This window comes from Streptomyces flavotricini (assembly GCF_020639365.1).
GTDB lineage: Bacteria > Actinomycetota > Actinomycetes > Streptomycetales > Streptomycetaceae > Streptomyces > Streptomyces flavotricini.
Window position 1 is genome coordinate 1,945,967 of sequence record NZ_JAINUL010000001.1, and the last position, 56,725, is coordinate 2,002,691.

The window sequence follows — 56,725 nt, forward strand, 5'->3', positions numbered from 1 at the left end:
GGCGCTCCCCCGCGCGCAGCGCGCCGGGGCGGTCCAGGAGCAGCCGGGCGGCCCGCATCGCGGCCCGCTCGGCGGTGTGCCCCCGTGCCGGGCGGATCCGTACGCGGATGCCCTCCCGGGTCACCGGGCCGCCCTGGGCCACCCGTTCGCGCAGGTGGACCAGGACCTCCGGGATGTCGATGGCGACCGGGCAGACCTCGTAGCAGGCGCCGCACAGGGTGGACGCGTACGGCAGCGACGCGTCGATCTCGCTGCCGGTGCCCCGCAGTTGGGGGCTCAGGATGGCGCCGATCGGTCCGGGGTACACGGACCCGTACGCGTGGCCGCCGGCCCGTTCGTACACCGGGCAGACGTTGAGACAGGCGGAGCAGCGGATGCAGCGCAGGGCCTGGCGGCCGACCTCGTCGGCGAGGGTGTCGGTACGGCCGTTGTCGAGGAGGACGAGGTGGAAGGCGGAGGGTCCGTCGCCGTCCGCCCCTCTCGAAGGACCGAGCCCGGTCCACATCGTCGTGTACGGGTTCATCCGCTCCGCCGTGGACGAGCGCGGCAGCGTCTGGAGGAAGATCTCCAGGTCCCGGAAGGTCGGCACCACTTTCTCCACGCCCACCACCGAGATCAGCGTCTCGGGCAAGGTCAGGCACATCCGGCCGTTGCCCTCGGACTCGAAGACGACCATGGTCCCCGTCTCGGCGACCATGAAGTTGGCACCGGACACCCCGACCTTGGCGCGCAGGAACTTCTCGCGCAGGTGGAGGCGGGCGGCTTCGGCGAGCTCGCGCGGGTCGTCCCCCAGCCCCTCGGGCGCGGGGCGGCCCCAGCGCCCCATCTCCGCCGCGAAGACGTCCCGGATCTCGGCCCGGTTGCGGTGGATGGCCGGGACCAGGATGTGCGAGGGCCGGTCGTGGCCGAGCTGGACGATGAGCTCGGCCAGATCCGTCTCGTACGCGGCGATCCCGGCCGCCTCGAGGGCCTCGTTGAGGCCGATCTCCTGGGTGGCCATGGACTTGACCTTGACCACTTCCCGCTCGCCCGTGGCCAGCACCAGCCCGGTGACGATCCGGTTGGCCTCGTCCGCGTCGGCCGCCCAGTGGACGGTGCCGCCCGCGGCCGTCACCGATTCCTCCAGCCGGATCAGGTAGCGGTCGAGGTGGCGCAGGGTGTGGTCCTTGACGGCCTTGCCCGCCGCGCGCAGCCGGTCCCAGTCGGCCAGCTCGGCGACCGCGCGGGCCCGTTTGTCGCGGATGGTGTGGGTGGCGTGCTTGAGGTTGGCGCGCAGCACCCGGTCGCCCACCGCCTCCCGGGCGGCGTCCGGGAAGGCGGGGAAGGCGGGCATGCCCACGAACGTGCCGGTCACTTCAGCGGTTCCTCCTCCGTCGAGGCCAGGATCTCGGCGAGGTGCAGGGCCCGCATCGGCTCTCCCCCGCGGCGCAGGATTCCGTCGAGGTGGGCGAGGCAGGAGTTGTCGGCCCCGCACAGCACGTCCGCGCCCGTCCCCACCGCGTTGCCGATCTTGTCGGTGCCCATGGCCGCCGACACGTCCGGGTTCTTCACGGCGAAGGTGCCGCCGAAACCGCAGCACTCCTCGGCGCCGGGCAGCTCGACCAGCTCCAGGCCCTTGACGGCGGCGAGCAGCCGCCGCGGGCGGTCCCCGAGCCCGAGCCCGCGCGCGCCGTGGCAGGAGGGGTGGTAGGTGACCGTGTGCGGGAAGTACGCGCCGACGTCGCTCACCCCGAGGACGTCGACCAGGAACTCGGTCAGCTCGTACACGCGCGGTACGAGGTCCTCGGCCAGCGCCGCCAGCCCGGGTCCCCTCCCCTCCCGCTCCGCCTGGCGGCCGATGCGCGGGTAGTGGAGGCGGACCATCGCGGCGCAGGACCCCGACGGGGTGACCACGTACGGGTACCCCGCGAAGGCCTCGGCGGTGCGCCGCAGCAGCGGTTCGCTCTCGCGCCGGTAGCCGGTGTTGTACTGCGGCTGCCCGCAGCAGCTCTGGGCCGCGGGGAAGTCCACGGCGACGCCGAGCCGCTCCAGGAGGCGCACGACGGCCATGCCGGTCCGCGGGTACAGCGCGTCGTTGACGCAGGTGACGAACAGGGCGGCACGCATGACGGGCAGAATAGCGGCGTGAAGAAGTTCTCAGTGATCGGCATAGGCGCGGGCGACCCTGACCACCTGACCCTCCAGGCGGTCAGGGCGATCGGCGCGGCGGACGCATTCCTCATCCTGGAGAAGGGCGAGGAGAAGGCGGATCTGACCGGGCTGCGGCGCGCGATGCTCGACGCGCACGCCCGCCCCGGCCACCGACTGGTGGAGGGCCGTGACCCGGACCGCGACCGGACCCCGGCCGAGTACGCCCCGACCGTGGACGGCTGGCGCAGCGCGCGGGCCGAGATCTTCGAGCGGTTCGTCGCCGAGGACCTCGCGGACGGGGAGACCGGCGCGTTCCTCGTCTGGGGCGACCCCTCGCTCTACGACTCCACCCTCGCCATCCTCGACGAGGTGCTGGAGCGGGGCCGGGTGGCGTTCGAGCACGAAGTCGTACCGGGCATCAGCAGCATCTCCGCGCTGCTGGCCCGGCACCGGACCAATCTGAACCGGGTCGGCCGGCCCGTCCAGATCACCACCGGGCGGCGCCTCGCCGAGGGCTGGCCGCAGGACGTGGACGACGTCGTGGTGATGCTGGACGCGCGCCACGCCTTCACGGCCCACCTCGACCAGGACCTCTTCATCTACTGGGGCGCCTACGTCGGCACCCCGGACGAGATCCTGGTCTCGGGGAAGCTGGCGGAGGTGGCCGGCCGGATCGAGGAGCTCCGCAGCGAGGCCCGCGCCCGCAAGGGCTGGATCATGGACACGTACCTGCTCCGGCGCGGCTGAGGGCGGCCTGGAGGCAGGCCGGGAGCTCGGCGGCGAGGCGTTCGTACTCCTCGGGCCGGTTGTAGATCTGCCCGCAGACGCGGATGCCCCCGCCGCCCGGCCACGCCCAGACCAGTACCCGGATGCGCAGGTCCGCCGCGATCCGCTCGCGCAGGGCGCTCGCTTCCGCCTGGGTCTCGGCGGTGCCCGGCGGCAGCCGCAGGGCGCGCATGGCGAGGCCCTCGGTGTGCGGGAGCGGAGTGAGCCCGGGAATCTCGGCGAGCAGGGCCGCGCCGTGGGCGGCGAGGGCCGCGTTGTGGGCCCGTACCTTCGCGGCGTCGAGCCGGTCGAGGAGGTCCAGGCCCTCGGGGGCGGCGAGCCAGCCGGTGTAGTCGGCCGTGGCGCGGTTCTCGACGGAGCGGGGGAAGCCGTGCGCGTCCTCCCAGGAGGGCACCAGCGCCCGCACCCGGCCTCGGTGTGCGGGGGCGACGGCGAGGACGGCGCTGCCGGAGGGGGCGTACCCCCATTTGTGCAGGTTGCCGAACCAGAAGTCGGCGCCCGCGGCGAGCGGGTCCGCGACCATGCCGGGGGCGTGCGCCCCGTCCACGAGGGTGGTGATCCCGCGGGCGGTGAGGTCGGCGAGCAACCGGGGCGAGGCGATGAGCCGGGCAGTGGGCGAGCTGATGTGGTCCAGCACCACCGCCTTGGTGCGGGGCGTCAGCGCGGCCAGCACGGTCTCGCGTACGGCGTCCTCGTCGGGAAGGTACGGGTCGAGTGCGACGGTGGTGATCGGGGCGCGGCGGGCGGCGGCCGCGACGACGGTGCCGTAGCCGTGGTCGGTGACCAGGATCTCGTCTCCGTCGGCGAGCGGGACGGCGTCGAGGGCGAGGTTGGCGCCCTCGGTGGCGTTGGCGATGAAGGCGATGCCGTCGGGGTCGGCGCCGAGGTGCCGGGCGACGCGGGCGCGGGCTGCCGCGATCCGGTCGGGGGCGTCGATGAAGAAGGCGTCGGGATCGGCGTGCGCCTCCTCGCGCAGGGCGGCCTGGGCCTCCTGCACGGGGATCGGCACCGCGCCGAACGACCCGTGGTTCAGGTGGGAGACGGCGGGATCGAGCCGGAACAGGGCCGGCCCGCCGGGGAACTCGGCGGGGCGTATCGGCGTGGACGGGTTCACGGGGCCTCCGGGTGTGCGGCGCGGCGGACGCCCGCATCATCACCCGCCACGGCTGTCCGGGCCTAGTCCCGCCCGCTGGTGACGGCGTAATACTGCAGGTCCTGGACGCTCACCGTGCCGTCCGCCGCGTAGGGCAGTTTCACCTCCGCGCCGGTCTTCCCGTCGCGCACCACCGCCGCCGAACTGGTGCCCGGGCGCAGCGGGAGCAGTTCGGAGTGGATGCCGGCCGGGGCCTCGTGCGCGTCCTCGGCCGTGCCCACCACCGTACGGACGGTCGCCGGGGCCTTCAGGAAGCTGAGCACCTCGACCGTGTCGCGGGGCGCGGCGCTGCCCTTGCGCAGGGACATCACCAGCGACTGGGCGCCGGTGGGGTCCGCGGCGGCGAACTGGGTGCGGGCTGAGACGTACAGGGTGTCGCGGACGATCTTCGGCCAGCTGCCCGTCTTGAACTTCGTCAGGTAATACGAGGAAAGGTCCAGGTAGGCGTACCCGTTGTGCAGCGACGGCGCGAACTGGCTGCCCTCCGAGTAGTCGTTCCAGGTGGTGAGCTGCACCCAGTCGGCGCCGTCGTCGATGGCGTGCGTCCAGGTGGAGCGCAGGGTGGCGGTGTTGCCGGCCTCGTCGTAGACGCCCTGGTTGGGGCGGGCGTCCTGGACCGACACCGGCTGCATCCAGATCTTGCCCATGCCGTGGGCCCGCTGCACGTCGCGGGTGGCGCTCTCCTGGCCGACGTAGCTGCGGCTGCCCCACTCGGAGAAGCCGTGGCTGATCGGCGCGAACCGTGCGCTGTTGGCGTCGGAGTCGAGGAACGTCGGGACGAAGGCGGTGCGGATGCCGTGCCGGGTCCTGAGCAGGTCGATGACCTGCGTCCACCAGGCGACGCTCTTCGCCTCGGCCTTGAAGGGGGAGACGACGAGCCGGCCGTCGCCGAGGCGGTGCGCGGCCGGGGCCTTGCCCAGGGCCGCGACGGCGTCGGCGAGAACGCCCGGGTCGTCCGTGTTCAGCGAGGTCATGTCCGGCATCAGCATGATCTTGAAGCCGGGGTCGACGGCGTGGGCGGCCTCCATCAGGAGCTGTGCGCGGTCCCGGTTGGGTCCGGACAGGGAGAGCATGTCGAGCGTGAACCCGTCGAGGCCCGCGGCGCGGGCGGTGCGCACCTCCTGCTCGAGGTTGGCCCGTTCCCAGTTGCCTCCCTTGGGCTGGACGGGCAGCGGCCGGTCGCGCAGCAGGCCGCCGTACCGCTCGTGCTTGCCGTTCTCCCCGGCCGGGTTCAGGTAGTTGCGGGTGTAGTAGTCGGCGTCGGCGCTCGCATTGTCCAGCGAGAGGGGGTACGGGGTGAAGTAGTGGGCGAACACCAGCTTCTTGGCGGCGCCGCCGGTGCGCAGGGCGGCCGGCCCGGGCAGGTCGAACGGCAGGGCGCCGGCGGCCCGTCCGGCTCCGGCGTCCCCGGCGCCCGGGGTGGTGCCCGCGTCCTGGCCTCCCGAACTCCCGCCGGGCGCGGTCGGGGTCGGGCCGGTGGCGCCGGGGGACGGGCTCCCCGCGCCCGGGTCGGGCCCGGCGGACCAGGGCGTGCCGATGACGGGGGCGGACGCGGCGCCCTGGCGGGCGTCGGCCGTGAACGGATCCCAGGCGATGCCGGCGGCGGCGCAGACGGCGGCGAGCAGGAGGGCGGCGGCCGACAGGGCCGGCAGCGACCGTCCCCGCAAGCCCCGACGGCGGCGGTGTGAACTCATCGTGGGTGCCCTCCCCTGCACGGCGCCCCGGGTACGGGGCTGCAGAGCAGTACAGCCGATCGGCGGCCCCCGGACAACCGTCAGGAGCGGGGGCCGCGATGTCCACGTTCTCCAGGATCCCGAGGGCGTCGGGGACCAGGACGGCTTCGGCGGACCGGTTCGCCCGGTTCTCGCTCAGCACCTGCAACCTCCTGGTGGAGTCCCCGTGGGAGCTCGACCACATCGGCATCGGCCGGGTCGCCAATCCGCTCGAGTACGTGGAACAGCGCCGCAAGTTCGGCGGGGCTCCCTGGTCGGCGGGCTCGTCGAGCACGCGGTGGGCGCCGAGCTGCCCCCGATGCGCGTACGGACCGGCCTGCCCCGGAGCAGGTCGGCGCGGTGCACACGTACGCCCGCGGGCACCAGGACCGGCAGTCGGGCGGCCACGAGTGACACCTGCGCTCCAGCCGCTCCATGGCGGCGCGCCGGGCTGCCCTCCGGGCCCTCGGGGCCGGGCAGCGCGGTCTGTGGAGTACGAGGGGCGAACTGCTGGATGGACGTGGCGGCGCGGGCGGCGCCGGACCGGTACGGGGAGGAGCTCAAGCTGTGGATGGCCGCGACCGCCACCTGGCACGCGCGGACCCGGCGCTACCGGGTGGAGGACCTCAGACGGCACCACGCGCGGCGGCGGGAACCGGTGGTGGCGGCCGTGACGGGTGCGCTGCCCCGGGTTCCGCACCGGGCCGGGTGGGCGGGAGGGCGCCGCGCGGTCAGGTGTGCACGGCCCGTTCGCCCTCGGTGTGCCCCTCCGGTTCCAGCTGGAGGGTGGAGTGGGCCACGTCGAAGTGCTCGCCCACGCAGGCCTGGAGCCGGGCGAGCAGCTTGCCGTGGTCCTCGCCGCGCAGGGTCTCGTCGGCGACCACGACGTGCGCGGTGAGCACGGGCATGCCGGAGGTGACGGTCCAGGCGTGCAGATCGTGCACGGCCAGTACGCCGGGCTCCCCCATGAGGTGGCGGCGTACGTCGGACAGGTCCATGTCCTGCGGGGTGGCCTCCAGCAGGACGTGGGCGGCCTCGCGCAGCAGGCCGTACGCGCGCGGGACGATCAGCAGGCCGATGACGATGGAGGCGATGGGGTCGGCGGCCTGCCAGCCGGTGAGCAGGATGACCAGGCCGCCGATGATGACGGCGACGGAGCCGAGGGCGTCGCCGAGCACCTCCAGGTAGGCGCCGCGCAGGTTGAGGCTGTGCTCCTTGGCGTCGCGCAGCAGCCACAGGCCGACGCCGTTGGCGGCCAGGCCCACCACGGCGACGCCGAACATCAGCCCGCCCTTGACCTCGACGGGTTCGCTGAAGCGGCCGATGGCGGTGTAGAGGACCCAGACGAAGATGCCCAGGAGGAGCAGGGCGTTCAGGACGGCGGAGAAGATCTCGACCCGGTAGTAGCCGAAGGTGCGGCGCGGGGTCGGGGCGCGCTGGGCGAGGGTGACCGCGCCGAGCGCGAGGGAGACGCCGACGGCGTCGGTGAGGCTGTGCGCGGCGTCGGCGAGGAGGGCGAGGCTGCCGGAGAGCAGGGAGCCGACCACCTGGACGAGGGTGATCGTGGCGCTGATCCCGATGGTCCAGAGCAGGCGGGCGCGGAAGGTCCCGCTGACGGTCCCGGCCGCCGCCGAGGGAGCTCCGTGGTCATGGCCCATGATCGGCATCCGACCACAGGGCGGCTGCCCGCGCCCGCCGGGATCCTCCACCCGGCGGGTGGCCGGGGTCTTCCCCGGGAATTCTCCGAATCCGAACGGAAATCCGACCGGAATCCGACATTCCCCTGGTCTTCCGGCAGAACTGGCGCATAATCATCGCTACGCGGCTCGAAAGAACCCTTTGCCGCGCATGGGACACGCATGCAATGGGGGGCATCGTGCCGATGAGGGACTCGGGCCGGGCCGGGACGCTGCCGGCGACATCCGACGAGCTGTCACGCCTGCTGACCGCCGTCCGGCGGGGACGCGTGTTAACGGTCACGGGGCGGTTCCGGGAGCCCCGGAGCCTGCTGGTGCGGGAGATCGCCGAGCGGCTGTCGTCCAACTTCTACGACGGTACGGCCGTCGTCACGCCGGGCCGGCCCTTCGGACTGCGCGAGCTGACGGCCGCGCTGGGCTGCGTACCGGGGATGCCCTTCCTGCCGTACGGGACGACGGACGCCGTCTCGTGGCTCGCCGAGCGGGACATGCTCCTCGTCCTGGACGGCGCGGAGCACCTTGAGCCGGATGCGCTGGCCTGGTTGCGGCGGCTGCTCACGGCGGCCCCGGGGCTGCGCATCCTCGCCGCGGGCCGCTCCCCGCTGGCCTTCCCGGGGGAACGCGTCCACCGCCTCTGACCAGGGGACCGGACGCGCGGGGGCCGCCGGTGATCACGGGCGCGGTTCGGCCGCCCGCGGGCGCCGGAACACGGGTCCGCCCCGGTCGGCTGCTGCCGACCGGGGCGGAATCGATCGAGACGACCGGACCTCAGGCGAGGGTCGAGATCGCCTGGTTGAAGGTCGCGGACGGCCGCATGACCGCCGCGGCCTTCACGGCGTCCGGCCGGTAGTAGCCGCCGATGTCGGCCGGGGAGCCCTGGACGGCGACGAGCTCGCCGACGATGGTCTGCTCCTGCTCGCCCAGCGTCTTGGCGAGCGCCTCGAACGCGGTGGCCAGCTCGGCGTCGTCGGTCTGCTTGGCCAGCTCCTGCGCCCAGTACAGGGCGAGGTAGAAGTGGCTGCCGCGGTTGTCGATGCCGCCCAGCTTGCGGCTCGGCGACTTGTCCTCGTTGAGGAAGGAGCCGGTCGCGCGGTCCAGGGTGTCGGCCAGCACCTGGGCGCGGGCGTTGCCGGTGGTGGTCGCGAGGTGCTCGAAGGAGACGGCCAGCGCGAGGAACTCGCCGAGGGAGTCCCAGCGCAGGTAGTTCTCCTTGACCAGCTGCTGGACGTGCTTCGGGGCGGAGCCGCCGGCGCCGGTCTCGAAGAGGCCGCCGCCGTTCATGAGCGGGACGACCGACAGCATCTTGGCGCTGGTGCCCAGCTCCAGGATCGGGAAGAGGTCGGTCAGGTAGTCGCGCAGCACGTTGCCGGTCACCGAGATGGTGTCCTCGCCTCGGCGGATGCGCTCCAGCGAGTACGCGGTGGCCTCGACCGGGGAGAGGATCTCGATCGTCAGACCCTCGGTGTCGTGCTCGGCGAGGTACGTGCGCACCTTGGCGATGAGCTGCGCGTCGTGCGCGCGGTTCTCGTCGAGCCAGAACACGGCCGGGACGCCGGTGGCACGGGCGCGGGTGACGGCGAGCTTGACCCAGTCCTGGATCGGCGCGTCCTTCGTCTGGCAGGCGCGGAAGATGTCGCCCTTGGCGACCTGCTGCTCCAGGACGACCTTGCCCTCGGCGTCGACGACGCGGACGGTGCCCGCGGCGGCGATCTCGAAGGTCTTGTCGTGGCTGCCGTACTCCTCGGCCTTCTGGGCCATGAGGCCGACGTTCGGCACCGAGCCCATCGTGGACGGGTCGAAGGCGCCGTGCGCGCGGCAGTCGTCGATGACGACCTGGTAGACGCCCGCGTAGCTGCTGTCCGGGAGGACGGCCAGGGTGTCGGCCTCGTTGCCGTCCGGGCCCCACATGTGGCCGGAAGTGCGGATCATGGCCGGCATGGAGGCGTCGACGATGACGTCGGACGGGACGTGCAGGTTGGTGATGCCCTTGTCCGAGTCGACCATCGCGAGGGCCGGGCCCTCGGCGATCTCGGCGTCGAAGGAGGCCTTGATCGCGTCGGCGTCGGGCAGCGCGCCCAGGCCGTTCAGGATGGTGCCGAGGCCGTCGTTCGGGGACAGGCCGGCGGAGGCCAGGGTCTCGCCGTAGCGGGCGAACGTCTTCGGGAAGAAGGCGCGGACCACGTGGCCGAAGATGATCGGGTCGGAGACCTTCATCATCGTGGCCTTGAGGTGCACGGAGAACAGGACGTCCTCGGCCTTGGCGCGCTCGATCTGGTCGTTCAGGAAGGTGCGCAGCGCGTCGACGTGCAGGACGGACGCGTCCACGACCTCGCCGGCCAGGACCGGTACGGACTCGCGCAGGACGGTGGCGGTGCCGTCGGCGGCGACGTGCTCGATGCGGAGCGTGCCGGCCTCGGTGACGACCGCGGACTTCTCGGTCGAGCGGAAGTCGTTCTCGCCCATGGTGGCGACGTTCGTCTTCGACTCGGAGGTCCAGGCGCCCATGCGGTGCGGGTGGGCCTTGGCGTAGTTCTTGACCGAGGCGGGGGCGCGGCGGTCGGAGTTGCCCTCACGCAGGACCGGGTTGACGGCGCTGCCCTTGACCTTGTCGTAGCGGGCGCGGATCTCGCGCTCCTCGTCGGTCTTCGGGTCGTCCGGGTAGTCCGGGAGCGCGTAGCCCTGGCCCTGGAGCTCGGCGACCGCGGCCTTCAGCTGCGGGATCGAAGCCGAGATGTTGGGCAGCTTGATGATGTTCGCTTCCGGCGTCTTCGCCAGCTCGCCGAGCTCGGCGAGGGCGTCGGCGATCCGCTGGCCCTCCTCGAGGTGCTCGGGGAAGCTGGCGATGATCCGACCGGCCAGGGAGATGTCACGGGTCTCGACATTCACACCGGCAGTCGACGCGTAGGCCTGGATCACAGGCAGGAAGGAATACGTCGCGAGGGCCGGGGCCTCGTCAGTGTGCGTGTAGATGATGGTCGAGTCAGTCACCGGATGCTCCGCTCCACAGTCTGCGTCTCTCGTCTGCAACATTGCTCGACATCAAGATATCTCGTGATCGGGCCGGTCCGGACAGCCCCCTGCCCGAGTCCCGGGGAGACGCGCGTCACCTCCGGGCTTGCGCTGCCCGTAAACGGCGAGAGCGCCGCCACCGGCTGTTTCCAGCCGGGTGACGACGCTCAGGCGTGCGGGGCTGCTCAGGCGTGGACGGCCTTCGGGTTCGGGCCGTACTCGTTCGGCTGCGGCTGACCCTCGGACGCGAGGAGGACCAGGAGCCAGATGCCGCCGATCAGCGGGACGAAGCCGATGAAGTACCACCAGCCGGACTTGCCGAGGTCGTGCAGCCGGCGGACGGTGAGGGCGATGCACGGGACGATGATCGCCAGGAAGTACAGGCCGTAGATGATCATGTTCGCGCCGACCACGGAGTCGATGATCGCGACGACGATGGCGACGGCGATGTTGAACAGGAAGAACATCCAGAACTCCTGGCGGCGCGCGCGGCCGGAGAAGTCGGCGTACTTCTTCAGAACGTCGGTGTAGTAGTGCATGGGTCCCCCCTGAGGACGGTTCGTCGGCCCGTCCTGATGGAGCAAGCCGAGGCAGAACTTATGCCCCGCTTATGTGGCGGTCAAGCCAGTTCACAAGACGCCGGAATCACCGCTTATCCCGGGTTCACGGGCCAAAATCACCGGCCCCGGCCACCACTTGGAACCCACTGATCGCGCCGCGTCACACGGGGTGACGAAACAGGGGTGATAGGGGCCAATTCGTAATGCGGAAGTGTCACCAGAGCCGCCCGGCGGGGCTCCGCGCACCGTCTTCTCCCCGGCGGAGCACGGGCGTCCACGCCCACATCGTTACCGCTCCGCGACCCTGTCAGCCACTGTCACGCACACGCACCGGCGTCCCGCGCCGGACCCTCGGCCGGTACGGGACGCCGTTGACTCACCGTGAACTCACCGGCCCGCTCAGCCGATGTGGAACGAGTCCCCGTAGACCTTCCAGTCGAGCGGGGTGTTGAGGTTCAGGTTGCCCTTCTTGAGGAAGACCCGCTGCGCGGTGTCGACACGACTCGTGTCGCTGTGCGCCTCCTCCTGCTTCATCGCCCAGACGCGCGCGTCGAGGAAGGCGTTCAGCCAGGTGGTCTCGTTCCCTCCCTGCGCCGGGGGCTTGGCCTTGGACAGCGCCCGCTTGCGGATGTTGCGGAAGCTGGTGGAGTCGCCGCCGTTGCCGTGCATGACGATGGCGTCGTAGTACATGAACTGGCCGAGCGTGCCGACCCCGTCGGACTTGCCCTGATTGACGGCGGGGTTGAAGTAGACGCGGTCGCGCTCGTGGTCCTGGGCCTTCTTGAACTCGGTGTCCTGCGCCGCCTTCGCCCAGTCCTTGGTGAAGTTCGGGTCGAGTCCGCTGTGCGAGTCCGTGCCGTCGACCTTCCGCAGGGCCGGGAGGTACTTGGCCAGCACGTTGCCCGGCTTGACGTCGGTGTAGTACTCGACGAGGTCGAGCATGTCGCCGGTACCGGAACAGAAGCCGATGATCCCGGCCGTGTAACCGCGGCCGTCGTCTATGTCCTCGATGTACTTGTACTGCGCCTTCCAGTCCAGGGAGGAGTTCTCCGCACTGGAGACGATCTGCATGGCGATGTCCTTCTTCGCCGGGTCGTCGAGACCGACGGCCTTCGCCGGTACCGCGGCGGGGGACGCGGATGCCGGCGCGGACGCCGGTGCCGCCGTCGCGTGGGCGGTCACCGGTACGGCGAGGAGGGCGCTGCCGAGCAGGGCGCCGATGGCGATGCTCTTGCGGTGGGGGGCGAACACAAGTCCTCCAGGGGGAAGTTGAGGCTTGAGCGACTTCGTTAGGAAACTTTACTACCAGAGGTCGCGACAGCTCAATACCCGTTCACGCCACGCGTGTTGCGAGGACCGCCGGACGGGTCAGAGCCAGCCGTTGCGGCGGAAGCCCCGGTGGATGACGAAGCAGGCCAGCGCCATGACGCCCACCACGATCGGGTAGCCGTACGCCCAGTGCAGCTCGGGCATGTTGTCGAAGTTCATGCCGTACACCCCGCAGACCATGGTCGGCACGGCGACGATGGCAGCCCACGCCGTGATCTTGCGCATGTCCTCGTTCTGCGCGACGGTCACCTGCGCCAGGTGCGCCTGGAGGATGGAGTCGAGCAGCGCGTCGTACGCGTTGATCTGGTCGGTGGCCCGGGTCAGGTGGTCGGAGACGTCGCGGAAGTACGCGCGGACCTCCGCGGGGATCACCGGTATCGGCTGCGTGGCCAGGTGCTGGAGCGGGCGGCTCAGCGGGGCCACCGCCCGGCGCAGCTCCAGCAGTTCGCGCTTGAGCTGGTAGATGCGGCCCGCGTCGCCCCGGCCGCCGTACTCGCTGAACACCGCGGTCTCGACGGCGTCGATGTCGTTCTGCACCGCGTCCGTGACGGCCACGTAGTCGTCGACGACGTGGTCGGCGATGGCGTGCAGCACCGAGGACGGCCCCTTCGCGAGCTGGTCCGGCGCCGCCTCCAGGCTCTCGCGGACCGGGCCCAGCGTGCCGTGGCCGCCGTGCCGGATGGTGATGACGAAGTCGTCGCCGGTGAAGGCCATCAGCTCGCCGGTCTCCACGACCTCGCTCGTCGCGGTGAGTTCCTCGTGCTCCACGTAGCGCACGGTCTTGAAGACGGAGAACAGTATGTCGTCGAACCGCTCCACCTTCGGGCGCTGGTGCGCGGTCACCGCGTCCTCGACGGCGAGCGGGTGCAGGCCGAACAGCTCGGCGAGCCCGGCGAGTTCCTCCCTCGTCGGTTCGTGGAGGCCGATCCAGACGAACCCGTCGCCGGTCTTGCGGACCCGCCGCAGCGCCTCCTCGACCTCGGCGCAGCCGTCCTGCCGTGCGCCGTCCACGTAGACCACGCAGTTGACCACCGCGCTTCCGAGCGGGGAGCGGGCGGGGTGGCTGAGGTCGACGGCCCTCCGGTAGCCGCGGCGCACGGCCCGGCGCAGGTTGCTGAACATGGACAACGAGGTACTTCCCTTCGGCGGATCAGCGGCCAGTCTGCCACCGCCGCCGGACCGGTCCACGCGCGCGGGCGCGGTCCGCGCCGCGCGGGACGCGGGCGTCGGACCCGGTCGATGAAGACGCTCGTCGACTTCACCCGGGCCACGGCCCGCGCGCCGACCTCCAGGCCGAGCTCCTCCACGGCCTCGCGGGTCAGCAACGACACGATGCGGTGCGGGCCGGCCTGGATCTCGACCTGGGCGTCGACCGTGCCGAGCTTCACGGCGGTGACGATGCCGGGGAAGGCGTTGCGCGCCGAGGTGTAGGGGGCCTCCTCGCTCTCGCTCGCCTCCTGCACGGCCTGTACGCAGAACGCGGCCAGATCCGGCCCGTCCACCATCCGCCGCGTGCCCTCCCGGCGGGTGGGGAAGCGCTCGGCGTCGGCCCAGCGGCGGGCCGTGTCGACGCTGACGCCGAGCAGCCGGGCGGCCTGACCGATCGTGTAGGACTCCATGCCCGCAGCTTAGGTGGTGCCCCGCGGATCAGGAGCGGGCCCGGACCGCCGGGTGCCGGGTGGCGTCCTGACGCAGGGCCTCGGCCGCAGCGGCCGCCACCACCTGCGCCACCGCGGACAGCGCCGGGGAGTCGAGTTTCCACTGCTGCCAGTACAGCGGAACGTCCAGCGGCCGCCGCGGCGCGAGCAGCTCCAGCCGTCCCGCGCGCACCAACGGCTCCGACTGGGGCTCCGGCACCAGCCCCCAGCCCAGCCCTGCCGCCACCGCGTCCCGGAACCCCTCGGAGGTCGGCACGTGGTGGCGCAGCGGCCCGGCCCCGGCCTCCTGATCGCCGGTCAGCGACCGTACGAACACGTCCTGGAGCTCGTCCCGCCGGTCGAAGACGACCACCGGCGCCTCCCGCAGGCCTTCTGCGAGGCCCCCGGTCAGGTACCGGGCCACGAACCCGGGGCTCGCCACGGGCAGGTACCGCGCCAGCCCCAGCCTGCGTACGGTGCACCCGGCCACCGGATCCGGCGAGGAGGTGACCGCCGCCATCACCTGGCCCTCCCGCAGCAGTGCCGTCGTGTGCCCCTCGTCCTCCCGGTGCAGTTCGAAGAAGACGGGCGGATCCTGCGGCACCCGCGTGAGCGCCGGCAGGAACCAGGTGGCGAGGGAGTCCGCGTTGACGGCGATCGGCAGCCGCACCGGGCCGCCCGACTCCTGCGCCATGCCGAGCTCGGCGCGCGCGTCCCGCTCCAGCCGGGCCAGCTGCCGGGCGAAGCGGACCACCACCTGCCCGGACTCGGTCGCCCGGACGGGCTTCGTGCGCATCAGCAGCACCCGCCCCGTCCGCTGCTCCAGCGCCTTGACCCGCTGGCTCACCGCGGACGGGGTCACGTGCAGGGCGGCGGCCGCCGCGTCGAAGGTGCCCTCGTCCACCACGGCGAGCAGGGTCCGTACCTGGTCCAGGGGAAGCTCTTCCATCACGAGCGCTAAGGGTACGTAAAAATCTTTAGCTGTACTGAAACCACGCCGCTGCCTACGGTCGGAGACATGACACACGGCATCATCGCGGCGGCACTCGCCGGCTTCGGCACCGGACTCTCCCTCATCGTCGCCATCGGCGCACAGAACGCCTTCGTCCTGCGGCAGGGGGTGCGCCGGCACGCCGTCCTCTCCGTGGTCGCCATCTGCGCCGTCTCCGACGCGCTCCTCATCGCCCTGGGCGTCGCGGGGGTCGGCGCCTTCGTCACCGCCTGGCCGGCCGCCCTGACCGCGGTCGCCATCGCCGGCGGCACCTTCCTGATCGCCTACGGATTCCTCGCCGCGCGCCGGGTGCTGCGGCCCACCCCCGGCGCAGCCCTGGGCACCGAGGGGGCCACCGCCGGGTCCCGCCGCCGGGCCGTGCTGGCCTGCCTGGCCATGACCTGGCTGAACCCCCACGTCTACCTGGACACCGTCCTGCTGGTCGGCTCCCTCGCCGCCGACCGCGGGGACCTGCGCTGGGCCTTCGGCATCGGGGCCGGGCTGGCCAGCCTGGTCTGGTTCGCCGCCCTCGGCTACGGCGCCCGGCTGCTGAGCGGCCCGCTGGCGCGCCCCGCGGCCTGGCGGGTGCTGGACGGGCTCGTGGCGGCGACCATGGTCACGATGGGCGGGATGCTCCTGGCCCGGGCCTGACCGGCGAGCGCGACGGGCCCGAGCGGGGTGCGGATCCTCCCCGTACGGTGGCACGACCAGACACCAGGAGTCCGCAGTGCCCGAGCGCCCGTCCGACCGTCCTCCCGACCGGCCGTACGGCGACCCGTCCGAGCGGCCGTCCGGCCGCCCCTCCCCCGACGAGGTCCGCCAGTACTACGCCGCCCGGCCGTCCCCGCTCGTCGCCGCCACCGCGATCGTGCTGGACCCGGCCGGGCGGGTCCTCGTACGGCCGGCCTCGTACCGGTCGGCCGCGGAACTTCCGGGCGGCACCGTCGAGGACACCGAGACCCCGGAGGAGGCGCTGGCCCGGGAGCTGGAGGCGGAGCTCGGCCTGTCCGTGCCGGTCGGCCGGCTGCTCGCCGTGGACTCCCGGCGGCCCGGCTCCCTCGGCCGCTCCCTCATCACCCACGTCCACCTGGTCGGGCCGCTCCCGCCGGAGCAGGCCGGCGCGCTCCGCGGCGCGACCGGCCGGGCCGCCGCCCGCTGGCTCGCGCCGGAGGAGGCGTACGAGGTGCTCCCGGCCCGGGTCGCGCCCCGGCTGCGCGCCGCTCTGGCCGCCCTGTACGCCGGGTCCCTCGCGCACCTCGTCGACGGTGTGCCCCAGCCCGGCTCCCCGGCCGGACTGGACCCGCTGCGGCGTACGGCCCTGGAGCACGCCGGATCCTTCGACGCCGCGAGCCACCGGGCCGCCCGCCCCAAGGCCATCACGGCGGCCAGCGTGGTGTTCACCGACTCCGCGGGCCGGATCCTGCTGGTGGAGCCCTCGTACGGCAACTCCGGGCGCTGGAACCTGCCGGGCGGCGGGATCGACAGCGACCTCGGCGAGACACCGCGCGACGCCGCGCGCCGGGAGGTTCGGGAGGAACTCGGCCTCGACCTGGCACCGGGCCGGCTGCTCGCCGTCAACTGGGCCCACAAGCACGGCTACCCGGCCCGCATCCGCTTCCTGTACGACGGCGGGGTCCTGGGCGCCGCCGCCCTGGGCCGGATCCGGCTCGCCCCCTTCGAGCTGCTGCGCTGGCGGGCGGTGCCCGCCGCGGACCTGCGCGACCTGGTCAAACCCTCCCTGCGCCGCCAGATCGAGGCCTGTCTGCGCGCCCGCGCCGAGGGCACGGGCCCGCTCGAACTCCACGCCGGGCGCCCGGCCGAGGCCCCGCGCAAGAAGGGGAGGAAGAAGGGGAGGAAGAAGGGGAAACGGTAGGGGAACGGCAGAGGAAACGGACGCCGCACTGGTCCATCCGGACGGCGTCATGGCGTGGCGCACGGGTGACGGGGCGCCCTCACGCATCGTCGAAGCAGACAGTCCACGCACACGCGTACGCCCACTCGCCGGCGAGAACGCGCGGAACCCATGGAGAGCCCCACCATGTCCGCAGAGCCGACCCGTCCCGGAACCAGCACCGCCTCCGCCGCGCCCGACGCCGCGGCGCCGCCCGATCCGCGCCGCTGGTGGATCCTCGGCGTCATCGGCCTCGCCCAGCTCATGGTCGTCCTCGACGCCACCATCGTGAACATCGCCCTGCCGTCCGCCCAGGCCGGCCTGGGGTTCTCCGACCACCAGAGGCAATGGGTGGTGACCGCGTACGCGATCACCTTCGGCAGCCTCCTGCTGCTGGGGGGCCGCCTCGCCGACAAGTTCGGGCGCCGCCGCGCCTTCCTCATCGGGCAGATCGGCTTCGCGGCGGCCTCCGCGCTCGGCGGCGCCGCGGCCACCTTCGGGGTCCTCGTCACGGCCCGCGCCCTGCAGGGGGTGTTCGCGGCGCTGCTGGCCCCGGCCGCGCTCTCGCTGCTGACCACCACCTTCTCCGCGCCCGCGGAACGCGCCAAGGCCTTCGGCGTGTTCGGTTCGCTGGCCGCCTCCGGGGGCGCCGTGGGCCTGCTGCTGGGCGGATTCCTCACCGAGCACCTGAGCTGGCGCTCGACGATGTACGTGAACCTGCTGTTCGCCGCCGTCGCCGTCACCGGCGGTGTGCTGCTCCTCAAGCGGCCGGCGCCCACCACCGCTCCCCGGCTGGACCTGCCGGGCACGGTGCTCGCCTCGTCCGGGCTGTTCTGCCTGGTCTACGGGCTCGCCACGGCCGGCCTGGGCGGCTGGCGGTCCGTGCACACCCTGGGCTTCCTGGGGGCCGCCGCCCTGCTGCTCGCCGCCTTCGTGTGGTGGCAGCGCCGCAGCACGCACCCGCTGCTGCCGCTGCGGATCGTGCTCGACCGGGTGCGGGGCGCGGCGCTGATCGCCGTGTTCATCACCGGGGTCGGCATGTTCGGGGTGTTCCTGTTCCTCACGTACTACCTGCAGCACACCCGCGGCTACAGCCCGGCCAAGACCGGCCTGGCCTTCATGCCGATGTCCGGCTGCACCATGATCGGCGCGATCGGCAGCAACATGGGGCTGCTCGGCCGGATCGGCGGGCGCCCGCGCATCGTCACCGGCATGCTGCTCTCGGCGTGCGGCATGGCCTGGATGACGAACCTGACGGCGACCGGCCCGTACGTCGTCGACGTGCTGCCGGGCCAGGTGGCCACGGGGCTGGGCATGGGCCTGATCACGGCGGCCGCCATGAACCTCGGCACGGCCGGCATCGACCCGCGGGACGCGGGCGTCGGCTCCGCGACCGTCAACGCCATGCGACAGACGGGCGGCTCCGTCGGCACGGCGCTCATGAGCACCCTTGCCGCCGGAGCCGTCGCCCGCTCACTGGCGGGCCGGCAGCCCACGCCCGACCTTGCGGCGCGGGCTGCCCTGGAGAGTTACCACACGGTCTTCACCGCATCGGCGGCGATCTTCGCCGTGGGCGCGGTGCTGACCCTGTTCATGCTGCCCGGCGGCCTGTCCGTGGAGCGCCGGCACGGCGCGCCCGGAGGCCGCCGCCCGTCAGCGCGGTGAGTGGCCGCCGGCGGCCGCGGGCGCCGCCGGCTTGGCGGGGGTCGCGGGAGCGGCCGGCGAAGCGGGGGCCGACGGGGTCGCCGGGCCCGCTTCGCTGGACGGGCAGTTCGCCAGCGTGCTGCGGACCCGGTCGCCGGTCGAGAAGTGCTTCACCCGGCAGGAGTTGGTCCCGATCCCGCCGTCGACCTGGCCGTAGCCCGGTCCGATGGTCAGGACCGTGTCGTTCAGACCGCGGACCGTGTCGTTGCCGGGACCGCCCTGGACGATGCCCGCGGACTCCGCGCCCACCGACTTGGGCTCGATGACGTCGTTCTCGCTGCCGCCGAGGACCCGGCCGCCGAGGTCGACGTTGCCGGTGCGGATCAGGTCGCTGCCGTCGTTGCCGAAGACCTGGCCGCCGCCGCGCTCGTACTCGCCCGGCTGGCCCATCACGCTGCCCGTGGTGATCTTGTCGTCGCCGTGGTCGCCGTAGACGCTGGACCCGTGGTCGGCCGTGCCCACGACGAGCGCGGTGATGATGGTGTCGTTGCCGAGGCCGCCGCGCACCGACGAGTTGCCGTTCTTCGGGGCGAGGTTGTTGACCTGGAGCGTGTCGTCGCCCTCGCCGCCGAGCACCTGGGAGTCGATCAGCATGCCCTTGACGCGGATGTTGTCGTTGCCGCCGCCGCCGTCGATGATGACGTTCTCGACGTCGTTCTCGCACAGGATCGTGTCGACGCCCTCCGTGCCTCTGACGACCGTCAGACCGGACCGCACCTCGACGCCGTTGAGGTAGCACCAGTAGGACGGCAGGGAGTGGGCGGCCTGTGCCGGGGCCGCGGCGATCGAGGCACTGGCGGCGATCACGGTCGCCAGGACGTACGTGGCGGTGCGAAGTTTGCGGCGCGTGCGCAGCATGAAGTCTCCCGAGAATGGTGTGCGTTTGGGTGAGGGGTGTCGCGGTGGTGGTCAGGACAGCTCGTGGCGCAGCGGCGTGAGCTGTTCGATGTCGTAGCGCTTCCGGAGTGCCTGGATCGCGGCGGGATCCGGGGTGGCGCTCGTGTCGAGCAGTTCGAGGAGCTCCTCGAAGTACCGCTCGTGATCGGGGGGCGGGGAGGCCTGGAAGAACATCCGGGCCGGTTCGCCGGTGGGGTTCGCGAAGGCGTGCGGGCAACCGGGCGGAACCACGATGACGGTTCCGGGCGTGGCACGGACGACCTGGCGTCCGTCGAGCGCCTCCCAGTGTCGCCAGTCGTCCCCGGAACGGACGCGCGGCTCGAAGGCCATGACGTCGAGTTCACCCTCCAGGACGTAGAACAGCTCCTCACTTCGGGTGTGCAGGTGCGCCCCGACGTCGAACCCCGGAGGTACGACGACCTCGAAGCTCGAGGCCACCGTGGAGTGCTCCCCGGTGACCTTGAACGTGACCTGCTGGGCGTCGGTGTGCAGCTTGCGGCCGTGACCCGGTGGCACGAGCAGCCCGTCGCGGGCGACGTGCGCGGTCATGACCAGGTCACGGGCAGACCTTCGGGCCCGCGGATGAGGGCCCCGGGCCGCCAGCGCAGTTCGCCGACGGGGACGCTGAAGCGCAGGTCCGCGAAGCGGTCCAGCAGGGCGTCCACCATCAGCTCGGATTCGAGGCGGGCCAGCATGTTCCCGGGACAGAAGTGGGGTCCGTACCCGAAGGAGACGTGCGGGTTGGGGCTGCGCTCCAACTGCAGCTCGTGGGGGTCGGGGAAGACCTCCGGGTCACGGTTGGCCGCGAGGTACGAGACGTAGATCGCCTCGCCCGCCCGGATGAGCTGGCCCGCCACGGTGACGTCCTCCAGGGCGATCCGGGAGAGCCCGACCGCGTTGCGGTGCGGGATGTAGCGCAGCAGCTCGTTGATGGCCGTGGGGCGCAGGCCGGGGTCGCTGCGCATCCGGTCCATCAGGTCCGGCCGCGTGAGGAGGATGTAGACCATGTTGCCCACGTTGTTGGTGACGGCCTCGCCCCCGATCTGCAGGAGCAGGGCGAGGCCGGTGGCTTCCTCGGCGGTGACCTCACCCGCCTCGATGGCCTTCACCAGGAGCCCGATGACGCTGTCGCCGCCGGCCACTTCCCCGGTGCGGATGCGCCCGCCCAGGTAGGCGCACATGTCGTTCTTCGCCTGCTCGCTGCGTTCCGCGCCCTGGGCCGAGGAGAGGATCAGCGTGGTCCATTCGTGGACCCTGGGCCGGTCTTCCTCCGGGACGCCCATCAGCTCGCACACGACGGCGAGCGGGAAGGGCGCCAGCAGGCGTTCGGTCAGGTCCGCGGGCGGGCCGTCGCGCAGGATCCCGTCGACGTAGCCGTCGAGCATCTCCTTCGCGCGGGTGCGCAGGCGCTCCACCCCGGGGGTGGTGAAGGCCGCGCCGACGGTGCGCCGCAGCCGGGTGTGGTCGGGCGGGTCCTCGAACCCGACCGCACCCGGTGCGGGGATGAAGTGCGGGGCCAGGCGGGTGACGTCGTGTTCCACGACCAGCTTGCGGCTGAACCGGGGATCGTTGGCCACCATGCGCACGTCGTCGTACCGGCAGACGAGCCAGGCCCACCCGCTTCCGTTGGGCATGCGGATCCGGGTGATCGGACCCGCCTGCATCAGCTCGGCGAGGACGGGGTCGAAGTCGACCCCGTCCAGGGCCGGGGTGGGCCAGTGCGTGATGGGTGGCCTTGCTGTTGCGGGGCCGTCCTTCAGCATTCTTCGGATTCCTCCCTCACCCGGTCCCTCATTCCGAGGTCCAGCTGCCCAGTGAGATCTCTGCGGTGATGCCCGGGCCGAAACCGGCCAGCAGGCCCCGCGCGGCGTCAGCGGTACCGTTCTCGTCGAACATTCGACGCAGTGCGTCCAGGACGACGGCGCTGGCGATGTTGCCGTACTCGGTCAGTGTGGCCCGACTGAAGCGGAATGCCTCGGGTGCCACACCGAGGTACTTGCTCAGGTCGTCCAGGATGCGCGGCCCACCTGCGTGGATGATGTAGAAATCCAGCGCGGCGGCGTCCCACCCATGGGCCTTGGCCAGGTCCTTGAGGGACGGAGCGAGCGGTTCCATGGTCCCCGGGACTCGCCGGTCGAGCTTGAAGTGGAATCCGGTGGACCTGACGTCGTACATGATCCAGTCCTCCGTCTGGGGGATGATGTACGAGCTGTTGCGGTGCAGTTGCATGCCGGTTCCGCCCCGGCCGCGGACGACGGCCGCGCCCACTCCGTCGCCGAACAGGCCGTTGGAGAGCAGGTTGCCGACCTCCAGGTCACTGGGCTGGTAGCACAGCGAGCAGAGTTCGCAGGACACGATCAGCACGTTCGCCTCGGGGTAGGCGAGGCAGAAGTCGTGGGCCCTGTTGACCGCCGCGCCGCCCGCCGCGCAGCCCAGCTGGGCGATGGGCAGCTGCCGGGTGTCCGTGCGGAAACCCAGCGCGTTGATCATCCAGGCGGTCAGCGAGGGCATCATGAAGCCCGTGCACGACACGTAGATGATCAGGTCGATGTCCTTGGCCCGGAGCTGGGCGTCCTCCAGCGCCTGCCGCACCACCGCCGGGACCCGCGCCTTGGCCTCGGCCTCGTACACGGCGTTGCGCGATTCGAAACCGGGGTGCTTGAGCGTCTCCTCGATGGGCTGCACGATGTGCCGCTTCGCGACGCCGGTGTTGCGGATCAGGCGCAGCGCCAGGTCGAGCTGCGGATGGTCCGCGTGCACGGACCGGCACAGATCAAGGGTCTGCTCCATCGTGATCACGTGCTCGGGCACGCACACCGTTGGCCTGCACAGAGTCGCCATGGGTGGCTCTCCTTTCGTGTCTGACACAGCCTCATCGACCTCCGCCGGATGCGCGCGCGGGACTACGGCGTTGGTGACATGAGCCAATCCGGTGACGCTGCGCCGAGGAGGCAGCGGAGCGTGTGACGACAGGGAAGGGATCGCTCTGCCGATTTCCCGCGGAATCGCGCCTTGGGGGGTGCCATCCACGCAGGGAGATGAACCATGACGTCAGACCCGCAAACCGCCCTCAGGCCGGAGCCGGAGATGGACCCGGAAATGGACGCCGGGGTGGACCCTGCCTCGGGCGAACCGGTGCACTGCTGGAACCTGGACGACTTCGAGGCGCTGGACTTCGACCCGTTCCTGCACGACCGCCTGCGGGACCAACGGGCCGCCCGGATCCGGCTGCCGTTCGGCCAGGGCACCGCCTGGCTGATGGCGCGCTACGCCGATGTGAAGGCGGCGACCACGGATCCGCGCTTCAGCCGCTCGGAACTGGTCGGGCGGACCATCACCGCCTCCTCCCCGCATGCGATCGCCTCGCAGCAGGCGTCGATGAACTACGCCGATCCGCCGCGCCTGAACGACATGCGCCGCGTGGTCGCCCGGGCGTTCACCGGCAAGAGCATGCAGAGGCTGCGGCCGACCGTGCAGCAGACCGCCGACAGCCTCCTGGACGAGATGGAGCGGCACGGCTCGCCGGCGGACCTGGTCGAGCACCTGCACGGCCCGTTCCCGCTCGCGGCCGTCGCCGACCTGCTGGGGATGCCGCAGGACATGCGCAAGGACATGACCTCCTGGGCGAACGTGATCATGACCCCGGGCCCGGCCCCGGACAAGAGCACCGACGCCCTCAAGACGGTCCGCGAATGCGTGGTCTCCCTGCTCGCCATGCGGCGGGAGAAGCAGAGCGACGACCTGGCCGGAGTCCTCGCCGGGGCCGCCGACGCCGGTGAGATCACCGAGCCGGAGGCCGTCTCCATCGCCACCGCGATCCTCGTGAGCGGTGCGCACGCCGTCCGCAACAACAGCGCGAACATGGTGTACGCCCTGCTCACCCATCCGGAGCACCACGAACGGCTGCGCAGGGAGCCGGAGATGATCCCCCAGGCCGTCGACGAGCTGCTGCGGTTCATCCCGCACCGCAGCGGGGTCGGTCTGCCGCGGATCGCCACGCGGGACGTGGACATCGCCGGGGTCACCATCAAGGCCGGGGAGACGGTGTACTCCTCGTACCTCGCGGCCAACCGCGATCCCGAGGTGTTCCCGAACCCGGACGCGCTGGACTTCGACCGCGGGCCCATCGCCCATATGGCCTTCGGCAACGGGCCGCACCACTGCGTCGGCTCGATGCTGGCCCGTATGGAGTCCGAGATCATCATCACCACGCTGATCGAACGCTATCCGCGCCTGTCCCTGGCCGTGCCGCCCGAGCAGCTCGAATGGCAGGCCGGGGCGCTGATCCGGGGGCCCAAGACCCTGCCGGTGACCTGGTGATACGCCGGCACCGGATCAAGGTGGTCCGCGGCACCCCGGACCACATAGAACTGGCGGCCCTCACGGCCGCCCTGCTCATACTGGCGCGCACGGCCGCCGTGCCGTGCGCGCCCCACTCCTCCCGGCGCCACCGGGCCCACTGGGACCGGAACGTCACGTCGGTGGTGCACTGTCCCGCCCACTCCTGGCGGGCGCGCTCGCCCGCGGGGTTCGTCTAGGGGCGTCTTGCCGATCGGGCCGGATCAGGGAGCGGCGGCGGGCGCCGTGGATCGCACGGCGGACGAGGTGTCAGGCGCGGCCCGGCTGCCCGGCGGCCGGGCCCGTCGGGTTCGCCGAGGGGCTCGGGGCCGCAGGGGTCTGCGGGGCGTCGCAGGTGACCTCGTCGCGCGGGGTGTAGTGCGTACGGTAGGTCTCCCGCTTGACCTCTTGCCCGCCCTGGACGAAGACCCGGTCGACGGCCACGTCGAAGCCCTCCAGCGGGGTCTGCACCTCGCAGGTCGGACCGGATCCGGTCCGCTTGGCCGGCGGGGTGGTGTTCGTCCGCGGGCCCTGGGTCGCGCGTATCTCGTCGTACTTCTTCGTGCCGAGCAGGCTGATGGTCAGCGAGGTGTCGGTGGACTGCGCCTGGACGTAGATCGCGTGGCCGGAGTCGTTCTTCCAGCGCAGGTCGAGGGTGCCCCAGGCGACGGTGGCCTCACGGCCCTCGGGATAGCGCTCGATGTAGAACGAGTGGGCCCCGTGCTCGATCGGCTGGACGCCGGCGAAGAACATGGCGTTGTACATGGTCGTCGCGACCGCCGAGACGCCGCCGCCGGGGGACTTCACGTACCGGCCGTCATTGATCATGATGCCGTCGACGAAGCCGTTCTCCTTGGTCCGCTCGCCGACCGTCTTGTTGAAGCTCCACGTCTCGCCGGGCAGCACGACGGAGCCGTTGATCAGCTCCACGGCCCGCCCGACGTTGGTGGTGCGGTACGGCGCGGCCGGGAAGTTGACCGTGAAGGACGACATCTTCTCCTTGATGCCCATGCTCCGGGCGTTCGCGGCGGTCAGTCGCGGGTGGACCGTCGTGACGGCGACCTCACCCGTACGGGCGGTGCCGGTGCGCGTCAGCAGCGGGACCACGGCGTCGGCGAAGGCCTTCTCGGTGACCTGCACCCCGGAGCGCCCGTCCTGGGCGACGACCGCGCGGCCGGCGGAGTCCACGCGGAAGGTGGCCCCGCGGGAGGGGTGGGTGGCCGCGGCGACCTGCCGGGCGACCGCGGGCTCGGCCAGCAGCCCCTTGGCGTCGAGCTTCGGCACGAGCCGGCCCTGCGCGTCCGGTGCGACCGACAGGTGCTTGCCGAGTGCGGCGGGGGTGAGCGTGACCGTCTTTCCCGCCACCTTGAGCGTGACCGGGCCGGACATCGCGGGCTCGGCGAACTCCTTCAGGGCCCGCGCGGTCTCCTGCTGCCCCACGGTCGGCGGCTTCCGGTCCACGGGGAGGGCGACCGGGCCGGCCTGCGGGCGCAGGTAGGCGGCGCGCACGGTGTCGGACGCCTGGTCGGCGCGCACGGCGATGCCGGTGACGGGGGCGGTGGCCCGGGCCGTACCGTCCTCGAAGGTGATGTCGCCGTCGCGGGCGTCGCGGCCGGCGGCGGTGATCCGGTCGACCTCGGCGGTGCTCGTGGGACCGTCCGTACGGATCACGGGCTCGACCTCACGCTTCTCGGCCGGGGTGAGCAGGCGGCCGATCACGGTGAAGGGGTCGGCTCCGGCCCGCGCCGCATGGTCGACGGTGGCGGCGGTGTCCAGGGACAGCCCGAAGGCGGCGGGCGCGGCCTTCTCGGCGCGGTCGCCGATCCGCAGCTCGATCGGGGCGGCCGCGGCGGGGCCGAGCGCGCGGTCGAGGGCGGTCTTGGCCTCCGTACGGCTCATGCCGCCGATGTCGACGCCCCGTACGTGGGTGCCGTCGGCGATGGCGTCGCCCGCCACGGCCAGGCCGGTGAGGTAGAGGCCGCCGAAGCCGAGGACGGCGGCTCCGCCGACGAGGGGCAGGGCCGTCCGCCGGTTGATCGTCAGGCGGTGTACGCGTCGCATGTCTCTCGTCTCTCCCGGTGCCGGTGGCTCTGGTGGATCGGTGTGGACCGGGAACCAGCATTCATCAATTCGGACCAAAAGGGACGAAAGTGTGCCTGTTCTCACGGGAAGCGGCGGGCCCGGGCCCCGCTGGAGCCGGCCTGCCGAAGATCAGGCCACTCGGTTCGAATTGGCCCTGTTGGGCCGTTCAGGGGATGCCACACGGTAAGACCTGTCGGTCTTTGGCTCCCCGAAAGGCTCCACCGGTGTCCCTCGCCCCCGTCCGCCGCGCGCGGCGTCTGCCCCGTCGGCTCCTGCAGCTCTACGTCGGGCTCGCGGTGTACGGCGCGAGTTCCGCGTTCGTGGTCCGCGCCGGACTGGGGCTCGACCCCTGGGACGTCTTCCACCAGGGGATCGCCGAGCGCACGGGGTGGAGCATCGGAACGGTCTCGGTGGCCGTCGGCGCGCTGGTCCTGCTCCTGTGGGTGCCGCTGCGCCAGCGCCCCGGGCTCGGGACCGTCTCCAACGTGTTCGCCGTCGGCCTGACCATGGACGCCACGCTCGCGGTGCTGCCGGACGTGCACGGCGCGGTGCCGCAGGCCGCGCTGCTGACGGCGGGCATCGTCCTCAACGGGGTCGCGACCGGCCTCTACATCGCCGCACGCCTCGGGCCGGGCCCGCGCGACGGCCTCATGACCGGGCTGCACCGGCGGACCGGGCGCTCGCTGCGGCTGGTCCGTACCGGGATGGAGCTCACGGTCCTGGCGGCCGGAGTCCTCCTGGGCGGCACGGCGGGGGTGGGCACGGTGGCGTACGCCCTGGCCATCGGCCCGCTCTCACAGCTCTTCCTCCGCGTCTTCGCCCTCCCGGAGGAGGCGAAGGCCCCGGAACCGGCCCGCGCCCCGGAACCGGCCCGCGCCCCGGAACCGGACCGGGCCCTGGAACCGGCCCGGGCCGCGGCCCCGGCCCGGGCCGCGGACCTCGCCCGGGGCTGAGCTGCCGGCGCTCCCCCGGCCGGTCATCCGACCTGGCGGCGGACCAGCTCGCGGAACGGACCCGCCGGATCGGCGAGCAGGTCGGCGGGCGGGCCCTGCTGGGCGATCCGGCCGTCCGCCATCACGATCACCCGGTCGGCGTCCATGACGGTGGACAGCCGGTGGGCGATCACGATGCGGGTGGCGCGCAGGGCGCGGGTGGACTCGATGACCACGCGCTGGGCCTCGTTGTCCAGGGCGCTGGTGGCCTCGTCCAGGAACAGGACGCGCGGCTTGCCGATGAGGGCCTGGGCGATCATCAGCCGCTGGCGCTGGCCGCCCGAGACGGTGCCGCCGCCGTCGGACAGCACGGTGTGCAGGCCCATCGGCATGGCGTCGACGTCCTCGGCGAGGCCGGCGAGCGCGGCGGCCTCCGCCACCTCTTCGAGGGAGTACGCACCGGAGCCGCGGATGCAGTCGAGGATCGACCCGGAGAACGGCTGCGCGTTCTGCAGGACGACACCGCACTGGCGTCGTACGGCCGCCTGGTCGAGGGCGGCCAGGTCCTGGCCGTCGTACAGCACGCTGCCGGAGACCGGCCGGTCGAAGCCGATGAGCATGCGCAGCAGGGTCGACTTGCCGCAGCCGCTGGCTCCGACGACCGCGACGAACTCCCCCGGCCGCACGGCGAACGAGACGTCGTCCAGGACGAGCGGGCCGTCGTCGGCGTACCGGTACGAGAGGTTGCGCACCTCGACGGCGCCGCTGAGCTCGCCCGGCCGGATGCCTGCGGTCCGTACCTCCGGAGCCGCCTGGAGCAGCGGCTTGACCTGCTCGAACATCGGCTGCACGGCCGCGGCGGAGAGGAGCGCGCCGGTCAGCTGGGTGGCGGAGGACAGCATCATCGTCACGGCGGTGCTGAAGGTGAGGAACTCGGCCGCCGACATGGTGCCGCGGGCCGGCCCGGCCAGCAGCATGAACATCGCGAGCGTGCAGAGCGGCAGGTAGACCGCGTTGAGGACGGTGAGGACGTTCTTGATCCGGCCGATGCGCCGGTGCAGTTCGCGGGTACGGGCGAACTCCCGCGCCCAGGCCGCGTACGCGAAGCTCTCGGCGGCGGCCACGCGCAGTTTGGGGAGTCCGCGCAGGGTCTGGAACGCCTGGTTGTCGAGCTTGTTGCCGAGCCGGATCAGCCGGCGCTGGTAACGCAGCTGCCACAGCCCGAGCCCCAGGAAGACGGCGGCGACGCAGAGCAGCATGGCGAGCGCAGCCAGCGCCAGCGGCACGCTGTAGACGAGCAGCAGCACGAGGTTCATCGCGCCGACGGTGCCCGCCTGGAGGGACACCGGGACGATGCCGGACAGCAGGCTGCGGATGGAGCTGATGCCCATGGCCGCGGCGGCGAGTTCCCCGGTGGAGCGGCCCGCGAAGAAGGTCACCGGGAGGCGCAGCAGCCGGTCCCACACGGCTGGTTGCAAGGTGGCCTCGATGCGTCCCTCGGTCCGCAGGACGGAGATGTTCTGGAGCAGCATGAAGGCGGCCGAGACCACGCTGGTCGCGATGAGCGCCAGCGCGGTCTGCACGATGAGGCTGTCCTCGGCGTGCGGTACGTACGTGCCGAGCACCCGGCCGGTGGCCACGGGGACGAGCGCGCCGAGGCCGACGGCTCCGAGCCCGCCCAGGATCAGGCCGCGCAGGTCCTGGCCGCTGCCTCGGACGCTGAAGCGGACGAGGTGGAGCAGGCCCGGCTTCCGGTCGGGCAGGGGGCGGTAGAACATGACGGCGTGGGGCGCGAAGGCGGCCTCGTTGCCCCGGCGGAGGCGCTCGCGGGCGCCGGTGGCCGGGTCGACGGCCTCGTACCGGCCGCGCCGCCACAGCAGCGCGACGGGTGTCCCGTCGTCCGCGCGCCGGCCGACGAGGGGGCCGCCGTACTCCCGCCACCAGCGGCCGGTGAGCTTGACGGGGCGGGTGCGGACGCGGGAGGCGAGGGCGATGCGTTCGACCGGGTCCGTCCGCGCGGGGCCGGGGGCCGCGTCCGCGCCCGTGGGCCCGGTCAGGGCGATGCCGGCTTCGGCGGCCACCAGACGGCACGCGGCGAAGGTCGCGTCGTCGCCCGCGGCGCGGCGGGAGCCCCGGCGGGAGCGGCCGATGGAGTCGAGCAGGGTGCGGTCCGCCTGGGTACGGGCCGCCTCGCCGGCCTCGATGCCGGCGGCGGTGCGGTCCGCGTGGTCGCGCTCGTCCTGCTCGATGCGGCGGTCCAGGGCGGTCAGCAGCCGGTACTGCCGGTCCACCATGCCCTGCCACACGCTCTCGTCGACGAGGAGCGTGCCGGGCGCGCCCGCCGCGGCCGCCGCGCCTTCGTACGGCTCGTACACCGCGCCGTACTGCACGCTGCCCGGCGGGATCTGCATCCAGAGGATGTCCTCGTCGGCGCCGCCCCGGGCCGCGGTGTCCGGGCCGCCGTCCAGCGGTGCCTGGTACAGCACGCGCAGGCCCCGGCCGATGCCACGGGCGAAGGCGTCCTCGAGGGGGCTGGGCGCGGGCTGCCACGCCTCGCCGTGGTCGCCGTACCCGCCGTACCCGCCGTACCAGCCCCAGTCTCCGCCGTACGCGGGGCCCCCGGAGGCCCCGTACGCCGGCCGGTGCAGCTCGCGCAGCTCGATGCGGCGCAGCACGCAGCCTTGCAGCGGGCGCCCGGTCAGCGTGTGCGCGGGGCCGTCGACCGGGCCGAGCAGCAGCGCCCCCGGCCCCAGCCTGCCGAGGAAGTGCCAGTGGCCCGACTGTGCGGCGTCGACGGCGAACAGGTCCAGCTCGCCCCGGAGGACGAGCCACAGTACGAGCGGCCCTTCCAGGGACAAGCTGCGCAGGCCCGTGCAGTCGACGGCCGAGCCGAGCCCGCCGAGGGCCGCGACGACGGGATCCGGTACGGAGTGGGGCAGTTGGGCCCGGTGCGGGGTCGCCACGTCAGTGCTCCTTGACCAGTCCGGCGTACGCGCCCCGCGCGGCGAGGAGTTGCTCGTGCCGTCCGCGCTCCACGACCGTGCCCCGGTCGAGTACGACGATCTCGTCGCTGTCGCGCACGGTGCTCAGCCGGTGGGCGATCACCACGCAGGCGCAGCCGCGGCGCCGGAGGTTGTCGATGACGATCTGCTCGGTCGCCGCGTCCAGGGCGCTGGTCACCTCGTCCAGGATCATGACGCTGGGACGGCGCACCAGGGCGCGGGCGATCTCCAGGCGCTGGCGCTGGCCGCCGGAGAAATTGCGCCCGTCCTGCTCGACGCGGCTGTGGATGCCGCCGGCCCGGCGCGCGACCACCTCGTACACGGCGGCGTCCTGGAGGGCGGCGACGACGGCCTCGTCCGGGATGGAGGGGTCCCAGAGGGCGACGTTGTCGCGGACGGTGCCCTCGAAGAGGAAGACGTCCTGGTCCACGAAGGACACGGAGGCGGCCAGCGCGCCGCGCGGGATGTCCTCCAGCCGCATCCCGTCGATGCGGATGGCCCCCTCCCACGGCGTGTAGAGGCCGGAAATCAGGCGGGAGACGGTGGACTTGCCGCTGCCGGAGCCGCCGACGAGCGCGACCTGCTGCCCGGGGCCGACCGCGAGAGAGACGCCCTTCAGCAGCGGCGCGTCGAGCGGGCCGTAGCCGAAGGTGATGCCGTCCAGCTCCACGTGGCCCTTGAGCCGGCGGGTGCCGGAGAGCGGATCGCGGCGCAGGTAGAGGGGGTCGACGGGAAAGTTCTCGACGTCCCGCAGCCGGGCGATGTCGGCGGCGAAGTCCTGGATCCGTCCGGCCACGCCGCCCAGGCGGGTGATCGGCGCGGTGAAGCTGGTCACCAGGGCCTGGAAGGCGACGAGCAGGCCGACCGAGAGGTGCCCCTCCACCGCCCGCAGGCCGCCGATCATCAGGATCAGCGCGCTGTTGAGGGCGGCGAGCGTGGGTGCGACCACGGCCAGCCAGGCGCTGGGGACGCCGAGCCGCTGCTGGACGTCGAGGGTGACGGCGTGCTGGCCGGCCCAGCGGCGGAAGAAGGCGTCCTCCCCGCCGGTGGCCTTCATCGTCTCGATGAGCTGCAGGCCGCTGTACGAGGTGTTGGTGAGCCGGGCGCTCTCGGCGCGCAGCTTCTGCGTGCCGGTGGCCCTCATCCCCATCACGATCCGCAGGGCCGCGAGGTTGAGCAGGGCGATGAGCACGCCGACGAGGGTGAGTTGCGGATCGTACGTCCACAGCAGGACCGCGTAGAGCACGACCACGACGGCGTCCACGCCGGCGGCGGCGAGGTCGCGGGCGAGGGTCTCGGCGACCGCGTCGTTGGACTGGAGGCGCTGGACGAGGTCGGCGGGGTTGCGCTGGGTGAAGAACGCGACGGGAAGCCGCAGCAGGTGGCGCAGGAAGCGGGCGCTGCCGAGCGTCGAGGAGATGATGCGGCCGCGCAGCAGGTTGGCCTGCTGCAGCCAGGTGAGTACGGCCGTCAGGACGAGGGCCGCCGCCATCGCCGTGAACAGCACGCCCAGCAGGGAGCTCTGCGCGCCGATGAGGAACATGTCGATGTACGTACGGCTCAGCGCGGGCACCGTCGCGCCGACGGCCACCAGCAGGAGGCTGGAGAGCACGGCGGCGAGCATCGTCCCCGATGTGCCGCGCAGGCGGGCCGGCATGGCGCTCATGACGCCTTGTCTGCGGCCTGTGCGGCGGAAGCGCGGGCCGGGTTCGAAGACGAGCGCGATGCCGGTGAACGCGGTGTCGAACTCCTCCATGGGGACGAACCGGCGCCCCTTGGCGGGGTCGTTGACGTACGCGCCCCGGCGGCCGAGGCGCCGGCCGGTGCCCTCGTAGACGACGTAGTGGTTGAACTCCCAGAAGAGGATGGCGGGCGGGCTCAGGCGGGCGAGTGCGGCCAGGTCCATCTGCATGCCCTTGGCGGTCAGCCCGTAGCCGCGGGCGGCCTTCAGCAGGTTGCCGGCGCGGGAGCCGTCGCGCGACACCCCGCAGGCGATGCGCAGCTCTTCCAGCGGTACGAAGCGGCCGTGGTGGCCGAGCACCATGGCCAGCGCGGCGGCCCCGCACTCCACGGCCTCCATCTGGAGCACGGTGGGCGTGCGCACGGGACGGGGCGTGCGGCGCGGGGGGCGCGGTCGGCCACGGGAGGAGGTGGTCACGGGAGCAGCCAATCGACGGGGCGTTGTGCCGGGAGGTGGACGGATCCGGTCACCGGCGTCGTGGAGTCGAGGGGGTAGGGGGGCCCGTCCGAGGTGGACCAGCGGTAGCCGGAGGTCGTCGCGGAGGAGCGTTCGAGCTGCACGAGCACCGCTACCGGATTGCCCTGGCGGGCGAACTGCGCGGCGAGGCGGGCGTCTGCGAGGAAGCCGCCGATCTGCGCCTGCGTCTGGGGCGCCCGCCCGACTTCCTTGACGCGCCCGCGCAGCACGCCGAAGCGCTCCCGGGGGACGGACTGGACGTCCACGTCGACGGGAGCCCCGACGCGGATCTCCGCACCGCCGGCCCCGGACACGTACAGCACCGCGACCAACGGCTCGTCCGCGCCGCCGACCCGTTCCAGGACGGCGAGGTCCGCGCCCACCGCCACGACGGCGCCCGTCTTGGCGACCAGGCCCGTCACCCGGCCGCCGGCCACGGCGCGCACGGTCCGTTCGCCTTGCTCGGTGGCGACTTGGAGCAGGGGCGCGCCGGGGGAAAGCAGTTGCCCCTCTTTGGCGAGCACGGTGGTGACCTGTCCGGAGAAAGGACTCTGGAGCAGGTAACTGCCTTGGGCGCGCGTGAGGATTCCAGGTGCGCTCTGCTTGGCGGAAACAGACCCGCCGAACGCCCACACACCGGCGGCGGCCACGACGAGAACGCTCACGCAGAGCACGAATCTCCCCTGCGGCCGGGCGAATCGCACGGGCAGATCGAACTCGTCGCCGGATTGCAGTTTGGAGAGTGCCTTTCGACGGAACTGCACGAACTCCCCTTCTCACACGGCGGACCCCGGAACGAGGAATACGCTCCGGGGTCCACTCACACGGACATCCGACTCAGAGGCCGGCGACACCGGCGCGCACGCCGGCGATGCCCTCGACCTGGCCGGGCAGGGCCTGCACGCCCTGGACCGTGTGGAGCGAGGTGACCGTGTTCACCACGTGGAAGACGTCGCCGGTCACGGCGCCGAGCAGCCCACCGGAAATGCTGACACCGCCGGAAACCGCGTCCAGCTCGTTGTCGGCGATCTCACGGGTCTCGATGTCGTTACGCATGATGTGCGCACCCTTTCAGTCGTCTGAACATTCTCGAATAACGCGGCCGACCACGACCCACGCCGGACAGATGAAAGCACGCGAACAACCAACGCAGCCAACCACGTTGAGACCCCACATGAAGGGGGACGAGGACACGCACCACGAACTCCCCGACCATTCCCGCAGATCCCCACACCCCCTCCACAAGATCGAGTAACACATCCGACCGCCCCGTCACCCCGAATGCCCAAACCCTCCCGAACCACCCCATGAACCAGCCGAGGATGTAACAGGACCCACCCCCTCCACTTTCACCGGGTGAAGATTCCCGGGAGCGGCATCCCGTGACGCCGCGACCACAATCCGTACGGACCGTCACCTGCCCGGCTATGGTCGGCCCATGGAACGGGTGCGCAGCAGAGTGATCGTCCACGGCGGGGTACAGGGGGTCTTCTTCCGCGACACCTGCCGCCGTACGGCCCTCGACTACGGCGTGGCCGGCTGGGTCCGCAACCTCCCGGACGGCACGGTCGAGGCGGCCTTCGAGGGCCCCGCGGAAGCGGTGGCCCGCCTGATCACCTGGACCCGCCAGGGCCCGCCCACGGCCACGGTCACCCGGGTGGAAGTCCACGAGGAACCCCTCGAAGCCCTCACGACCTTCGAGATCATCGACTGACCGGAGGAAGGGACACGCCGGGTACCGGCCGGATCGGCGAGCCGCGCGCACCGTCCGCCGCCCCGTGGTGGTCCGACGCGTGCCGGCCGCGGAGGGCACGCCCCTCGAACCTCCCCGGCCGGGCCGGACGGGGAGCACACCGCCCGCGCGGGGCGACGTACCGCACACCCCCGGGCCGGTCGTGGCGGGGCGTCAGTCGCGGCGCCCGGCGCCGCCGCGTGTGCCATCCCCACGTCGAGGGTCGCCTCGCCGGCCCAGCCCAGCATGGCGGCGTTCTCCGGGTCCCGCTTCGGGGCGTTGCCCCACTCGACCGCCTGCACCTCGGTGCCGGGCATCCCGAACTGCGCGCTGTAGACGTCCAGGTCGTGCTGGACGGTCGGTGAGCCGAACGAGTCCACGATCACGACCGTGCGCCCCTTGCCGGTGATGCCCGCCCTGTGGAGCGGGTTGAGGTCGTACGCCTCGCGGTACTGCGGCGGGTGCAGCACGCGATCTTCCGCATGCCCCGGCACTCCTCGCAGGAGAGCGGGCTTCCCGCGGCGCGGACCAGCTGGTGGCCGGCGACGGCGGGACGGGCCACGGTGCGCGGGACCGCCGGGGAGTGCCCGGAGGCGGTCAGGGTCCCGGTCACCACTCCCTGGGGGTGGCGCCGCTCGGAGCGACGTCTTCGCGATCAGACCCGCCAAGTCCTGTTCAGAACAAGACTGTTTGACGCTTGATGTCGAACGCTTTACCTGTTCGCGAAACGCGCCATTCACGGTCTTGACCCGGGTCAAGTGACACCCGAAATAAGGCGATTTAGAGCCGAGTATGCCCATCTGCGCAGGCTCCGAACGTCCGCCCAGCGGACGCGGTGGGGCGAAATCCGGACGCGTTTCGGCCAATACCTGTCGTGTCCATGGCGATCATGAAGATCGCTGGCAACCTCTCCACATCCCCAGCACGACGAGATCGAACGCTCCTCCCGGCGGGCCTCATCCCGGCCGCCGGTTCCACCCCCCACGCACCGAAGGAGTCCGCGTGAAGTCCACGCACCGGCGGAACGCCACCGCCACCGGGGCCCTGCTCGCCGCAGCCGCCCTCCTCACCGTCGGCGTCCAGGCCGGCACCGCCAACGCGCAGCCCGAACCGTCCGCGAACGCGGCCGCCCCCAAGGGCCAGGTCCGCAACCCGGGCGCACTCCCCGCGCAGCTCACCCCCTCCCAGCGGGCCGAGCTCATAGCCAAGGCGCAGAGCACCACGGCCGCCACGGCCGAGGAACTCGGCCTGGGCCCGCAGGAGAAGCTCCTCGTCCACGATGTGGTCAAGGACCAGGACGGCACCACCCACACCCGGTACGAGCGCACGTACGAGGGGCTCCCCGTCCTCGGCGGCGACCTGGTCGTCAACCGCACCGCGGCCGACCGCACCCAGAGCGTGAGCAAGGCGTCCGAGGCCACGCTCCAGGGCGTCTCCACCTCCGCCCCGGCCGACGCTCCGGCGGCCGCCTCCGCGAAGGCCCTCGACGCCGCGAAGGCGGCCGGCTCCAAGGCCGACAAGGCCGACGCCGCCCCCCGCAAGATCGTGTGGATGGCGAACGGCGTGCCCACCCTGGCCTACGAGACCGTCATCGGCGGGCTCCAGGACGACGGCACCCCCAACCAGCTCCACGTCGTCACCGACGCCAAGACGGGCGCGAAGCTCCACCAGTGGCAGGGCATCGAGACCGGTGTCGGCAACACCCACTACAGCGGCCAGGTCACCCTCGGCACGTCGAAGTCGGGCACGAACTTCACCCTGAACGACACCGGCCGCGGCGGCCACAAGACGTACAACCTCAACCACGGCACCTCGGGCACGGGCTCGCTCTTCAGCCAGTCCACCGACACCTGGGGCAACGGAGCCAACTCCAACGCCGCCACCGCGGGCGCCGACGCCGCCTACGGCGCCGGGGTCACCTGGGACTTCTACAAGAACGTCCTCGGCCGCTCCGGGATCCGCGGCGACGGAGTCGCCGCCTACTCCCGCGTCCACTACGGCAACGCCTACGTCAATGCCTTCTGGGACGACAGCTGCTTCTGCATGACGTACGGCGACGGGACGAACAACAACGACCCGCTGACCTCGCTGGACGTCGCCGGCCATGAGATGTCGCACGGCGTCACCGCCGCCACCGCCGGCCTGGAGTACAGCGACGAGTCGGGCGGCCTGAACGAGGCCACCTCCGACATCATGGGCACGTCCGTCGAGTTCTACGCCAACAACCCGAGCGACCCGGGCGACTACCTCATCGGCGAGAAGATCGACATCAACAGCGACGGCACCCCGCTGCGCTACATGGACAAGCCGAGCAAGGACGGCGGCTCCGCGGACGCCTGGTACTCCGGTGTGGGCAACCTCGACGTCCACTACTCCTCGGGCCCGGCCAACCACTGGTTCTACCTGGCCTCCGAGGGCTCCGGCGCCAAGGTCGTGGGCGGCGTGAGCTACAACTCGCCCACCTCCGACGGCCTGCCCGTCACCGGCATCGGCCGGGACAAGGCGCAGCTCATCTGGTACAAGGCGCTCACCACCAAGTTCAACTCCACCACGGACTACGCGGGTGCCCGCGCCGGCACGATCGCGGCGGCGACCGAGCTGTACGGGGCCGGCAGCGCCGAGGTCAACGCCGTCACCGACGCATGGGCCGCGGTCAACGTCGGTGCCCGTTCGGGCGGCGGCAACCCGAACCCGGGCACGGTCTTCGAGAGCACGACCCGCGTGGCCATTCCGGACTCCCCCGGCCCCGCGGTCACCTCGTCGGTCGCCGTCACCGGCGTCACCGGCAACGCGCCGAGCACCCTCAAGGTCGGCGTGAAGATCACCCACACCTACATCGGCGACCTCCAGATCGACCTGGTGGCCCCCAACGGGACCTCGTTCCGCCTGCAGAACTCCTCTTCGGACTCCACGGCGAACCTGGACAAGACCTACACCGTGAACGCCTCGGCCGTGGCGGCCAACGGCACCTGGAAGCTGAAGGTCCAGGACAAGGGCGCCGCAGACGTCGGCACGATCACCGACTTCAAGCTCACCTTCTGACCGGCCGACCGGCCATGGTCTGAACGAGGTGCCCGGAGGCCCCCGCGGCTCCGGGCACCTTCGCATGCCCGAGCGCGCGCTTCCCCATGGCTGGTGCCGTGCCGCACCCGGGACGGCGGGCGCTGCCGTGCCGATCCGGAAGGCTCCCCGCAGGCCCCGGCGCCGAAGCTCAGGCGCGTGCTCACCTCGGGGGCGCCTGCCCCTCGGGACCGTGGTCGGCGTCCGGCGGCGGGGGCTGCGCCGGCAGCGTCCAGAAGCGGTCCAGGGTGGTCATCACGAGTCGGCACACCCTCTCCGGGTCCGCGCTGGCCAGGGGTTCGCGGGCGGTGACCGTGCGCATCAGGCCGATCCCGAGCAGCCAGGCCATGGCCAGATCGGCACGCAGGGCGCCGTCCTGCCCAGGGGTCAGGCCGGCCAGCACCTTCCGGTACTCCCCGCCCAACTCCCGCAAGGTCGCCGTCGCCTGCGCGCCTACATGGCGGGGCTGATCGCACTGCACCGCCGGGACCCGCAGGACGACCTGATGACGGCGCTCATCGAGGCCCGGGACACCGATGGCGACCGCCTCTCCGAGCCGGAGCTCGTCGACCTGTGCGTGGCGGTCCTGGTGGCCGGGCACGAAACCACGGCCTCCCAGATCCCCAACTTCGTCCTCACCCTGCTCGACCACCCGGAGCAGCTCGCACTGCTGCGACGGGACCCCGCACTGATCTCCCGGGCGGTGGAGGAGCTGCTGCGGTTCGTACCGCTGGGCAGTGGGGCGGGTCAGGCCCGCTACGCCACCGAAGACGTCGAGGTCGGCGGCACCCTGGTCCGGGCCGGGGACCCGCTGCTCGTCGCGATCGGCGCCGCCAACCGCGACGCGCTGCGCTTCGCCGCCCCCGGGGTCCTCGACATCCGGCGCCCCTCCAACCAGCACCTCGGATTCGGCCACGGCGTGCACCACTGCCTGGGGGCCCCGCTGGCCCGAATGGAGCTCCAGGAGGCCCTCGGGGCGCTGCTGGCGCGCTTCCCCGGGCTGAAGCTCGTGGGGGACGTCACATGGAAGACCGAGATGCTGGTCCGCGGGCCGCGCGTCATGCCGATCGGGTGGTGAGCGACGTGACGTGGACCGTACGGATCGACGCCGGCCTGTGCCTGGGTTCGGGCATCCGCGCGGGAACGGCCCCCGCCCCGCCTGAACGGTCACCGGCGCGACCGGACCGGGTGGGCGGCCTTCGTCACCGGTCCGGACCATGCCCTGGTGCTGCTTCGGCCCCCAGCTGGTCCACGAAAACGGTCAGGGGCCGTTTCAGATCACTCTGAAACGGCCCCTGACTTGCGACTCTCTCGAGTCGGGACGACAGGATTTGAACCTGCGACCCCTTGACCCCCAGTCAAGTGCGCTACCAAGCTGCGCCACGTCCCGATCCGCGCTGACCTGGGGTTTCCCCCGGGGTGAACGCGCACGAGAACGATACCGCACTTCGCGGGGTGGTCGCGCGCACCTTTCGCGGGGTCGGGACGGACTTGACCTCAAGCGGGCTTGAGGTTGCACGATCGGTGCATGACACAGGCAACCGCGGACACGGGGTTCCGCTATGACGATCTGGGCCGCCTCATCGCGCTCATGACCGGGGCCGAGAAGCACGGGCCCGCCGCGCATTCCACGCTCGACGTGCTGTGGGTGCTCTACGACCGGGTGCTGCGCGTGGAGCCCGGGGGCACCGAGGAGCCCGGGCGGGACCGGTTCCTGCTCTCCAAGGGGCACGGGCCGATGGCGTACTACGCCGTGCTCGCCGCCAAGGGCTTCTTCCCGCAGGACTGGCTGCGCGGGTTCGGCTCGTACGACTCGCCCCTCGGGCACCATCCGGACCGCACGCTGATCCCCGGAGTGGAGATCGGCAGCGGCTCGCTCGGGCACGGGCTGCCGCTCGCCGTCGGCAGTGCGCTCGGGCTGCGGGCGCAGGGGCTGGACGAGCCGGCGGTGTGGGTGCTGATCGGTGACGCGGAGCTCGACGAGGGCAGCAACCACGAGGCCATCGCCTATGCCGGCGCCGCCGGGCTGGAGCGGCTGCACACCGTGGTGATCGACAACGACTCCGCGACCCACGGCTGGCGCGGCGGCATCGCCTCCCGCTTCGAAGCCGCCGGCTGGTCGGCGGTGACCGTCGACGGCCGGGACCACGCGGCCCTGCACGCCGCCTTCACCACACCGCATCCGGGCCGGCCGCACGCCGTCGTCGCCCGTGTCGAGAAGAAGCAGTAGAGGGGTTGACCGTGGACAACATGCGGGAGCGGTTCGTGTCCGTCACTTCGCGCGCGCTCGACGAGGATCCGCGCCTCGCGCTCGTGCTCGCCGAGATCACTATGGACGGGTTCCGGCCCGACCAGCAGCGCCATCCGGAGCGGGTGATCAACGTCGGGATCCGGGAGCAGCTGCTCATCGGGGTCGGCGGCGGGCTGGCGCTGACCGGGCTGCGGCCGATCGTGCACACCTTCGCCAGCTTCCTGGTGGAGCGGCCGTTCGAGCAGGTCAAGCTGGACTTCGGGCACCAGGGCACGGGCGGGGTCCTGGTGAGCGCGAACGCCAGCTACGACTGGCCGGCCGGCGGGTACACCCACATGGCGCCGGGCGACGTGGCCCTGCTGGACACGCTCGACGGCTGGACGGTCCACGTGCCGGGGCATCCGGACGAGGCCGGGGCGCTGCTGCGCCACGCCTACGCCGCCGGGGACGACAAGGTCTACGTCCGCCTCTCGCAGCAGTCGAACGCCGCCCCGCGCCCGGTGGACGGCGTGGGCCTGCGGACCGTACGGGAGGGAGGTCCGGGCGCCGCCGTCGTCGTCGCCGTCGGACCCCTGCTGGACAACGTGCTCGCCGCTACCGAGGGGCTGGACGTGACCGTGCTGTACGCCACCACCGTGCGGCCCTTCGACGACGCGGCCCTGCGCGAGGCCGTCGGCCGCGGCCGGGCCGAGGTCGTCCTGGTCGAGCCGTACCTGGCCGGGACCTCCACCGCGGCCGCCGCCCAGGCCCTGTCGGCGGTCCCGCACCGGATCCTCGGCCTCGGCATCGGGCGCGCCGAGCTCCGCCGCTACGGCACGATGGACGAGCACACCGCCGCGCACGGCCTGGACCCGCACTCCCTCCGCCAGAGGATCGGCGCGTTCCTCTAGGGGGTGCCCGCGAGTTCCGGGTGGGCCGCCGCCAGACGTTTCGGGGCCGCCTGGCGCCAGGAGTCGATCAGGATGGCGCGCAGCTCGGCGGCGCTGTCCAGCGCCGCGAGGCGGACCCGGAGCCAGGCGTAGTTGTCGTCGTGGCCCGCCCGGAGGAAGAACTTCTCGGGCTCGGCGGCGATCAGCTCCTCGCGGTCCTCCTTCGGGCACTTCACCCCGATCGAGGCGTCGTCCTCACCGAGCGCGGCGAAGATCTTCCCGGCCACCCGGAAGGTGGGCATGCCCCACGCGAGCTTCTCGCTGCTGTCCGGGAGCGACAGCGCGGTCGTACGGACGTCTTCGGCGGTCACGGTCATCGCGCGACTCCTCTCCCCACCGCCGGTCGGGCACCGGGCCGGTGTCGTCGACCGTAGCGCCGGCCACTGACAGCCGCCCGCGGGCGCCGGCCCGGCCCGCGCCCTCCGCCCCGCCGTCACCCCGCCCGCATCCCGTCCTCCCGCGCATGGATGACCTCCACCAGCTCCGCCGCCAGGGATTTGGCCGTCGCCAGCCCCTGCGTCCCCCACCGGCGCGGCTCCACGTCCACCGCGCACACCGTGCCCAGGACCACACCCCTCCGGTCGGTGAGCGGCGCGCCCACGTACGACCGGACCCCGCTCTCGTCCACCACCGCGTTCCCCGCGAAACGCGCGAAGTCCCGTACGTCCTCCAGCACCAGCGCCCGGCGCCGCACCACCACGTGCGGGCAGTACCCGTGGTCCCGGGGCAGCACCCGCGCCGGGTACCCGCTCGCCGGCGCGTTGGGCGCGTGGTGCAGCCCGGCGAAGAACTGCCGTTCCTCGCCGATGAAGTTGACCCCCGCGTACGGGGCGTCCAGTACGTCGGCGATCTGCCGTGCGAAGGCGTCCAGCTCGGTGTCCGCCCGTTCCCCCAGGCCCAGTTCGCGCAGTCGGACGGTGCGCGCGGGCGCCTCCCGGTCCACCGGCGTGAGCAGCAGGTGTCCGGTCGACTCGTAGTACGTCATCTCGGTTCTCCCCTGTCCGGATTCCATGGTTTCGCCGGGTCCGTCGCCGCCGTGAAGAGCAGGTGGTGCACCAAGGCGGCCAGCGCCCCCGTCCCCGAGCTGGTCAGCCGCGCGTCGCACCGCACGACCGGCACCTCGGGCCCGAGCCCCACCGCCTCCCGGACCTCGCCGGCGGTGTAGCGGTGGCCCCCGTCGAACTCGTTGACGGCGACGATGAACCCGATGCCGCGGCGTTCGAAGAAGTCCACGGCCGGGAAGCAGTCGGCGAGCCGGCGCGTGTCCGCGAGCACCACCGCGCCGAGCGCGCCCGCGCACAGTTCCTCCCACAGGAACCAGAACCGCTCCTGCCCCGGCGTCCCGAAGAGGTACAGGACGTGCCGCTCGTCCAGGGTGATCCGCCCGAAGTCGAGCGCGACCGTCGTCGACGTCTTCGCCTCGACCCCGTCGAGCGGGTCGGGTTCCTCGCTCAGCCCGCTGAGCAGCTCCTCCGTGCACAGCGGCTCGATCTCGCTCACCGCGCCCACGAAGGTGGTCTTGCCCGCCCCGAACCCGCCCGCGACCAGGATCTTCAGCGTCGCGGGCAGGACGGGGGCGGGACGGGTGTCACAGTCGTCGGCGTAAGCCATCGAGCACCGCCCGGAGCAGGTTCTGGTCGTCGGCGGCGACGTATCCGCCGCCCGGGAACCGCGGCGCCTGCGCCGTGACGGCCCCGAATTCCATCAGGTCGGACAGGAGCACCTTCACCACCACCGCCGGCAGCCGCAGCTGTCCGGCCACCTCGGCGACGGTGACGGCCGCGGAGCCCGCGCACAGGCGCAGCGCGAGGCTGTGCTCGGCGCCGAGCGGGCCGCGCGGCCGCACTCCCGTCGCGGTCACCAGGGACAGCAGGTCGAGTGCGGCGGCCGGGCGGGTCCGCCCGCCGCTGGCCGTGTACGGGCGCATCACCCGGCCCGCCGAATCGTCGAGCCAGGGCGTGTCGCGCGGGGCCCCCATGCCGTACGCGGCGCGGGCGCGCATCACTCCGGGTCGCCGACGGGCCGCCGCGGCGGGGCCGCGAGGTACGGACGGACGCTCTTGACCAGCATCGCCATCTCGTAGCCGAGCACGCCCGCGTCGGCCTCGCGGTCGGCCAGGACCGCGAGGCAGGTGCCCACGCCGGCGGCCGACACGAAGACGAGCGCGGTGTCGAGCTCGACCACGACCTGCCGGACCTCCGCCCCGCCGCCGAACCGGGATCCGGCGCTCCGCCCGAGCGAGTACAGCCCGGAGGCCAGGGCCGCCAGGTGGTCGGCGCTGTCGCTGTCGAGGCCGTGGACGCAGCTGACGAGGCCGTCGGCGGTGAGGAGGACCGCGCTGCGCGTGTAGGGGACCCGCTGGACGAGGCCGCTGAGCAGCCAGTCCAGGTCCGAGAGCCGACTGGTCTTCGTCGCCGCTTCGCCGCCCATGGTGGTGCGCTCCTTGTCGAGGTGAGAGGTCGGGGTCATGGCTGGTCCTCCGACTGGGCGAGCCCGAAGCCCCGTTGGAAGGCTGCCATCAGGCCCGGGTCGTGCACGGGTTGTTCGGGTGCGTCGGCCGGCTCCGGGGCGGGGGCGTCCCGCAGCTGCGGGGCGAGGTGGTACTGGGCCCGGCGCCGGGGCAGGGTCGGCCGGTCGGGATCCGTCCGGGCGGCCGGTACGGACACCACCGCCGGGGCAGGGCCGGCCGGCGGTACGGGCGGGGGCGCCGCGGGCACCGGCTCCCGTACGACCGGCCGCGCGGGCGGCGGGGGCGGCGGGGCCGCCCGGGCCGGTGCGGCCGGCTCCGGATCCGGCTCCCTTCGCACCTCCGGCTGCGGCTTCGGCCGCGGCACCGCCACCCGTACGGGCTCCAGCGGGGGCATCGCGGCGCCCCCGTCGCCGGTCCCCCAGGACGTGGCCCGGGAGCCCCCGAGCGCGTCGCCGGCGCTCGGCGCCTCCGCCCCCAGCAGCTCCTGCGGCAGCACCAGCACCGCGAGCACGCCGCCGTAGATGTTGGACTTGAGCTCGACGGCGATCCCGTGCCGCCGGGCCAGTGCCGACACCACGAACAGGCCGATCCGCCCGTCCGCGAGCAGGTGCCGGACGCTGACCTGGTCGGGGTCGACGAGCAGCGCGTTCATGCGGTGCTGCTCCGCGGCCGGCAGGCCCAGCCCGCGGTCCTCCACCTCGACGGCGATGCCCGCGGTGACCCGCTCGGCGCGCACCACCACGTCGGTGTCGGGGGCGGAGAACACCGTGGCGTTCTCGACCAGTTCGGCCAGCAGGTGCACGACGTCGGCGACGGCGTGGCCGCGCACGGTGCCGCCCGCCGGGGGCACCACCTTGACCCGCGTGTACTGCTCGACCTCCGCGACGGAGGAGCGCAGCACCTCGCTCAGGTCGATGGGCCGGGTCCACTGGCGCCGGGAGGCGGCGCCGCCGAGCACGGCCAGGTTCTCGGCGTGGCGGCGGATCCGGGTGGCGAGGTGGTCGACGTGGAAGAGCTCCCTGAGGAGGTCGGGGTCCTCGACCGTGTCCTCCATCTCGTCGAGCAGCGAGATCTCCCGGTGCACGAGGGACTGGAGCCGACGCGCGAGGTTGACGAAGACCTCCACCTTGCGGTCGCTGTCGGACGGTGCGGCCGGACCGGCCAGCCGTACGAGGGTCGTGTGCGCGTGCTCGCGGGCGCCGCGCAGCTCCTGGGAGAGCAGCCAGAACTCGTCCACCCGGTCCGGGTCGGTGCCGGGCGGCGGCCCCGTGGGGCCGCCGCGGACGGGGCGGACCGGCGGCTCACCCCGCTCCAGCCGCTCGGCGGCCGTCCGCAGCTCCTGGCGTCCGCGCACGCTGGAGCGGCGCAGGGCCTCGCAGCGGTCCCGGACGGCCTTGGCGGAGCGCTGGGCCCCGAGCAGGGCGGCGACCAGCGCCCCGACGACGAGCAGGGCGCAGCCCGCGAGGACCGGCCACAGCCGGGCGTCCCGCTCCCCCGCGCCGCCGCCCAGCTGGAGGGTGAAGATCACCGCGGCGGCCCCGCTGAGCCCGGCGGCGAGCGTGGGCAGCAGGGAGCCGCGGACCAGCTGGGGGCGTATCTGCCGGACGGGACCGGTGGCGGCGTGTCTTGACGGGGCGTGGCGGGCGGCGCGGAGTCCGGACATCGGCGTCCTCTACGTGGGGCCCGGGCCCCCAGGGTTCCGGGGCCCGGTGTGGATCACGGTGTTGATCACCGGATACCCACGCTAGACCGCACAATCCCGCCCCTGACAGTCAGTTGGGGAACTTCGCCGGGGTGCTTCCCGCTCCCGGCGGAGCGCTCGTACGACAGCCCGAATCCGCCGGGGGCGCGCATTCACGGCGGCCCTGCCGGACGCACCACCCCGGCTGCCGGAACACCACCTACGAGCCGACGGCCTCCGGTTCTTCGTGCGCGGCGGCCGGGGGACGCGTGGGGGCGGCCGGGCGGGCCGACGCCGCCGGTACGGGCGGGGCCGAGGCGACGAACGGGCGCCACCACGCCTCGCTCGGGGCGTCCGCGTCGCCCGGCTCGAACGGCTGGCCCGGGATCGGCAGTGCGATCGCCGCCCCGGTGGCCTCGGCGGCGGCCACGGTGCCCTCGCCCGGCTCGTCCCACGGGTGCAGCGCCAGGTTGAAGGTGCCCCAGTGGATCGGCAGCATCGTGCCGTGCGGGATCCCGCCCTGGAGGTCGAGGTGGGCCCGCATGCCCTCCTCGGGGGTCATGTGGATGTCGGGCCAGTACTCCGAGTAGGCACCGATCTGGATCATCGTGGCGTCGAAGGGGCCGTGCGCCGCGCCGATCTCCGCGAAGCCGGGGAAGTACCCGGTGTCGCCGCTGTGGAAGATCCGGTGCTCGTCGCCCGCGACCACCCACGAGGCCCACAGGGTGTTCTGCTGGTTGCGCAGGCCGCGCCCGCAGAAGTGCCGTGCCGGGGTCGCGGTCAGCGAGAGCCCCGCGACCTCCGTGGCCTCGTTCCAGTCGAGCTCGCGCAGCCGGTCCGGCGACACGCCCCAGCGCTCCAGGTGGGCGCCGACGCCGAGCGGGACGGCGAAGACCGTGTCCGTCCCGGCCAGCTCCTTGATCGTCGGCAGGTCGAGGTGGTCGTAGTGGTCGTGCGAGATCACCACGACGTCGACCGGCCCCAGCGAGGCCAGCGGTACGGGCGCGGGGTGCAGCCGCTTGGGACCGGCGAACGGGAACGGGGAGCACCGCTCACCCCACACCGGGTCGAACAGCACCCGCCGCCCGTCGATCTCCGCGAGCACGCCCGAATGCCCCATCCAGGTCAGGCGCAACCCGCTCACCGGCGGCTTCGCCAGCTCGGCGAGGGTCGTCGGATACACCGGGATCGGCGCGCCGGGGTTGCGCCGGGTCCGCTGCTCCTTGTGGAAGTAGATCTTGGCGAACTCCATCATGGAGCCGGAGGGCCTGGTCCGGGCCCCGACCGGGTTCTGGAAGACGCCGTCGGCGAAGTTCGGCGAGCGCCGGATCCGCTCCAGGCGGGCGCCGGACGGATCCGCGCCGAAGGCTTCGGGCCGCAGGGCGCGCAGCCGAGGACGCAGGGGACGGGAGCCGGTCAAAGCGCCTCCTGGGAGGATGGGGCGGATGGTCGTGAGGCCGTACGGAACACCGGTCTACCACCTTGCCAACGCGCACCGGCCCCGAAGGATTCCGCCGCGCGCCCCCGTTCTCGCGCCCCGCCTCCACGACCGTTCTCGCGCCCGCCCCCGCGACCACCCCTCACGGCCGGCCTCACGACCGCCCCCCCGCCCCCGTCGGCCCGGTCCCCCGGCCCCCTCCCGCGCGCTACAGCGGCAGCAGGTCCGGACGCTTCGCCTCCACGTGGTCCCCCGAGGACTCCCCGCGCAACCGCCGCCCGATCCACGGCACCAGGTACTCCCGCGCCCACTGGATGTTGTCCCGGGTCACGTCCACCGAGCCGCGCGGCTGTTGGGGCGGCCACGGCTGGTCGGGATCGGCCGGCACCTGAAGCCCCAGCACCTGGGCGGCGCGCAGCGCGACCCGGGTGTGCCCCTCCGGTGAGAGGTGCAGCCGGTCGTCGTCCCAGGCCCGCCGGTCCTGTACGGACTTCAGCGACCACAGGTCGAGCACCGGGCAGTCGTACCGGTCGGCGATGGCGCGCACGTGCGCGCTGTACGTCGCCACCTTGCCCCGCAGGTGCTTGAGGACCGGCACGCCGCGGGTGTCGAAGCCCGTGGTGATCATGACCTGGCCGACCGCTCCGGTGAGGTCGGCGACCGCCGCCTCGAACCGCTCCGCCACGTCGTCCGGGTCGCTGCCGGGCCGGATGATGTCGTTCCCGCCCGCGCAGAAGCTCACCAGGTCGGGTGCGAGCTCCTTGGCCCGCGGGACCTGCTCGGCCACGATCTGGTCGAGGAGGCGTCCCCGCACGGCCAGGTTCGCGTACCGGAATTCGTTTTCCTCGCGCTGATCGGCCAGGAGTACGGCCAGCCGGTCCGCCCAGCCGAGAAAGGTCTCCCCGGGTCCCGGGTCCCCCACACCCTCGGTGAAGCTGTCCCCGATCGCCGCGTACGAGCCGATGGTCTTGAGTGTCGTCTTCGTCGCTGCCACGAGAACACATCCTTCACCCCGGCACGTGACCTACGCCACCGTAGGCAGGGGTTGACGGGCCGTGATCTATACCACCCGGTCGGTACGGAATAACAGCGCGTGAGGCCGGGACCCCCCTCGGGTCCCGGCCTCACGCGTCCGGCTGCCTCTCCGACGGCGGGAGCCGTCAGATGCTCACGCCCTTCGAGCGGAGGTAGGCCAGCGGGTCGATGTCCGAGCCGTAGGACGGCCCGGTGCGGATCTCGAAGTGCAGGTGCGGGCCGGTCGAGTTGCCGGTGGAGCCGGAGAGGCCGATGGTCTGGCCGCCGGTGACGCTCTGGCCGACCGAGACCGAGAGCTGGGACAGGTGGCCGTACTGGGAGTACTTGCCGTCCGCGTGCCGGATCACGACCTCGTTGCCGTACGCACCGCCCCAGCCCGCGGAGACCACGGTGCCCGCGCCGACGGCGCGGACGGTGGTGCCGGAGCTCGCGATGAAGTCGACGCCGGTGTGGTAACCGCTGGACCACATGGCGCCGGGGGTCCTGTACTGGGTGGAGATGCCGCCACCGCCGACGGGGGCGACGAAGCCGGCGGCGCTCACCGCGGCGGCGGGCTTGGCGGCGGACTTCCTGGCGGGAGCGGCGGCGGGGGCAGCGGCCGGCGCGGCGGCCGCGGAGCCCTTCTCCTTCGGGGCCGAGTCCGCCGTCGAGTTCGCGGCCGAGGACTTCTTCGCCGGGGCCGGGGCCTTCTTCGCCGGGGCCGGGGCCGCCTGCTCCGCGGGAGCCGCGGCCGCCGCGCCCTTCGCGGCGAGGGTCAGCTTCAGCCCGGGGTGGATCAGCGAGGGGTCGGCGCCGACGGCCTCGCGGTTGTCGGCGTACAGCTGCTGCCAGCCGCCCGAGAGGTGGCGGTCCTGGGCGATCTTGGAGAGGTAGTCCCCCGGAACGACCGTGTAGACGGCCGAAGTGGCGGGCGAGCCCTGCGCGACGGCGGCGGGCGCGGCCTGCGGGGCCGCCGGAAGCTGCGGCGCCTGCACGGGAGCGGCGGCGGGCGCGGCGGCCGGGGCTCCGGCCGCCTGGGCGCCGGCGGCACCCAGCAGCGGCAGCGCGAGGGCCGCACCGCCGGTGCCCGCGACGGCGAAGCCGCGCGCCACGGAACGGGACTTGGGACGTCGGTGCTTACCCTTTGCGGGCATGGCGAATTCCTCTCCGTCGCCTGCGAGGTGAGCTGTCGGGTTCGGACTGGAGATGTCCGGCCGTCCGTGAACAGGACACGAACGGCTTCACCCCGAGCTGCCCCGATGCGAAAGATCGGGAACAGCGGCCTACCTGGTTCCCCCGCTCCTGCCGCGCGCGTGAATAGTCGGGTGCGGTTTCCGGACGGCGGCAGGATTCGGCGGTCCATCCGGATCGATCGCGAAGGTAATCGAGTTGAGCCACACCGAACAAGCCACGAATTTCCTGACGGATTCACAGAACCGGGAATCCGCCGGAATTCCGGTCACCCTCCGTCCATTCCCCGAAGCCAACAACCCCTCCGGCCGGGCCATTCGACTTCGACGATCAGGCACTCACGGTCACCGTATGATCTGGCTCACGGGGCCGCGCCCGATCTCGCCTCCGGTTATGGCAAGTTGGCCCCAAGTAGTGTAATTCGGACACACCACGACGATGCGGAGGAGTTCCCGTGACCCAGCAGATACCCCGGCCCCCGCGGACGGAGCCCGTACCGGAGCCCGAGCTCTCGGGAGTGCGCAACTTCCGTGACGTGGGCGGCCTCCCGACCGCCGACGGTCGGCGGGTCAAGCCGGGAAAACTGTTCCGTAGCGGACATCTGGCACATGCCACCGAAACCGATGCAGAATTCCTGGCGTCGCTCGGCCTGCACACCGTCTTCGACTTCCGCAACAACGCCGACCACGCCTTGGAGGGGCCCGACGTCGAGCTCCCCGGCGTACGGAACGTCAACATCCCGCTGTCGGACCCGGCCGACGGCAAGGAATTCTGGAAGATGGTCCGCGACGGCGACGTCGAGCAGCTCCGCGGGCTCCTCGGCGACGGAAAGGCCGCCGCCCGGATGACCGCCTCGTACCGCACGATGATCGAGAAGCGCACCGCCGAGCACGGCCGGGTCCTGCACGCCCTCGCCGGGGACAGCGTTCCGGCGCTCATGCACTGCGCGGCCGGCAAGGACCGGGCCGGCCTGTCGATCGCCGTCACCCTGCTCGCGCTGGGCGTCGAGCGGGAGGCGATCGTGGCGGACTACCTGGAGTCCAACGCCCCGCACCGCCGCTACCGCGTCCGCCGCGGCAGCGATGCGCCCGAGGCCCGCTCCCCCGAGGTGATGGAGCTGCTCTCGCCGCTGTTCGACGCCCGCGCCGAGTACCTGACGGCCGCCTTCGACGCCATCGACGAGCACTGGGGCGGGGTCGAGCGGTACCTCGCCGAGGGCCTCGGACTCACGCCCGAGACCCTCGACCGGCTGCGGGCGCGGCTGCTCGACTGAGCCCGGCCGCCCGGAACGGAAGCAGGCCGTCAGCCGCCGCCGACGGCCTGCTTCACCAGCGTCCTGCCGAAGTCCCACATCAGGGCGCCCCCGCCGTGCGCCTCGTCCATGACCGCGCGGAAGGCCGCGACGAACCGGTCGACGTCCCCCTCGTCCACGATCAGCGGCGGGATGAGCTTGATGACCTCCAGGTGGTCGCCCGACACCTGCGTCAGGATCCGGTGCTTCTGCAGCAGCGGCACCACGACCATCTGGGCGAAGAGCCCCTTGCGGGCCGCCTGGAGCATGGTCCACCGACTGCGCAGCCCGAGCGAGGACGGCCGCCCGAACTCGATGCCGATCATCAGGCCACGCCCGCGCACCTCGTGGAGCAGCTCGTACTCGTCCACGAGCGCCGCGAGCCGCCCGCGCAGCAGATCGCCCGTCGCGCGCGCGTTCGCGACCACCGACTCGTCCTCCATGACGGAGAGCACCGCGAGCCCGGCCGCCATCGCCTGCGCGTTGGAGCCGAAGCTGGCGGAGTGCACGAGCACCCGGTCCATCGACGAGTAGACCTTCTTGAAGATCCAGTCCTTGCCCAGGGTCGCACCCACCGGTACGTAGCCGCCCGAGAGGGCCTTGGCCACGCACACCAGGTCCGGCTCCACGCCCGGCTCGTGCTGGTAGGCGTAGAAATCACCGGTCCGGCCGAGGCCCGTCTGCACCTCGTCCGCGATCAGCAGCGCCTTGTGCCGGTGCAGCAGCTCCTGCGCCGCGCGCAGGAATCCGGGCGGGGCCGCGAGTACGCCCTTGCCCTGGATCGGTTCCACGACGAAGGCGGCGACGTCGCCGCGCTTCAGCTCCCGCTCCAGGGCCGCCAGGTCCCCGAGGGCGATCTGCGTGTCGGGCAGCAGCGGCGCGAAACCGTCCCGGAACCCGCCTTCCCCGTTGACCGACAGCGAGCCCGTCGTCAGCCCGTGGAAGGCGTGGTCGCAGTAGAGGACCCTGGGCCGCCCCGTGGCGTAGCGGGCGAACTTCAGGGCCGTCTCCACCGCCTCGGTGCCACTGTTGCCGAAGAAGACCCGGTCCAGGTGCGGGCTGAACGAGAGGAGCTTCTCCGCCAGCAGCCCGGGCAGCGGCTGGCAGTCGAAGCGGGTCAGGTCGGCGAGCTGCGCGTCGAGTACGTCGTGCAGCGCCCGGCGGACGACCGGGTGGTGCCGGCCCAGGCCCATGACCCCGAACCCGGCCAGCATGTCCAGGTAGTCGTTGCCCTCGGCGTCCCAGAAGTGCGCGCCCTCGGCCCGCACGTAGACCTTGTCGAAGCCGATCGTGTGCAGCATCCGGGGCAGCTGGTGGTTGAGGTGGCGCGCGTGGAGCTCGTACCGTTCCCCGCCCCGCTCGTCGAGCAGGGCGCGGAGGTCGAAGCCGGTCACTGCTTCTCCCGGTTCCCCGAGACCGTCTCGCGGGCGGCGCGCAGGGATTCCTTGAGGGAGCCCATCGTGGCGAGGACGGCGGTGGGCTCGTAGCCGCAGTGCGCCATGCAATTCGCGCAGCGCGGGTCCTTCCCGCGGCCGTACTTGCTCCAGTCGGTGTCCTCGATCAGCTCCCGGTACGTCGGCACGTAGCCGTCGCTCATCAGATAGCAGGGGCGCTGCCAGCCGAAGAGGGAGTAATTCGGAATGGCCCAGGCGGTGCAGGGGAAATCCGCCTTGCCCTCCAGGAAGTCGAGGAACAGCGGGGAGTGGTTGAGCCGCCAGCGCCGCCGGTTTCCGCCCGCGAAGGCCTTCTTGAAGAGTTCCCGGGTCTGCTCGACGCCCAGGAAGTGCTCCTGGTCGGGTGCCTTTTCGTAGGCGTAGGCGGGCGAGATCATCATTTCGTCGACCTTGAGGTCGTCATTGAGGTAGTTGAGCACCTCGATGATCGTCTGCGGGGTGTCGGTGTTGAAGAAGGTGGAGTTGGTGGTGACCCGGAACCCGCGCCTCTTCGCCTCCTTGATGGCGGCGACCGCCTCGTCGAAGACGCCCTCCTTGGCCACCGACTCGTCGTGGCGTTCGCGCAGCCCGTCGATGTGCACCGCGAACGCGAAGTACGGGGACGGGGTGAACTTCTCGATCTTCTTGCGCAGCAGCATCGCGTTGGTGCACAGGAAGACGTACTTCCGCTTGGCCACCAACTGGCGGACGATCTCGTCGATCTGCGGGTGCATCAGGGGCTCGCCGCCCGCGATGGACACCATGGGCGCGCCGGACTCCAGGACGGCACCGACCGCCTGGGCCACCGGCATGCGCTGCTTGAGCACGCCCGCCGGGTGCTGGATCTTCCCACACCCCTCGCAGGCCAGATTGCAGGCGTAGAGCGGTTCCAGCTCGACGATCAGCGGGAACTTCTCACGCTTGCGGAGCTTCTGTTCGAGAAGATACGTCCCGACCCTGATGGACTGTCGCAGCGGCATGGCCATCTGGCTCACCTCCTGGGGAGCAGCGAAGAACGGTGCCATTCATAAAACGCGGGCAGTACGGCACGCAATACGCGGAAGGCCGATATTCCACCGCGCAACGTGCCGATGCGGACGAGCTCATGCTCCGGAGCGTCCACGATCACCCGGACGGCCGCAACCGGACGGTTCCAGCCATCGGCGGCGGCCCCCACGGCCGTCAAAAGGGTGGCCGCGGACTCCATGTCGACCGCGATGGCGCCGGTGGCGCGCAGCTCGGCGCGTTCCTGGCCGCGGACGACGTGGTCGGATCCGGTCAGTGCGCCGGTGTGCACGGTCCGGCCCGGAGCGGCCCGGGCCAGCGCCTCGGCGAGCAGGGCGGTGCCGGCGCACGTGACGGTGCCCCGCGGATCCCGGGTCTCCTCGGCGACGACGAGGTCGCCGGGGCTCATGCCGGGGACCAGTCCGGCGCAGAACCCGGTGGCGAGGACGGGGGCCCGGCGCAGCCCCGGCTCGGCGAGCGCCCGGCCGACCGCCCGCTCGGCTGCGCGCGGGCCCATGCCCGTGCGCAGCACCGAGTAGCCCGGTTCGGGGCGGGCGGCGCCGCGGCCGCCGCCGCTGCGCAGGGCGACCTGCTCGATGCGCAGCGCGCAGGCGACCAGCAGTGGCGCCGGCGGCCCGGCCGGGCCGGGCGGCTCGTACGGTCCGGGGCCCTCGGCCCGGTGGGCCGCGGCCATCAGGACGCCCCGGGCGCGAAGGGTTCCCCGTACAGGTAGCGGCCGAGCGCGGTGAGCGGGAAGACCTGCCGGTACAGGTGGTAGTTGATGGAGAAGTCCCAGGGGAAGCCGGTGCCGGTGAAGTACGGCTCGTCCCAGGAGCCGTCCCCCCGCTGGGTCTCCACCAGGTACGCGACGCCTCGCTCCACGGCCTTGCCGTCGCGCTCCCCCGCGGAGAGCAGGGCCATCAGGGCCCAGGCGGTCTGCGAGGGGGTCGAGGCCCCCTTCCCGGCCCACTCGGGGTCCCTGTAGGAGCGCTGGTCCTCGCCCCACCCGCCGTCCTCGTTCTGTACGGATTCCAGCCAGCGCACGGCCCGCCGGATCGCGGGATGCGCCGGGGCGAAGCCCGCGGCCGCCAGGGCCGGGACCACCGAGCCGGTCCCGTAGACGTAGTTGGTGCCCCAGCGGCCGAACCAGGCGCCGGAGGGCTCCTGTTCGGCGAGCAGCCAGGCGATGCCGCGCCGGGTCCGCGGGTCGGCCGCCTTGCCCTCCACGGCGAGCATCTCCACCACGTGGGCGGTGACGTCGGCCGACGGCGGGTCGATGACCTCGCCGAAGTCGCAGAACGGCAGCCGGTTCGGGAAGGGGCTGGTGTTGTCGGCGTCGAAGGCGCCCCAGGCGCCGTTCCTCGACTGCATCCCGAGGTTCCACGACACCCCGCGGGCGATGGCCGCCTCGACCCGGGCCGGCTCCGGATGCCTGATCCGGCGCAGCGCGAGCACCACTTCGGCGGTGTCGTCGATGTCGGGGTAGGTGTCGTTGTGGAACTCGAACGCCCAGCCGCCCGGGGCGAGTCCGGGCCGGCGCACCGCCCAGTCCCCGCTGCGCACGATCTCCTCGCCGAGCATCCAGTCGGCGGCCTTCACCAGGGCCGGGTGGTCGGGCGCCAGACCCGCGTCGGCCAGGGCGATGGCGGCGAGGCAGGTGTCCCAGACCGGGGACTGGCAGGCCTCGATCATCCGGGCGCCGTCCTCGCGCCACACCGCGAACCGGTCCAGGGACTCCAGTCCGGCCCGCATCACGGGGTGGCCGAGGTCGTATCCGAGCAGGTGCAGGGCGATGACGGAGTACACGGCGGGTGGCTGGATCCCGCCCCAGCAACCGTCGTTCTCCTGGCGCTCGATGATCCAGCGGGCGGCGGCGTCCATCGCGGCCTTGCGCAGCCGGCGCGGGGCGAACCGGCGGTAGACGTGCAGGGCCTTGTCCATCCGCTGGAAGACCCCCTCCCAACTGGCCAGCGGGGCCGGGCGGACGGCGGGAGGGTACGGGCGCCGCGCGTCGGTGTGCAGCTCGTCGAGGGCGAACGGGGCCGGGCGGACGGGCCGCTTCGCGGAGACCACGGTCAGCGGGACGATGGTCTGGCGGGCCCAGCAGCCGAAGTCGTAGATGTTCAGCGGCACCCACGGCGGCAGGAAGACCAGCTCGGGCGGGAGTTCGGGCAGGTGGTCCCAGCTCCACCAGCCGAACAGGGCCAGCCAGATGCGGGTGAAGACGCGGGCGGCCGCGATCCCGCCGTGGGCCCGGATCCAGGCCGAGGCGCGGGCCATGTGCGGGGCGTCGGGCGCGTCGCCCGCCAGCCGCAGGGCGACGTACGCCTCGATGGTGGCGGAGAGTTCGGGCGGTCCGCCGTGGAAGGTGGCCCAGGTGCCGTCCGTGCCCTGCTCTCCCCGGATGAACAGGGCGGCGGCCTGCGTGGTGGCCTCGTCCCGGATCCCGAGGAACTGCCTCAGCAGCAGGTCCTCGGCGTCCATGGTGACGTTGGTCTCCAGGTCGCCCTTCCACCACCCGGCCGCGTCCTGGCGGGCCAGCAGGTGCCGGGTCGCCCGTGCGACGGCCTCCTGCGCACCCCGCATCGTGTCCGGGGTGGTGAAATCCGGATCGGCGCCGGGGGCACCGGCGCCGTCGGTCGTCGCTGTCATGGCTTCCCCTTACGTGGCAGTGGTCCTCTGCTGTGCTGGGGTATGCCGTCGGCCGGGCGCTGCTGTCAGGCGGCGCCGGCCGGCGACTCGCGCGTCATATCCCTGCTCGGGTGGCGGTCACCTCTTGCGCACGACGACGAAGTCGGCGAGGGCGACGAGCTGTTCGCGCACCCGCTGGGGCATGTCGACGTCGTCCAGGGCGCGGATGGCGATCGCGTGCTGGCGGCGCGCCTCCTCGGCGGTCCACTCGCGCCCGCCCGCGGCCTCGATGAGCGCGGCGCGCGCCGCGAACTCCTCCTCCGAGAAGTTCTCGAAGTCGTTGCTCTTGGCGTCGGCGGCGAGCAGCTTCGCGAGCTCCTCGCAGGCGGGCCCGCCGGCCGCGAGGGCGGCGACGACCGGCAGGGACTTCTTGCGCTGGCGCAGGTCGCTCCAGGTCTGCTTGCCGGTGGCCTCCGGGTCGCCCCAGATGCCGAGGAGGTCGTCGACGGCCTGGAAGGCGAGGCCGAGGTGGTAGCCGTACTCCTCCAGCTTGTCGGCCGTACGGTCGTCCGCGCCGCCGAGGACGGCGCCGATGGAGACCGCGCAGGCGAGCAGGGCGCCGGTCTTGTTGCCCTCCATCTCCAGGCACTCCTCGACGCTGACGCGCTCGCGGTGCTCGTAGGAGATGTCCTGGGCCTGGCCGTCGATGAGCTTGCGGCTGGCGGTGGTCAGGCGGCGCGCGGCGCGGCCGGCCTCGACGGTGCCGAGCTCCAGCAGGACCTCGTTGGCGAGGGCGAACAGGGCGTCGCCGACCAGGATCGCCAGCGCCGGGCCGTGCACCTTCCACACCGTGTCGCGGTGGCGGCGCTGCTCGTCGCCGTCCATCAGGTCGTCGTGGAGCAGCGAGAAGTTGTGGACGAGCTCGACGGCGACGGCGCCCGGGATGCCGACCTCGGCGGAGGCCCCGGCGGCCTCGGCGGAGAGCAGCGCGAGGGCGGGGCGCACGGCCTTGCCGCCGTCGCCGTCCGCCGCGTTGCCCTGGGCGTCGATCCAGCCGAAGTGGTACGCGGCGACGGTGTCCATGGGCGCCGCGAGCCGGTCGACCGCGGCGCGGAGCACGGGGGTCGACAGCGCGCGGCCGCGCTCCAGAAGTGCGAGCGTGTCCGCCTTCTCGACGCCCCCTCCGGCTGCGCCGTTGCCGGCGTCCGTGTTCTCGACAGCCGGATTCCCCGGGTTCACTGGCTCTCCTCTGTGTCCTGTACGTGCTGCTGCGGTCGTGCTGGTGGTCGTCATGCCGCCTCCTGCAGGGGGTGCTCCCGGTGGCGGCCGAGTGCGGCGAGCGCGGCGTGCGCCGCGCTCAGTCCGCTGCGGACAGCGCCCTCCATGGTCGCGGGCCAACCGGTGGCGGTCCACGCACCGGCGAGGTAGAGGCCCGGCGTGTCGGTCCGCGCCCCGGGGCGCAGCCGGCCGACGCCGGGGGTGGGGGCGAACGTTGCGGTCCGCTCCCGGGTCACGAAGAAGTCCCGTACCTTGGCGCCCCGGGCGGCCGGCAGCAGCCGTTCCAGCTCGGGCAGGTACTTGGCGCGCAGCACCGAGACGGGCTCGTCGATGTCGTCATGGGCGGCCGACTGGGACAGCGCCAGGTACTGGCCGCCGTCGGCCAGCCCGGAGGCGTCGCTGCGGTCGAACACCCACTGGACCGGGGAGCCCAGCGCGGCGAAGAAGGGCTGCTTGAGCACTTTGCGGTCGTAGACGACGTGGACGTTGAGGATCGGCGCGGTGCCGATGTCGAGGAGCTTGTCCGGGTCGGCGAGGGCGCCGGGCGGCAGCAGGGCGTGCGCCTCGCGCTGCGGGACGGCGAGGACGACCGCGGCGGCTTCGAGGGACCCGCCCTCGGTGTCGACCCGCCAGCTCCCGTCCTGCGCACGGTTGACGGACGTGACGCGGGTGCGCAGTTCGGTGCGTACGCCGGCCGCGTCGAGCTGCTTGCGGGCGAGGGCGTCGTGCAGGTCGCCGAGCGGGACGGTGGCCCAGCCGATGTCGGCGGCGCCGTTCTCGGAGAGCAGGCCGGTCTTGAAGACCATGGCGGCCAGGCCCAGCGAGGACTGGCCGGCGGTGGCGTTGAGGGTGGCGATGCCGACGAGGTCCCACAGGGCCTCGATGGTGCGCGGGCTCTGGCCGTAGCGGCCGAGCCAGGTCGCGAAGTCCACGCCGTCCAGGGCCGGATCGGCGGGGTCGAGCCGGCGCAGCGCGAGGGCTGCGCGCCCGACGCTCGCCCGCTCGGCGAGCGAGAGGTGCGGGTAGCGGGCCAGGGAGCCGGCCAGGTGCAGGGGTACGGGCAGGGCGCTGCGGCGCAGCCGGCCCAGGCGCGGCCCGGCGGGGTGGGCGACGTCGAGCACGGGTACGTCGAGCCGGTCCTGGACCGGGGCGAGGGCGGTGCCCTCGACGCGGTCGAGGAACCACCGGTAGGCGGTGCAGCAGCGCAGGTAGACGTGCTGGCCGTTGTCGACGGTGAGGTCGCCGCGCTTGAAGGAGAAGGCGAGCCCGCCGAG

At 72.6% G+C, this 56,725-nt stretch carries 48 protein-coding genes, 1 tRNA gene, 2 pseudogenes and 1 riboswitch (1 of these 52 only partly in view); of the genes and pseudogenes, 14 read left to right on the forward strand and 37 right to left on the reverse strand.

Annotated features, from left to right (window positions below):
- Together K7B10_RS08950 and K7B10_RS08955 are read right to left on the reverse strand one after the other, a co-directional pair.
- Positions 1-1,354 (reverse strand): lactate utilization protein B (locus K7B10_RS08950; RefSeq protein ID WP_229335487.1); only part of this gene is annotated, 1,354 nt, incomplete at its 3' end.
- Positions 1,351-2,106 (reverse strand): (Fe-S)-binding protein, encoded by a 756-nt coding sequence (locus tag K7B10_RS08955; protein WP_229335488.1) that lies wholly within the window; start codon positions 2,104-2,106, stop codon positions 1,351-1,353. The genes K7B10_RS08955 and K7B10_RS08950, both read right to left, overlap by 4 nt.
- An 18-nt stretch (positions 2,107-2,124) precedes the next feature.
- Between K7B10_RS08955 and cobF the strand changes: the two genes are divergently transcribed.
- On the forward strand, positions 2,125-2,877 hold the full coding sequence (gene cobF / locus K7B10_RS08960; protein WP_229335490.1) for a precorrin-6A synthase (deacetylating): 753 nt from the start codon (positions 2,125-2,127) through the stop codon (positions 2,875-2,877).
- Here the strand turns inward: cobF and K7B10_RS08965 are convergent.
- From K7B10_RS08965 to K7B10_RS08975, 3 genes are all read right to left on the reverse strand, one after another.
- Positions 2,846-4,030, reverse strand: coding sequence for an aminotransferase class V-fold PLP-dependent enzyme (locus tag K7B10_RS08965; RefSeq protein ID WP_229335492.1), 1,185 nt, complete (start codon positions 4,028-4,030; stop codon positions 2,846-2,848). The genes cobF and K7B10_RS08965 overlap by 32 nt on opposite strands.
- 62 nt (positions 4,031-4,092) lie before the next feature.
- The gene (locus tag K7B10_RS08970; protein WP_229335494.1) at positions 4,093-5,763 is read right to left on the reverse strand and encodes a glycoside hydrolase family 71 protein; all 1,671 of its coding nucleotides are present in this window, start codon (positions 5,761-5,763) and stop codon (positions 4,093-4,095) included.
- Positions 5,764-6,512: 749 nt separating this feature from the next.
- On the reverse strand, positions 6,513-7,448 hold the full coding sequence (locus tag K7B10_RS08975) for a cation diffusion facilitator family transporter (RefSeq protein ID WP_229335496.1): 936 nt from the start codon (positions 7,446-7,448) through the stop codon (positions 6,513-6,515).
- A gap of 209 nt (positions 7,449-7,657) precedes the next feature.
- Between K7B10_RS08975 and K7B10_RS08980 the strand changes: the two genes are divergently transcribed.
- A complete protein-coding gene (locus tag K7B10_RS08980) occupies positions 7,658-8,116 on the forward strand; it encodes a hypothetical protein (protein WP_229335498.1) in 459 nt (152 codons plus the stop codon).
- A gap of 130 nt (positions 8,117-8,246) precedes the next feature.
- Here the strand turns inward: K7B10_RS08980 and K7B10_RS08985 are convergent, their stop codons facing one another.
- From K7B10_RS08985 to K7B10_RS09010, 6 genes and pseudogenes are all read right to left on the reverse strand, one after another.
- Positions 8,247-10,466, reverse strand: a complete 2,220-nt coding sequence (locus K7B10_RS08985; RefSeq protein WP_229335500.1) for an NADP-dependent isocitrate dehydrogenase — start codon at positions 10,464-10,466, stop codon at positions 8,247-8,249.
- A gap of 206 nt (positions 10,467-10,672) precedes the next feature.
- Complete coding sequence (locus K7B10_RS08990) at positions 10,673-11,026, reverse strand: DUF805 domain-containing protein (protein ID WP_229335501.1); 354 nt, start codon at positions 11,024-11,026, stop codon at positions 10,673-10,675.
- Positions 11,027-11,446: 420 nt separating this feature from the next.
- Entirely contained in the window at positions 11,447-12,259 is an 813-nt protein-coding gene (locus K7B10_RS08995) for a chitosanase (protein WP_229344864.1), read from the reverse strand.
- A 156-nt stretch (positions 12,260-12,415) separates the two neighbouring features.
- Positions 12,416-13,498, reverse strand: a complete 1,083-nt coding sequence (corA, locus tag K7B10_RS09000; protein WP_229335502.1) for a magnesium/cobalt transporter CorA — start codon at positions 13,496-13,498, stop codon at positions 12,416-12,418.
- Between the two features lie 110 nt (positions 13,499-13,608).
- Positions 13,609-13,995: pseudogene (locus tag K7B10_RS09005) on the reverse strand (TOBE domain-containing protein); the annotation flags it as partial.
- Positions 13,996-14,023: 28 nt separating this feature from the next.
- Complete coding sequence (locus tag K7B10_RS09010) at positions 14,024-14,962, reverse strand: LysR family transcriptional regulator ArgP (RefSeq protein WP_229344865.1); 939 nt, start codon at positions 14,960-14,962, stop codon at positions 14,024-14,026.
- Between the two features lie 69 nt (positions 14,963-15,031).
- Here K7B10_RS09010 and K7B10_RS09015 point away from each other — a divergent pair, with 69 nt between their 5' ends.
- The 3 genes from K7B10_RS09015 (at position 15,032) to K7B10_RS09025 (ending at position 18,560) form a co-directional block, all read left to right on the forward strand.
- The gene (locus K7B10_RS09015) at positions 15,032-15,655 is read left to right on the forward strand and encodes a LysE/ArgO family amino acid transporter (protein WP_229335504.1); all 624 of its coding nucleotides are present in this window, start codon (positions 15,032-15,034) and stop codon (positions 15,653-15,655) included.
- Between the two features lie 76 nt (positions 15,656-15,731).
- Positions 15,732-16,877: an NUDIX hydrolase gene (locus tag K7B10_RS41240; protein ID WP_229335506.1), complete on the forward strand. Its 1,146-nt coding sequence runs from the start codon at positions 15,732-15,734 to the stop codon at positions 16,875-16,877.
- A 165-nt stretch (positions 16,878-17,042) separates the two neighbouring features.
- Positions 17,043-18,560, forward strand: a complete 1,518-nt coding sequence (locus tag K7B10_RS09025) for an MFS transporter (protein WP_229335508.1) — start codon at positions 17,043-17,045, stop codon at positions 18,558-18,560.
- On the opposite strand, the gene K7B10_RS09030 is transcribed toward K7B10_RS09025, so the two are convergent.
- From K7B10_RS09030 to K7B10_RS09045, 4 genes are read right to left on the reverse strand one after another with little or no spacing between them, the layout of a single operon-like run.
- The gene (locus K7B10_RS09030) at positions 18,549-19,457 is read right to left on the reverse strand and encodes a hypothetical protein (RefSeq protein ID WP_229335510.1); all 909 of its coding nucleotides are present in this window, start codon (positions 19,455-19,457) and stop codon (positions 18,549-18,551) included. The two genes, K7B10_RS09025 and K7B10_RS09030, sit on opposite strands and share 12 nt — an antisense overlap.
- A gap of 51 nt (positions 19,458-19,508) precedes the next feature.
- A complete protein-coding gene (locus tag K7B10_RS09035; protein WP_229335512.1) occupies positions 19,509-20,045 on the reverse strand; it encodes a cupin domain-containing protein in 537 nt (178 codons plus the stop codon).
- Positions 20,042-21,259, reverse strand: a complete 1,218-nt coding sequence (locus K7B10_RS09040; RefSeq protein WP_229335514.1) for a cytochrome P450 — start codon at positions 21,257-21,259, stop codon at positions 20,042-20,044. The genes K7B10_RS09035 and K7B10_RS09040 overlap by 4 nt, the downstream gene beginning before the upstream one ends.
- A 28-nt stretch (positions 21,260-21,287) precedes the next feature.
- Entirely contained in the window at positions 21,288-22,337 is a 1,050-nt protein-coding gene (locus K7B10_RS09045) for a type III polyketide synthase (protein WP_229335516.1), read from the reverse strand.
- Positions 22,338-22,541: 204 nt separating this feature from the next.
- On the opposite strand from K7B10_RS09045, the gene K7B10_RS09050 reads away from it, so the two are divergent.
- A complete protein-coding gene (locus K7B10_RS09050; RefSeq protein ID WP_229335517.1) occupies positions 22,542-23,816 on the forward strand; it encodes a cytochrome P450 in 1,275 nt (424 codons plus the stop codon).
- The gene (locus tag K7B10_RS09055) at positions 23,813-24,034 is read left to right on the forward strand and encodes an acyl-CoA carboxylase epsilon subunit (protein ID WP_229335518.1); all 222 of its coding nucleotides are present in this window, start codon (positions 23,813-23,815) and stop codon (positions 24,032-24,034) included. The genes K7B10_RS09050 and K7B10_RS09055 overlap by 4 nt, the downstream gene beginning before the upstream one ends.
- A 70-nt stretch (positions 24,035-24,104) precedes the next feature.
- Here the strand turns inward: K7B10_RS09055 and K7B10_RS09060 are convergent, their stop codons facing one another.
- Positions 24,105-25,895 (reverse strand): VanW family protein, encoded by a 1,791-nt coding sequence (locus tag K7B10_RS09060; protein ID WP_229335519.1) that lies wholly within the window; start codon positions 25,893-25,895, stop codon positions 24,105-24,107.
- 245 nt (positions 25,896-26,140) lie between these two features.
- On the opposite strand from K7B10_RS09060, the gene yczE reads away from it, so the two are divergent.
- Complete coding sequence (gene yczE / locus K7B10_RS09065) at positions 26,141-26,869, forward strand: membrane protein YczE (RefSeq protein ID WP_229335521.1); 729 nt, start codon at positions 26,141-26,143, stop codon at positions 26,867-26,869.
- 23 nt (positions 26,870-26,892) lie between these two features.
- On the opposite strand, the gene K7B10_RS09070 is transcribed toward yczE, so the two are convergent.
- The 4 genes from K7B10_RS09070 to K7B10_RS09085 all read right to left on the reverse strand — a co-directional run bounded on the left by K7B10_RS09070 (position 26,893) and on the right by K7B10_RS09085 (position 33,103).
- Positions 26,893-29,811: an NHLP bacteriocin export ABC transporter permease/ATPase subunit gene (locus K7B10_RS09070; protein ID WP_229335523.1), complete on the reverse strand. Its 2,919-nt coding sequence runs from the start codon at positions 29,809-29,811 to the stop codon at positions 26,893-26,895.
- A gap of 1 nt (position 29,812) precedes the next feature.
- The gene (locus K7B10_RS09075) at positions 29,813-31,954 is read right to left on the reverse strand and encodes an NHLP family bacteriocin export ABC transporter peptidase/permease/ATPase subunit (RefSeq protein ID WP_308284566.1); all 2,142 of its coding nucleotides are present in this window, start codon (positions 31,952-31,954) and stop codon (positions 29,813-29,815) included.
- A 50-nt stretch (positions 31,955-32,004) separates the two neighbouring features.
- Positions 32,005-32,811, reverse strand: a complete 807-nt coding sequence (locus K7B10_RS09080; protein WP_229335525.1) for an HlyD family efflux transporter periplasmic adaptor subunit — start codon at positions 32,809-32,811, stop codon at positions 32,005-32,007.
- A gap of 73 nt (positions 32,812-32,884) precedes the next feature.
- Complete coding sequence (locus tag K7B10_RS09085; RefSeq protein ID WP_030869645.1) at positions 32,885-33,103, reverse strand: hypothetical protein; 219 nt, start codon at positions 33,101-33,103, stop codon at positions 32,885-32,887.
- Between the two features lie 382 nt (positions 33,104-33,485).
- Between K7B10_RS09085 and K7B10_RS09090 the strand changes: the two genes are divergently transcribed.
- A complete protein-coding gene (locus K7B10_RS09090; protein WP_229335526.1) occupies positions 33,486-33,761 on the forward strand; it encodes an acylphosphatase in 276 nt (91 codons plus the stop codon).
- A 1,020-nt stretch (positions 33,762-34,781) separates the two neighbouring features.
- Positions 34,782-36,821, forward strand: coding sequence for a M4 family metallopeptidase (locus tag K7B10_RS09100; RefSeq protein ID WP_229335528.1), 2,040 nt, complete (start codon positions 34,782-34,784; stop codon positions 36,819-36,821).
- A 181-nt stretch (positions 36,822-37,002) separates the two neighbouring features.
- On the opposite strand, the gene K7B10_RS09105 is transcribed toward K7B10_RS09100, so the two are convergent.
- On the reverse strand, positions 37,003-37,272 hold the full coding sequence (locus K7B10_RS09105; RefSeq protein WP_229344867.1) for a TetR/AcrR family transcriptional regulator: 270 nt from the start codon (positions 37,270-37,272) through the stop codon (positions 37,003-37,005).
- A 3-nt stretch (positions 37,273-37,275) separates the two neighbouring features.
- Here K7B10_RS09105 and K7B10_RS09110 point away from each other — a divergent pair.
- Positions 37,276-37,917: pseudogene (locus K7B10_RS09110) on the forward strand (cytochrome P450); the annotation flags it as partial.
- A gap of 238 nt (positions 37,918-38,155) precedes the next feature.
- On the opposite strand, the gene K7B10_RS09115 reads toward K7B10_RS09110, so the two are convergent.
- A tRNA-Pro gene (locus tag K7B10_RS09115) sits at positions 38,156-38,229 on the reverse strand.
- 138 nt (positions 38,230-38,367) lie between these two features.
- Between K7B10_RS09115 and K7B10_RS09120 the strand changes: the two genes are divergently transcribed.
- Positions 38,368-39,069 carry a thiamine pyrophosphate-binding protein gene (locus K7B10_RS09120; RefSeq protein WP_229335530.1) on the forward strand — a complete coding sequence of 234 codons (702 nt, stop codon included), beginning with the start codon at positions 38,368-38,370 and terminating at the stop codon, positions 39,067-39,069.
- A gap of 11 nt (positions 39,070-39,080) precedes the next feature.
- A complete protein-coding gene (locus tag K7B10_RS09125) occupies positions 39,081-39,980 on the forward strand; it encodes a transketolase family protein (RefSeq protein ID WP_229335531.1) in 900 nt (299 codons plus the stop codon).
- Here K7B10_RS09125 and K7B10_RS09130 read toward each other — a convergent pair.
- From K7B10_RS09130 to K7B10_RS09170, 9 genes are all read right to left on the reverse strand, one after another.
- Complete coding sequence (locus K7B10_RS09130; protein ID WP_229335532.1) at positions 39,977-40,336, reverse strand: MmcQ/YjbR family DNA-binding protein; 360 nt, start codon at positions 40,334-40,336, stop codon at positions 39,977-39,979. The genes K7B10_RS09125 and K7B10_RS09130 overlap by 4 nt on opposite strands.
- A gap of 116 nt (positions 40,337-40,452) precedes the next feature.
- Entirely contained in the window at positions 40,453-41,004 is a 552-nt protein-coding gene (locus K7B10_RS09135; protein WP_229335533.1) for a GAF domain-containing protein, read from the reverse strand.
- Positions 41,001-41,630, reverse strand: coding sequence for a GTP-binding protein (locus K7B10_RS09140; protein WP_229335534.1), 630 nt, complete (start codon positions 41,628-41,630; stop codon positions 41,001-41,003). The genes K7B10_RS09135 and K7B10_RS09140 overlap by 4 nt, the downstream gene beginning before the upstream one ends.
- Positions 41,608-41,997, reverse strand: a complete 390-nt coding sequence (locus K7B10_RS09145; RefSeq protein WP_229344870.1) for a DUF742 domain-containing protein — start codon at positions 41,995-41,997, stop codon at positions 41,608-41,610. The genes K7B10_RS09140 and K7B10_RS09145 overlap by 23 nt, the downstream gene beginning before the upstream one ends.
- A 23-nt stretch (positions 41,998-42,020) precedes the next feature.
- Positions 42,021-42,449 (reverse strand): roadblock/LC7 domain-containing protein, encoded by a 429-nt coding sequence (locus K7B10_RS09150; protein ID WP_229344872.1) that lies wholly within the window; start codon positions 42,447-42,449, stop codon positions 42,021-42,023.
- Between the two features lie 35 nt (positions 42,450-42,484).
- A complete protein-coding gene (locus tag K7B10_RS09155; protein WP_229335535.1) occupies positions 42,485-44,152 on the reverse strand; it encodes a sensor histidine kinase in 1,668 nt (555 codons plus the stop codon).
- Positions 44,153-44,390: 238 nt separating this feature from the next.
- Complete coding sequence (locus K7B10_RS09160) at positions 44,391-45,590, reverse strand: MBL fold metallo-hydrolase (RefSeq protein ID WP_229335536.1); 1,200 nt, start codon at positions 45,588-45,590, stop codon at positions 44,391-44,393.
- Between the two features lie 226 nt (positions 45,591-45,816).
- Positions 45,817-46,602, reverse strand: coding sequence for an SGNH/GDSL hydrolase family protein (locus tag K7B10_RS09165; RefSeq protein ID WP_229335538.1), 786 nt, complete (start codon positions 46,600-46,602; stop codon positions 45,817-45,819).
- 166 nt (positions 46,603-46,768) lie between these two features.
- Complete coding sequence (locus tag K7B10_RS09170; RefSeq protein ID WP_229335540.1) at positions 46,769-47,776, reverse strand: M23 family metallopeptidase; 1,008 nt, start codon at positions 47,774-47,776, stop codon at positions 46,769-46,771.
- A gap of 2 nt (positions 47,777-47,778) precedes the next feature.
- Positions 47,779-47,956: riboswitch (cyclic di-AMP (ydaO/yuaA leader) on the reverse strand.
- Between the two features lie 311 nt (positions 47,957-48,267).
- On the opposite strand from K7B10_RS09170, the gene K7B10_RS09175 reads away from it, so the two are divergent.
- Entirely contained in the window at positions 48,268-49,086 is an 819-nt protein-coding gene (locus K7B10_RS09175) for a tyrosine-protein phosphatase (protein WP_229335542.1), read from the forward strand.
- Between the two features lie 29 nt (positions 49,087-49,115).
- Here the strand turns inward: K7B10_RS09175 and K7B10_RS09180 are convergent, their stop codons facing one another.
- From K7B10_RS09180 to hpnE, 6 genes are all read right to left on the reverse strand, one after another.
- On the reverse strand, positions 49,116-50,498 hold the full coding sequence (locus tag K7B10_RS09180) for an aspartate aminotransferase family protein (RefSeq protein WP_229335543.1): 1,383 nt from the start codon (positions 50,496-50,498) through the stop codon (positions 49,116-49,118).
- Complete coding sequence (gene hpnH, locus K7B10_RS09185) at positions 50,495-51,523, reverse strand: adenosyl-hopene transferase HpnH (RefSeq protein WP_229335545.1); 1,029 nt, start codon at positions 51,521-51,523, stop codon at positions 50,495-50,497. The genes K7B10_RS09180 and hpnH overlap by 4 nt, the downstream gene beginning before the upstream one ends.
- A 5-nt stretch (positions 51,524-51,528) precedes the next feature.
- On the reverse strand, positions 51,529-52,236 hold the full coding sequence (locus K7B10_RS09190; RefSeq protein WP_229335547.1) for a phosphorylase family protein: 708 nt from the start codon (positions 52,234-52,236) through the stop codon (positions 51,529-51,531).
- On the reverse strand, positions 52,236-54,194 hold the full coding sequence (gene shc / locus K7B10_RS09195) for a squalene--hopene cyclase (protein WP_229335550.1): 1,959 nt from the start codon (positions 54,192-54,194) through the stop codon (positions 52,236-52,238). Before shc ends, K7B10_RS09190 begins: the two co-directional genes overlap by 1 nt.
- Positions 54,195-54,311: 117 nt before the next feature.
- The gene (locus tag K7B10_RS09200; RefSeq protein WP_372481390.1) at positions 54,312-55,412 is read right to left on the reverse strand and encodes a polyprenyl synthetase family protein; all 1,101 of its coding nucleotides are present in this window, start codon (positions 55,410-55,412) and stop codon (positions 54,312-54,314) included.
- Positions 55,413-55,462: 50 nt separating this feature from the next.
- Positions 55,463-56,725 carry the 3' portion of a hydroxysqualene dehydroxylase HpnE gene (gene hpnE / locus K7B10_RS09205; protein WP_229335552.1) on the reverse strand. Its footprint extends 117 nt past the window's final position, so the window shows 1,263 of its 1,380 coding nt (coding positions 118-1,380); its start codon lies off the right edge, out of view; it ends in the stop codon at positions 55,463-55,465.

Bases quoted from the DNA above. Each gene is read 5' to 3' on its own strand.
- K7B10_RS08955 (WP_229335488.1), bottom strand. From the start codon at position 2,106: ATGCGTGCCGCCCTGTTCGTCACCTGCGTCAACGACGCGCTGTACCCG.
- K7B10_RS08970 (WP_229335494.1), bottom strand. From the start codon at position 5,763: ATGAGTTCACACCGCCGCCGTCGGGGCTTGCGGGGACGGTCGCTGCCG.
- K7B10_RS08975 (WP_229335496.1), bottom strand. From the start codon at position 7,448: ATGCCGATCATGGGCCATGACCACGGAGCTCCCTCGGCGGCGGCCGGG.
- K7B10_RS08990 (WP_229335501.1), bottom strand. From the start codon at position 11,026: ATGCACTACTACACCGACGTTCTGAAGAAGTACGCCGACTTCTCCGGC.
- corA (WP_229335502.1), bottom strand. From the start codon at position 13,498: ATGTTCAGCAACCTGCGCCGGGCCGTGCGCCGCGGCTACCGGAGGGCC.
- K7B10_RS09010 (WP_229344865.1), bottom strand. From the start codon at position 14,962: ATGGAAGAGCTTCCCCTGGACCAGGTACGGACCCTGCTCGCCGTGGTG.
- K7B10_RS09015 (WP_229335504.1), top strand. From the start codon at position 15,032: ATGACACACGGCATCATCGCGGCGGCACTCGCCGGCTTCGGCACCGGA.
- K7B10_RS09025 (WP_229335508.1), top strand. From the start codon at position 17,043: ATGTCCGCAGAGCCGACCCGTCCCGGAACCAGCACCGCCTCCGCCGCG.
- K7B10_RS09030 (WP_229335510.1), bottom strand. From the start codon at position 19,457: ATGCTGCGCACGCGCCGCAAACTTCGCACCGCCACGTACGTCCTGGCG.
- K7B10_RS09035 (WP_229335512.1), bottom strand. From the start codon at position 20,045: ATGACCGCGCACGTCGCCCGCGACGGGCTGCTCGTGCCACCGGGTCAC.
- K7B10_RS09040 (WP_229335514.1), bottom strand. From the start codon at position 21,259: ATGCTGAAGGACGGCCCCGCAACAGCAAGGCCACCCATCACGCACTGG.
- K7B10_RS09045 (WP_229335516.1), bottom strand. From the start codon at position 22,337: ATGGCGACTCTGTGCAGGCCAACGGTGTGCGTGCCCGAGCACGTGATC.
- K7B10_RS09050 (WP_229335517.1), top strand. From the start codon at position 22,542: ATGACGTCAGACCCGCAAACCGCCCTCAGGCCGGAGCCGGAGATGGAC.
- K7B10_RS09060 (WP_229335519.1), bottom strand. From the start codon at position 25,895: ATGCGACGCGTACACCGCCTGACGATCAACCGGCGGACGGCCCTGCCC.
- K7B10_RS09085 (WP_030869645.1), bottom strand. From the start codon at position 33,103: ATGCGTAACGACATCGAGACCCGTGAGATCGCCGACAACGAGCTGGAC.
- K7B10_RS09090 (WP_229335526.1), top strand. From the start codon at position 33,486: ATGGAACGGGTGCGCAGCAGAGTGATCGTCCACGGCGGGGTACAGGGG.
- K7B10_RS09120 (WP_229335530.1), top strand. From the start codon at position 38,368: ATGACACAGGCAACCGCGGACACGGGGTTCCGCTATGACGATCTGGGC.
- K7B10_RS09130 (WP_229335532.1), bottom strand. From the start codon at position 40,336: ATGACCGTGACCGCCGAAGACGTCCGTACGACCGCGCTGTCGCTCCCG.
- K7B10_RS09135 (WP_229335533.1), bottom strand. From the start codon at position 41,004: ATGACGTACTACGAGTCGACCGGACACCTGCTGCTCACGCCGGTGGAC.
- K7B10_RS09140 (WP_229335534.1), bottom strand. From the start codon at position 41,630: ATGGCTTACGCCGACGACTGTGACACCCGTCCCGCCCCCGTCCTGCCC.
- K7B10_RS09145 (WP_229344870.1), bottom strand. From the start codon at position 41,997: ATGGGGGCCCCGCGCGACACGCCCTGGCTCGACGATTCGGCGGGCCGG.
- K7B10_RS09150 (WP_229344872.1), bottom strand. From the start codon at position 42,449: ATGGGCGGCGAAGCGGCGACGAAGACCAGTCGGCTCTCGGACCTGGAC.
- K7B10_RS09155 (WP_229335535.1), bottom strand. From the start codon at position 44,152: ATGTCCGGACTCCGCGCCGCCCGCCACGCCCCGTCAAGACACGCCGCC.
- K7B10_RS09170 (WP_229335540.1), bottom strand. From the start codon at position 47,776: ATGCCCGCAAAGGGTAAGCACCGACGTCCCAAGTCCCGTTCCGTGGCG.
- hpnH (WP_229335545.1), bottom strand. From the start codon at position 51,523: ATGGCCATGCCGCTGCGACAGTCCATCAGGGTCGGGACGTATCTTCTC.
- K7B10_RS09190 (WP_229335547.1), bottom strand. From the start codon at position 52,236: ATGGCCGCGGCCCACCGGGCCGAGGGCCCCGGACCGTACGAGCCGCCC.
- shc (WP_229335550.1), bottom strand. From the start codon at position 54,194: ATGACAGCGACGACCGACGGCGCCGGTGCCCCCGGCGCCGATCCGGAT.